At 70.6% G+C, this 56,733-nt stretch carries 52 protein-coding genes, 1 tRNA gene and 1 pseudogene (2 of these 54 cut by a window edge); 19 read left to right on the top strand and 35 right to left on the bottom strand.

All coding sequences use genetic code 11. The features are described 5' to 3' along the window. The 5 genes from AB0P17_RS23160 to AB0P17_RS23140 all read right to left on the bottom strand — a co-directional run. Positions 1-1,199, bottom strand: partial view of a cation:proton antiporter gene (locus tag AB0P17_RS23160; RefSeq protein WP_365813773.1) — the 5' portion only. 55 nt of this gene lie to the left of the window's left edge; 1,199 of the gene's 1,254 nt are visible here — the first part of the coding sequence; its start codon is at positions 1,197-1,199; its stop codon lies beyond the left edge, outside the window. Beyond that, positions 1,196-2,779 carry a tryptophan halogenase family protein gene (locus tag AB0P17_RS23155; protein WP_365813772.1) on the bottom strand — a complete coding sequence of 528 codons (1,584 nt, stop codon included), beginning with the start codon at positions 2,777-2,779 and terminating at the stop codon, positions 1,196-1,198. The genes AB0P17_RS23160 and AB0P17_RS23155 overlap by 4 nt, the downstream gene beginning before the upstream one ends. 98 nt (positions 2,780-2,877) lie before the next feature. Continuing rightward, a complete protein-coding gene (locus AB0P17_RS23150) occupies positions 2,878-3,543 on the bottom strand; it encodes a response regulator transcription factor (protein WP_365813771.1) in 666 nt (221 codons plus the stop codon). Further along, entirely contained in the window at positions 3,519-4,757 is a 1,239-nt protein-coding gene (locus tag AB0P17_RS23145; RefSeq protein ID WP_365813770.1) for a histidine kinase, read from the bottom strand. The genes AB0P17_RS23150 and AB0P17_RS23145 overlap by 25 nt, the downstream gene beginning before the upstream one ends. A 272-nt stretch (positions 4,758-5,029) precedes the next feature. Continuing rightward, complete coding sequence (locus AB0P17_RS23140) at positions 5,030-5,989, bottom strand: TauD/TfdA family dioxygenase (protein WP_365813769.1); 960 nt, start codon at positions 5,987-5,989, stop codon at positions 5,030-5,032. Between the two features lie 575 nt (positions 5,990-6,564). Here AB0P17_RS23140 and AB0P17_RS23135 point away from each other — a divergent pair. Further along, the gene (locus AB0P17_RS23135) at positions 6,565-7,737 is read left to right on the top strand and encodes a glycosyltransferase (protein ID WP_365813768.1); all 1,173 of its coding nucleotides are present in this window, start codon (positions 6,565-6,567) and stop codon (positions 7,735-7,737) included. A gap of 392 nt (positions 7,738-8,129) precedes the next feature. Here AB0P17_RS23135 and AB0P17_RS23130 read toward each other — a convergent pair whose 3' ends face one another. Then, positions 8,130-8,285, bottom strand: coding sequence for a hypothetical protein (locus tag AB0P17_RS23130; protein WP_365813767.1), 156 nt, complete (start codon positions 8,283-8,285; stop codon positions 8,130-8,132). A 47-nt stretch (positions 8,286-8,332) separates the two neighbouring features. Beyond that, positions 8,333-8,806, bottom strand: coding sequence for a hypothetical protein (locus tag AB0P17_RS23125; protein WP_365813766.1), 474 nt, complete (start codon positions 8,804-8,806; stop codon positions 8,333-8,335). A 372-nt stretch (positions 8,807-9,178) separates the two neighbouring features. On the opposite strand from AB0P17_RS23125, the gene AB0P17_RS23120 reads away from it, so the two are divergent. The 4 genes from AB0P17_RS23120 to AB0P17_RS23105 all read left to right on the top strand — a co-directional run bounded on the left by AB0P17_RS23120 (position 9,179) and on the right by AB0P17_RS23105 (position 15,725). Then, on the top strand, positions 9,179-11,647 hold the full coding sequence (locus tag AB0P17_RS23120; RefSeq protein WP_365813765.1) for an MMPL family transporter: 2,469 nt from the start codon (positions 9,179-9,181) through the stop codon (positions 11,645-11,647). Positions 11,648-11,785: 138 nt separating this feature from the next. Then, positions 11,786-13,084: a histidine kinase gene (locus AB0P17_RS23115; RefSeq protein WP_365813764.1), complete on the top strand. Its 1,299-nt coding sequence runs from the start codon at positions 11,786-11,788 to the stop codon at positions 13,082-13,084. A 755-nt stretch (positions 13,085-13,839) separates the two neighbouring features. Beyond that, positions 13,840-15,072: a histidine kinase gene (locus tag AB0P17_RS23110; protein WP_365813763.1), complete on the top strand. Its 1,233-nt coding sequence runs from the start codon at positions 13,840-13,842 to the stop codon at positions 15,070-15,072. After that, positions 15,069-15,725, top strand: coding sequence for a response regulator transcription factor (locus AB0P17_RS23105; RefSeq protein WP_365813762.1), 657 nt, complete (start codon positions 15,069-15,071; stop codon positions 15,723-15,725). The genes AB0P17_RS23110 and AB0P17_RS23105 overlap by 4 nt, the downstream gene beginning before the upstream one ends. On the opposite strand, the gene AB0P17_RS23100 is transcribed toward AB0P17_RS23105, so the two are convergent. Both AB0P17_RS23100 and AB0P17_RS23095 read right to left on the bottom strand, forming a co-directional pair. Continuing rightward, positions 15,695-16,372, bottom strand: coding sequence for a DedA family protein (locus tag AB0P17_RS23100; protein WP_365813761.1), 678 nt, complete (start codon positions 16,370-16,372; stop codon positions 15,695-15,697). The two genes, AB0P17_RS23105 and AB0P17_RS23100, sit on opposite strands and share 31 nt — an antisense overlap. Next, on the bottom strand, positions 16,369-17,094 hold the full coding sequence (locus AB0P17_RS23095) for a methyltransferase domain-containing protein (RefSeq protein WP_365813759.1): 726 nt from the start codon (positions 17,092-17,094) through the stop codon (positions 16,369-16,371). Before AB0P17_RS23095 ends, AB0P17_RS23100 begins: the two co-directional genes overlap by 4 nt. A 132-nt stretch (positions 17,095-17,226) precedes the next feature. Here AB0P17_RS23095 and AB0P17_RS23090 point away from each other — a divergent pair, with 132 nt between their 5' ends. Both AB0P17_RS23090 and AB0P17_RS23085 read left to right on the top strand, forming a co-directional pair. Continuing rightward, on the top strand, positions 17,227-18,378 hold the full coding sequence (locus AB0P17_RS23090; RefSeq protein ID WP_365813757.1) for a histidine kinase: 1,152 nt from the start codon (positions 17,227-17,229) through the stop codon (positions 18,376-18,378). Continuing rightward, a complete protein-coding gene (locus AB0P17_RS23085; protein ID WP_365813756.1) occupies positions 18,375-19,025 on the top strand; it encodes a response regulator transcription factor in 651 nt (216 codons plus the stop codon). The genes AB0P17_RS23090 and AB0P17_RS23085 overlap by 4 nt, the downstream gene beginning before the upstream one ends. A 52-nt stretch (positions 19,026-19,077) precedes the next feature. Here AB0P17_RS23085 and AB0P17_RS23080 read toward each other — a convergent pair whose 3' ends face one another. From AB0P17_RS23080 to AB0P17_RS23040, 9 genes are all read right to left on the bottom strand, one after another. After that, positions 19,078-20,550: an MFS transporter gene (locus tag AB0P17_RS23080; protein ID WP_365813755.1), complete on the bottom strand. Its 1,473-nt coding sequence runs from the start codon at positions 20,548-20,550 to the stop codon at positions 19,078-19,080. A 330-nt stretch (positions 20,551-20,880) separates the two neighbouring features. Further along, complete coding sequence (locus AB0P17_RS23075) at positions 20,881-21,561, bottom strand: DedA family protein (RefSeq protein ID WP_365813754.1); 681 nt, start codon at positions 21,559-21,561, stop codon at positions 20,881-20,883. Between the two features lie 118 nt (positions 21,562-21,679). Next, complete coding sequence (locus AB0P17_RS23070; protein ID WP_365813753.1) at positions 21,680-22,192, bottom strand: hypothetical protein; 513 nt, start codon at positions 22,190-22,192, stop codon at positions 21,680-21,682. 1 nt (position 22,193) lies between these two features. Further along, complete coding sequence (locus AB0P17_RS23065; protein ID WP_365813752.1) at positions 22,194-22,382, bottom strand: hypothetical protein; 189 nt, start codon at positions 22,380-22,382, stop codon at positions 22,194-22,196. Positions 22,383-22,557: 175 nt separating this feature from the next. Then, entirely contained in the window at positions 22,558-23,733 is a 1,176-nt protein-coding gene (locus AB0P17_RS23060; RefSeq protein ID WP_365813751.1) for an FAD-dependent oxidoreductase, read from the bottom strand. Beyond that, complete coding sequence (locus AB0P17_RS23055) at positions 23,730-23,927, bottom strand: ferredoxin (protein WP_365813750.1); 198 nt, start codon at positions 23,925-23,927, stop codon at positions 23,730-23,732. Before AB0P17_RS23055 ends, AB0P17_RS23060 begins: the two co-directional genes overlap by 4 nt. A gap of 71 nt (positions 23,928-23,998) precedes the next feature. Beyond that, complete coding sequence (locus AB0P17_RS23050; protein ID WP_365813749.1) at positions 23,999-25,225, bottom strand: cytochrome P450; 1,227 nt, start codon at positions 25,223-25,225, stop codon at positions 23,999-24,001. 127 nt (positions 25,226-25,352) lie between these two features. After that, positions 25,353-25,658, bottom strand: a complete 306-nt coding sequence (locus tag AB0P17_RS23045; protein ID WP_365813748.1) for a hypothetical protein — start codon at positions 25,656-25,658, stop codon at positions 25,353-25,355. Next, positions 25,655-26,860: a cytochrome P450 gene (locus AB0P17_RS23040; protein ID WP_365813747.1), complete on the bottom strand. Its 1,206-nt coding sequence runs from the start codon at positions 26,858-26,860 to the stop codon at positions 25,655-25,657. Before AB0P17_RS23040 ends, AB0P17_RS23045 begins: the two co-directional genes overlap by 4 nt. A 233-nt stretch (positions 26,861-27,093) precedes the next feature. On the opposite strand from AB0P17_RS23040, the gene AB0P17_RS23035 reads away from it, so the two are divergent. Further along, positions 27,094-27,723 (top strand): helix-turn-helix domain-containing protein, encoded by a 630-nt coding sequence (locus tag AB0P17_RS23035; protein WP_365813746.1) that lies wholly within the window; start codon positions 27,094-27,096, stop codon positions 27,721-27,723. Positions 27,724-28,060: 337 nt separating this feature from the next. After that, positions 28,061-28,849 (top strand): annotated as a pseudogene (locus AB0P17_RS23030) (tyrosine-type recombinase/integrase); the annotation flags it as partial. 44 nt (positions 28,850-28,893) lie between these two features. Here AB0P17_RS23030 and AB0P17_RS23025 read toward each other — a convergent pair. Beyond that, positions 28,894-28,967, bottom strand: a tRNA-Thr gene (locus AB0P17_RS23025). Positions 28,968-29,170: 203 nt separating this feature from the next. Here AB0P17_RS23025 and ugpC point away from each other — a divergent pair. The 3 genes from ugpC to AB0P17_RS23010 all read left to right on the top strand — a co-directional run bounded on the left by ugpC (position 29,171) and on the right by AB0P17_RS23010 (position 31,801). Then, positions 29,171-30,295, top strand: a complete 1,125-nt coding sequence (ugpC, locus tag AB0P17_RS23020; RefSeq protein WP_365813745.1) for a sn-glycerol-3-phosphate ABC transporter ATP-binding protein UgpC — start codon at positions 29,171-29,173, stop codon at positions 30,293-30,295. Positions 30,296-30,591: 296 nt separating this feature from the next. Then, on the top strand, positions 30,592-31,014 hold the full coding sequence (locus tag AB0P17_RS23015; RefSeq protein ID WP_365813744.1) for a hypothetical protein: 423 nt from the start codon (positions 30,592-30,594) through the stop codon (positions 31,012-31,014). Between the two features lie 70 nt (positions 31,015-31,084). Further along, a complete protein-coding gene (locus tag AB0P17_RS23010; protein ID WP_365813742.1) occupies positions 31,085-31,801 on the top strand; it encodes a nucleotidyltransferase family protein in 717 nt (238 codons plus the stop codon). Positions 31,802-31,931: 130 nt separating this feature from the next. On the opposite strand, the gene AB0P17_RS23005 is transcribed toward AB0P17_RS23010, so the two are convergent. From AB0P17_RS23005 to AB0P17_RS22975, 7 genes are all read right to left on the bottom strand, one after another. Continuing rightward, positions 31,932-33,719 carry a DoxX family protein gene (locus AB0P17_RS23005; protein ID WP_365813740.1) on the bottom strand — a complete coding sequence of 596 codons (1,788 nt, stop codon included), beginning with the start codon at positions 33,717-33,719 and terminating at the stop codon, positions 31,932-31,934. A gap of 83 nt (positions 33,720-33,802) precedes the next feature. Continuing rightward, positions 33,803-34,753, bottom strand: coding sequence for a 23S rRNA (guanosine(2251)-2'-O)-methyltransferase RlmB (gene rlmB / locus AB0P17_RS23000; RefSeq protein WP_365813738.1), 951 nt, complete (start codon positions 34,751-34,753; stop codon positions 33,803-33,805). Between the two features lie 125 nt (positions 34,754-34,878). Continuing rightward, positions 34,879-36,294, bottom strand: a complete 1,416-nt coding sequence (gene cysS, locus AB0P17_RS22995; protein ID WP_365813736.1) for a cysteine--tRNA ligase — start codon at positions 36,292-36,294, stop codon at positions 34,879-34,881. A 161-nt stretch (positions 36,295-36,455) separates the two neighbouring features. Beyond that, on the bottom strand, positions 36,456-36,860 hold the full coding sequence (locus AB0P17_RS22990) for a PPOX class F420-dependent oxidoreductase (RefSeq protein WP_365813734.1): 405 nt from the start codon (positions 36,858-36,860) through the stop codon (positions 36,456-36,458). 134 nt (positions 36,861-36,994) lie between these two features. Continuing rightward, positions 36,995-37,549 (bottom strand): 2-C-methyl-D-erythritol 2,4-cyclodiphosphate synthase, encoded by a 555-nt coding sequence (ispF, locus tag AB0P17_RS22985; RefSeq protein ID WP_365813732.1) that lies wholly within the window; start codon positions 37,547-37,549, stop codon positions 36,995-36,997. Continuing rightward, on the bottom strand, positions 37,539-38,285 hold the full coding sequence (ispD, locus tag AB0P17_RS22980) for a 2-C-methyl-D-erythritol 4-phosphate cytidylyltransferase (protein ID WP_365813791.1): 747 nt from the start codon (positions 38,283-38,285) through the stop codon (positions 37,539-37,541). The genes ispF and ispD overlap by 11 nt, the downstream gene beginning before the upstream one ends. A 474-nt stretch (positions 38,286-38,759) precedes the next feature. Further along, positions 38,760-39,242 carry a CarD family transcriptional regulator gene (locus AB0P17_RS22975; RefSeq protein WP_003953493.1) on the bottom strand — a complete coding sequence of 161 codons (483 nt, stop codon included), beginning with the start codon at positions 39,240-39,242 and terminating at the stop codon, positions 38,760-38,762. 693 nt (positions 39,243-39,935) lie between these two features. On the opposite strand from AB0P17_RS22975, the gene AB0P17_RS22970 reads away from it, so the two are divergent. Next, entirely contained in the window at positions 39,936-40,634 is a 699-nt protein-coding gene (locus AB0P17_RS22970; protein WP_365813730.1) for a DUF461 domain-containing protein, read from the top strand. Positions 40,635-40,757: 123 nt separating this feature from the next. On the opposite strand, the gene AB0P17_RS22965 is transcribed toward AB0P17_RS22970, so the two are convergent. After that, positions 40,758-41,438: a response regulator transcription factor gene (locus AB0P17_RS22965; protein ID WP_046498012.1), complete on the bottom strand. Its 681-nt coding sequence runs from the start codon at positions 41,436-41,438 to the stop codon at positions 40,758-40,760. Beyond that, on the bottom strand, positions 41,435-42,817 hold the full coding sequence (locus tag AB0P17_RS22960) for an ATP-binding protein (protein ID WP_365813790.1): 1,383 nt from the start codon (positions 42,815-42,817) through the stop codon (positions 41,435-41,437). The genes AB0P17_RS22965 and AB0P17_RS22960 overlap by 4 nt, the downstream gene beginning before the upstream one ends. Before the next feature lie 196 nt (positions 42,818-43,013). On the opposite strand from AB0P17_RS22960, the gene phoU reads away from it, so the two are divergent. Continuing rightward, positions 43,014-43,694 carry a phosphate signaling complex protein PhoU gene (gene phoU, locus AB0P17_RS22955; RefSeq protein WP_365813728.1) on the top strand — a complete coding sequence of 227 codons (681 nt, stop codon included), beginning with the start codon at positions 43,014-43,016 and terminating at the stop codon, positions 43,692-43,694. Positions 43,695-44,140: 446 nt separating this feature from the next. On the opposite strand, the gene AB0P17_RS22950 is transcribed toward phoU, so the two are convergent. Further along, a complete protein-coding gene (locus AB0P17_RS22950; protein ID WP_365813726.1) occupies positions 44,141-44,902 on the bottom strand; it encodes a phosphoglyceromutase in 762 nt (253 codons plus the stop codon). Positions 44,903-45,121: 219 nt separating this feature from the next. Between AB0P17_RS22950 and AB0P17_RS22945 the strand changes: the two genes are divergently transcribed. After that, a complete protein-coding gene (locus AB0P17_RS22945; protein ID WP_365813724.1) occupies positions 45,122-46,507 on the top strand; it encodes an MFS transporter in 1,386 nt (461 codons plus the stop codon). A 29-nt stretch (positions 46,508-46,536) separates the two neighbouring features. On the opposite strand, the gene AB0P17_RS22940 is transcribed toward AB0P17_RS22945, so the two are convergent. The 3 genes from AB0P17_RS22940 to mshA form a co-directional block, all read right to left on the bottom strand. Beyond that, positions 46,537-48,234, bottom strand: a complete 1,698-nt coding sequence (locus AB0P17_RS22940; protein ID WP_365813723.1) for a N,N-dimethylformamidase beta subunit family domain-containing protein — start codon at positions 48,232-48,234, stop codon at positions 46,537-46,539. A 166-nt stretch (positions 48,235-48,400) separates the two neighbouring features. Further along, on the bottom strand, positions 48,401-48,904 hold the full coding sequence (locus tag AB0P17_RS22935) for a YbjN domain-containing protein (protein WP_365813721.1): 504 nt from the start codon (positions 48,902-48,904) through the stop codon (positions 48,401-48,403). Between the two features lie 19 nt (positions 48,905-48,923). After that, positions 48,924-50,282, bottom strand: a complete 1,359-nt coding sequence (mshA, locus tag AB0P17_RS22930) for a D-inositol-3-phosphate glycosyltransferase (protein ID WP_365813789.1) — start codon at positions 50,280-50,282, stop codon at positions 48,924-48,926. Between the two features lie 334 nt (positions 50,283-50,616). On the opposite strand from mshA, the gene AB0P17_RS22925 reads away from it, so the two are divergent. The 3 genes from AB0P17_RS22925 to AB0P17_RS22915 all read left to right on the top strand — a co-directional run bounded on the left by AB0P17_RS22925 (position 50,617) and on the right by AB0P17_RS22915 (position 54,407). Then, complete coding sequence (locus tag AB0P17_RS22925) at positions 50,617-51,372, top strand: class I SAM-dependent methyltransferase (protein WP_365813788.1); 756 nt, start codon at positions 50,617-50,619, stop codon at positions 51,370-51,372. 185 nt (positions 51,373-51,557) lie between these two features. Beyond that, on the top strand, positions 51,558-52,805 hold the full coding sequence (locus tag AB0P17_RS22920; protein WP_365813719.1) for an NlpC/P60 family protein: 1,248 nt from the start codon (positions 51,558-51,560) through the stop codon (positions 52,803-52,805). A 300-nt stretch (positions 52,806-53,105) separates the two neighbouring features. Further along, positions 53,106-54,407: a fused response regulator/phosphatase gene (locus tag AB0P17_RS22915; protein ID WP_365813717.1), complete on the top strand. Its 1,302-nt coding sequence runs from the start codon at positions 53,106-53,108 to the stop codon at positions 54,405-54,407. An 81-nt stretch (positions 54,408-54,488) separates the two neighbouring features. On the opposite strand, the gene AB0P17_RS22910 is transcribed toward AB0P17_RS22915, so the two are convergent. From AB0P17_RS22910 to AB0P17_RS22900, 3 genes are all read right to left on the bottom strand, one after another. Further along, positions 54,489-54,827: a DUF2516 family protein gene (locus AB0P17_RS22910; RefSeq protein WP_365813787.1), complete on the bottom strand. Its 339-nt coding sequence runs from the start codon at positions 54,825-54,827 to the stop codon at positions 54,489-54,491. Positions 54,828-55,027: 200 nt separating this feature from the next. Next, entirely contained in the window at positions 55,028-55,633 is a 606-nt protein-coding gene (locus tag AB0P17_RS22905) for a hypothetical protein (RefSeq protein ID WP_365813715.1), read from the bottom strand. Positions 55,634-55,651: 18 nt separating this feature from the next. Then, positions 55,652-56,128: a helix-turn-helix transcriptional regulator gene (locus AB0P17_RS22900; protein WP_365813713.1), complete on the bottom strand. Its 477-nt coding sequence runs from the start codon at positions 56,126-56,128 to the stop codon at positions 55,652-55,654. Positions 56,129-56,422: 294 nt separating this feature from the next. On the opposite strand from AB0P17_RS22900, the gene AB0P17_RS22895 reads away from it, so the two are divergent. Then, positions 56,423-56,733: the beginning of a TnsA-like heteromeric transposase endonuclease subunit gene (locus AB0P17_RS22895; RefSeq protein WP_365813711.1), read on the top strand. The gene runs 457 nt beyond the window's last position; only the first 311 of its 768 coding nucleotides appear in the window; it begins with the start codon at positions 56,423-56,425; its stop codon lies beyond the right edge, outside the window.

Here is a 56,733-nt window from a genome sequence, read left to right as displayed (position 1 = left end):
CGTTCGAGCAGGCCGTAGCACGGTCCGGTCATCGCCGTGGTCACCAGCGCCATCACGACCAGCGCGAGAAACACCGGCGCGGTCAGGACCCCCGCGCTGTAACCCGCCTGAAGTACCACCAGTTCGGTCAGGCCCCGCGTATTGACCAGCACCCCGACACGCACCGCGTCCGACGCCGGCGCACCGCCGAGCCTGGCCCCCAGATACCCGCCGCCCACCTTGCCGACGATGCCCAGCGCGGTGGCGAGCACAATGGCGAACCACGGCGTCGCGCCGAACTGCCCGCCGAACACGGTGATCCCGGTGACCACGAAGAAGACCGGCACCAGCAGGCGTCCGGCCCGCGTCACCCGGTGCACCACTGCGTGCCACCCGTCAGCGGGGATGGCGAGCCCGACCAGCAGGGCGCCGAAGATCTCGGTCACCCCCTGTTCCTGGAACGCCCAGGAACTCACCAGTCCGGCCGACCCGATCAGGACGGCCGTGACCCGGCTGAAGCGGGCCCGGAACGCCGTCACGGCACCCGTACGCAGCAGCCGCCCGAGGCAGAGCATGACCAGCAGCCCGGCGGCGACCACCGTGGCGAGCCGCGGCAGACCCCCCGACCCGCCCGCGGCCAGTCCGAGCGCGAGCGCGAGCAGCAGCCAGGCGACGACATCGATGATCACGGCCACGGTCATCGAGAGTTTGCCGACCGGGGTGTCGAACAGCTCCCGCTCTTCGAGGATGCGCGCGAGCACCGGCACGGCGGTCACCGACAACGAGACCGCGAGCAGAAGCACCAGCGCCGCGGTGGGAGCGGTGCCGCGCAGCTCGGGATCGGCCAGCACCGCCAAGGCGAACGCGCAGCCCGCCAGGAGCGGGACGACCAAGGCGCCCGCGGTGGTCCAGCCGATCAGTTGGCCGCCGGCCGGTGCACTCGTGCGGCGGAGCTCGTGCGCGACCCCGACCAGGAACAGCACCAGCCCGACGTGCCCGATGCTGCGCAGCGAGCCGATCGTCTCCTCGGGCAACAGCCTCTGCCCACCTCCGAAGGAGAGCAGAATCGGACCGATCGCGAGTCCGAAGGCGATCTCCGTGACAACGGTGGGCTGCCGCACCAGGCGGCCCACCGCGCGGCCGACGAACGCGACCAGGAGCACGGCCGGCAGCGCGAGCACCACAGGGCCGGTCCTGGCCACGAACTCGGCGGCGTTCATCGCGCCGAGCCCGCCTTCCGCTGCGCCGCCGGAAGGCCGTGCAGGTGGGCGAAGTACTCGTACTGGCTGGGCAGTTTCCCGACCAGTGCGGCCGCCTGGGCGGCCACCAGCTGGAACTCCCGGTCCGCCGCGGTGCCGTCGAGCTTGCCCAGTACGGGCAGCGGCTGCACCGGCAGCCCGCCCAGACCGAGGATGATCGCGCGGTAGGAGTACGACTCGAAGCCGTGGTAGTGCGGGTAGATCGAGTCCTGGTCGGGCAGCTTGGCCTTCCACTGCTCCAAGCGTTCGGCCAGGCCGTCGGGGATCTCCCGGGTCTTGGTGTCCTTCCAGTACTGGTTGTCGGCGCGGCCCGAGGCGTACCAGTGCAGCACCATGAACTCCCGCAGCCCGTCCATCACGTGCGCGGCCTGCCGGTTGTAGGCCGTGCGGAGCTGGTCGTCGGTCGTCTCGTGGCCGACAGGGAAGTTCTTGACCAGCTGCTCGATGCCGTTCTGGATGATGAAGATGCCGGTGGACTCCAGCGGCTCGACGAACCCGTTGGACAGGCCGATCGCCACGCAGTTCTTCACCCAGGCGCGCTCGCTGCGGCCGATGCGCATGCGGATGTGGTTGGCGGCGGCGTTCTCCGCCGCCGGGCCGACGAACTCACGCAGGGTGCGCTCGGCCTCGTCCGGGGTGGCGTACTCACTGGCGTACACGTAGCCGGTGCCGAGCCGCTCGAACAGCGGGATCGTCCAGACCCAGCCCGCGTCCTTCGCGGTCGCGGTGGTGGCCGGGCGGATGCCGTGCTCGGCCATGTCCACCGGCACGCGCAGCGCCACCGCGCTGTCGTTGGGCAGGTGTTTCTGGAACGAGATGAACGGCTCGTCGAGCGCCTTGTTCACCAGCAGGCCGCGGAAGCCCGTGCAGTCGACGAAGAGGTCACCGTGGATGTCACCCTGCTCGCGGGTGCGGACGTGGTCGATCGCGCCCCGGTCGTCCAGCACGACGTCCACCACGTCGTCGAGGACGTGCCGTACCCCGCGCTCCACGCCGAAGCGGGTCAGGAACTTCGACAGCAGCGTGGCATCGAAGTGGTAGGCGTAGGGGAACTGGGTGTTCTGCTCGCTCAGTGTGGTGCGGTAGTCCTCGCCACGCTCGAAGGTGCTGTCGAAGAGCGCGTTGTCCAGGTAGCGCGGCGAGCTCTGCGCGTCGCACATCGAGGCGATGAGGAAGGAGTCCGTGTCGAACCGCTCGGTCGGCTTCTTCTGCACCCACCAGTCGGTGAGCGGAAAGCCGTCCACGACGCGGTTGCGCTCGAAGGGGTGGTAGAAGGTGTGGCCCGGCTCCCGCCAGTCCTCGAACCGGACGGCCAGTTTGTAGGTGGCATGGCACTCCGGCATCCATTCATGCTCTTCCACGCCCAGGTAGTTGAAGAAGTGCCGGATGGTGCTGAAGGTGGCCTCGCCCACGCCGATCGCGGGCACGTTCTTCGATTCGACCAGGGTGACCGATATCCGGTCGCCGAATGCCGCTCTGAGATAGGAAGCCGTCATCCAGCCCGCTGTACCGCCACCGACAATCACCACACTGCTGGCCATGTAGGCCCCCTTGTCCATTGCTGACGAACGTCTCCGGTCGAGCCTCTCGGAACCGTCGACGCGCAGCCATGTCTTTGACCTACGGGGAAACCGGGCAGTCAGGAGCGCAGGTACGTCAGGACGGCCAGGACGCGACGGTGGCCGTCACCCTCGGACAGGCCGAGTTTCAGGAAGATGCCGCCGATGTTCTTGGCGACCGTGGGCTGGCTGACGTTCAACGCCGCCGCGATGTCGGCGTTCGTCTTCCCTTCGGCCATCAGGGCCAGCACGTCCCGCTCCCGCGAGGTGAGCCGGCTCAGCGGCTCGCTCATCCGCCGGTGCCGCAGCAACTGCCGGACGACCTCCGGATCGAGGACCGTGCCGCCCGTGGCGACGCATTCGATCGCCGACATGAACTCGGCCACCCCGCCGATACGGTCCTTGAGCAGGTAGCCGAGGCCGCCCTCGGAGTGCTCGCCGGACTCCAGCAGTTCGTACGCGTAGGCCGTCGCCGAGTACTGGGTGAGCACCAGGACGGCGAGATCCCGGTAGCGGTCGCGCAGTTCCATCGCCGCACGCAAGCCGTCGTCGTTGAAGTCCGGCGGCATCCGCACATCGGTCACCACGATGTCGGGCCGGTGCGTCTCCACCGCCTCGGCCAGGTCACGGCTGTCGCCGACCGCGGCCACGACCTCGTGATCGAACCTCTCCAGCAGTTCGACGAGTCCTTCTCGCAACAGGGCGGCGTCCTCGGCGAGCACTATGCGGAATCGGGCGTTCGCCACGGAAGCTCCACGACTAGTTCGGTTGGCCCGCCGGGCGGGCTGAACAGCTTGATCCCACCGCCCACCACGGCGACGCGATCGGCAAGGCCCTGCAGCCCGTGTCCGCCCTTCGGCAGGGCGCCGCCCACGCCGTCGTCGCCGACGCGCAGCACCAGGTGGTTGCCCTCCCGGCGGCCGGTCACCTGCGCGACGCGGGCGCGGCTGTGCTTCACCACATTGGTGAGCGCCTCCTGCACCGCGAAGTACGCCACCGTTTCCACGGCGGACACGAGGCGCTGCGGAAGGATGATGTCCACGTGTACCGGTACCGGGCTCCGGTCGGCAACCTCTGTCACCGCCACCGCGATACCGCGGTCCGTCAGCAGCTGGGGGTGTATGCCGCGGATCAGCTCCCGTAATTCGGCCAGGACGCCTTCCGCCTCTTTACGGGCCTTGCCCACCAGCCGCGCGCGGTCCGACTGCTCCTCCTGGAGCCCGTGTTCGAGGAGGCCCAGCGTCATGATCAGCCCGACCACCCGCTGCTGCGCGCCGTCGTGCAGGTCGCGCTCGATCCGCTTGCGCTCGGCCTCGAACGCGTCCGTAAGGCGGATGCGCGACCGGGTCAGCTCCTGGACGCGGGCGGCGCTCTCGGACTCCCGCGGCGCCAGCAGCAGGCGCACGAACGACATCCGGACCGCGGCCAGCGCGGTGACCATGTAGGCCGCCGGCGGAAGCAGAGCGAGGCCGAGAAGCACCAGCAGCACCCGGTCGAGCGAGGTGGCGACTTCCCAGTAGCCGAAGACGATCAGTGGGCCGAGATCGACAAGGGGCTCCAGGAACGGGGCGGCGATGAGGATGACCACGCTCCCCACCAGCAGGACACCGCCGAAGTCGATCAGGGGCAGCACGGCCGTCAGGGCGATCGTGTAGCTGAACTCACGCCACGTCGCCGCCTCGCCGATGCGCAGCCGCAGCCACGCCTTGAGGCCGGGCTCGTCCAAGGCCATGTGCGGATTGCCGATGGGATCGCCGTCCACTATCCGCAGGCGCAGGCGTTCCGCCGCACCGATCGGCATGCCGAGCACGGCGGACAGGAGGACCCACACCACCAGTTGGGCGTAGCCGGGCAGCTTCTCGGTGAACAGCATCCCGTTCATCGCCGCGCCCATGATCAGGAACACGACGAGTGCGCCGGAGGACAGATAGCCGAGCGCCCGCCACGGCCAGCTGGACATCAGCAACCGACGGGGACCGAGAGCCAGAGCCTGCCGGCAGCTCAACGGGGCCGCGTCCCGCGGGCGTGCGTTCAGGGACGCCCGCCGGCCGACACTCGGATTCGAGGTCAGCAAAGCGCGGCGTCGATGCAGGGATCCACGGGCCACAGACAACACCGGCGGGCGTGACCCCGCAAGGCTGGTGCCGTCAACTTTCCTTACGATTCAATATGGTTGACCTCTCAGAAAACGCCTGAGAGGTCACCTTCTCCCGCCCGAACCGCCGGCAGTGGTCACACGACGATGCGCGACCGGGACTCGGTCGCCATGAACACCCGGCGGAGGTCCCGGATCAGGTTGACCCGCTTCAGCCACCGGTCCGTTCCGTCGTACCTCGGCCGGAACGGATCCCGGCCGTGCACGACGCGGTAGTTGTCGAGGAAGATCGCGTCGCCAGGCTCCAGGACCACCTTCTCCCGCGCGGCACATGCGTACTTGTACAGCTCGGCGATGGCCTCCGTCGCGGCGTGGTCGTCCTCGTCCGCGGCGCAGGTGTCGTCGAAGTCGACGCGCAGGTAACGCGCCTCGGGCGGGCCGAACAGGATTGCGTCCACCTCCGCCGCCCCGCTGGAATGCCCGTGCGGCCCGACGTGTGACTGGTCGGGGCGGTGATGGAACCGCTTTTCCGACAGAATCCCGGACAGCCGCTCCGGCAGGTCGAGCCGATCGGCACGCACGACGGTGGTGCCGATCCGGTCCGGGTTGCGCAGGCAGTAGAGCGCTACATAGTCACAGCGGCACTGGTGGAAGGCATCCTCGGTATGCAGCGACAGTGGGACCGTGCTGCTGCCGCTGGTCTCCGAGCGCTCCTTGCCGGGCGCCGGGCACACATCGTGCATGAGGCGACCGTTCTGCTGGTTGCCCCAGGCGAACGGCTCGCCGAGGGCGGCGCCGCACAGCATGAGCACGATCTCCTCCCGATGGCCGGCGTTGTTCTTCTGTGCCATGTCCCAGCCGGTCGGGGTCGGTTCGAGTCCGTCACTCAGGGGCAGCCCCGACAGCACCGCCAGGTCGGTCTCATCGGTCTGGATCCGCCGGAAGAACTGGCGGACCCGGATGGGCAGCGACTCCGCCACCGCTTTGGCATGCGTGACGAAATGGCCCGGATCCCACTGGTCGTACTCCCCGAGCACGTCGTCGACCAGCCATTCGATCTGCCTGACCTCGTCGGGTTCGATGACAAGTCTTTTCACTCGAACCATCCCTTCCGTTCCGCCGGTCGACGGAATTATCGATATCGGATGCGCCAGGGCACAGGAGGATTCACATCCATGTCTGATGAATTCGGCCTGTCGATCCTTTCGAAATCGCCGGCGCACAGCCATGTCTTTGACCGACGGGTGAAACTGGGCGGTCAGGCAGCAGGTCGGAGGACACGCGCCCAGGGCCCGGTGCACCTCCACGGACCCGCGGACCACCGAAAGGGTCGGTGCGGCGCCCCGTGAGCCGGCCCACAGCCATGGACACGCCCCGGACCCCAGACTGGCCGCCGCCTGGTCGCCGCCTGGCCGCCGTCCGGTCGCGCGGCGCGGACAGCGGGACGCGCGCTCGGCACCCCGCCGGGCCGTCGCGCGCTCAACACCCCGAGCCCAGCAGGGGCCAACGGGCGTCAGCGGGGGAATACGGGACTTCACGCGTTCACGGAAATGCTTCGGAAAACGCCCTCGCGGGGCCACCAGCTTGACTCGTCAGCGAAACATGGGGCCGAGTGCGGCCGCTTCGCCGGAAGCTCGATGTCCGGTAAGAGTCACCCTTCTCGGGAGGAAATATGGCCGCAAGCGCATCCCCCTCGGAGTCCCGACCGAAACCCCTTGCCACCCGTTCGGAAAATGCCGTGGCCGCGGCCGCCGACCGTGGGGTCACCGTCGTGATACCGACATTCAACGAAGCCGCGAACATACCCGAGCTGTTGAGCCGTATATCCGCTTCCGTTCCACCCGGTCAGGAGACCTCGGTGCTCTTCGTCGATGATTCGACGGACGACACCCCCGAGGTCATCGAGAAGGAGGCCGTGCGGCTGCCGCTCAAGGTCTCCGTGCACCACCGGGCCGAACCGGCAGGCGGCCTGGGAGGCGCCGTCATGGAAGGCATCGCCCTCAGCGGCTCCCGGTGGATCGTCGTGATGGACGCGGACCTCCAGCACCCGCCCGCACTGCTGCCCGAGCTGATCGCCAAGGGCGAGGAGGCAGAGGCGGAACTCGTGGTCGCCAGCCGCTACGCCGGCGGTGGGGATCACAGTGGCCTCGGCACCCGATACCGCGTCCTGGTCTCGGGGGTTTCGACGTCGGTGACCAAGGCACTCTTCCCCAGAGCACTGCGGGACGTCACCGATCCCATGAGCGGCTACTTCGCCATTCGCCGCGACCTGGTCGGCCGGGCGCAAGGCACCGGCGCCGTAAGACCCTTGGGATACAAGATCCTTCTGGAGCTGATCGTCCGCGGCCGCCCCCGCTCCGTCGCCGAAGTGGCGTACAACTTCGGCGTACGCCACGCGGGCGAGTCCAAGTCGACCGTCCGCGAGGGGGTACGGTTCCTGCGTCACCTGCTGCGACTGCGCTCCAGCGGTACGCCCACCCGCGCGCTCGCCTTCGGAGCGATCGGGCTGTCCGGGTTCCTGCCCAACCTCGCGGTTCTATGGGCGCTGACCCACAGAACCGGCCTTCACTACACGGCCGCCGAGGTCATCGCCAACCAGGTCGGTCTGCTCTGGAACTTCGTACTCATCGAGAGGCTGCTCTACCGCGGACACAAGCACATGGGACCTCGCACAAGGCTGCTGAGCTTCGTCGCGCTCGCCAACGCCGATCTCGTAGCCCGCATCCCACTCATGATGTTGTTCGTGTCCGGCTTCGGCCTCACGCCCATACCGGCCACGGCGTTGGCCATGGCCCTCGTCTTCACGTTGCGCTTCCTCTGCGTCGACCGCTTCCTCTACCGGTAGCCGGCCGGCCGGGCGAGAAAGGCCAGGTCGGAGGCTATCCGACCTGGCCTTCGACGGAGCCCCCTGTCGGATTCGAACCGACGACCTACGCATTACAAGACCGTGAGCGTTCGTGCTGCGTGGTGCCTAACAGTGCCGCTGAATGACGTTCTTCCTGATCAGAGCGCGTGCGGCTGGTTGGACTATGCCATCGCGTAATGCGTCATCCAAAGGCGTCCGGCCACCGGCTGGCCACCGGAGGCGTCACTGCCGACGACAAGAAGCGAGGCTACCCGGGTTGTGGGCTTCCTACAGCGCCTTCTGCGGCCAATCCCACTCTCAACAATTCGCCCCCAAGGGAACGCTTCCAACGCGCATGGCCGGTCGGCCTCGTCCTGCTCCGGGCGAGTGGTTCACCGCCCCCGCCGGTTGGCCGGATCGAGGGCCAGGTTGGCGGCGTGAGCATCGCCGAGCTCAAGCGTACGGCCAGCGGCGACGATGACATCGATGCGGTCGAGGACCTCGGAGGACAGCACCTGGTCGCCACAGGCCAAGGCGCGCGGGTTCAAGGAATCCTGAGCGTCAGGCCATGGAAACCCATACGCGATTCCCCGAATCATAGGCCCTCGCGTGCGGGTTGACGGCTGCGGATCGGGACGTCACCGGGTGCGTCCAGGTGGACGGGACACAGTCCGAAGCCTGCGCCCTGGCCGGCCGGGTGAACGTGTCGACGGCCGGAGAGGGAGCAAGCCGTCTTCGGGTCCTCGTCACAGAACTCCACGCAGGTGCAGTCCTGGATCTCATCCAGGGAGCCGCCGGCGTTGGTGGCCCGAGGTGAGCACCGGTGGCGGTCGGCCATGAGATCGAGGCGGGCCAGCGTCCATCCCCGCCCGTCGTTTCCGGCCTGGGTAGTGATGGCGGCGCGTTTCACGCACCGAAGCGCTTCAGGCTCATCCGTGCCCAGTCCGTCAAGGGCGGGTTCGGAAGCGTCCCCGGTCGTCCCGACCGTTACAGAGGCGACGGCCTTACCGGCGGATTCACGGTGCTGGACGGCTTCCACGGCCGCAGATGTGAGCTCGCTGATTTCCATGCTCAGTTCTCCTGAAACTTGCCTCGCGCTCCTGGGGCGCGACGGCGGAGCGGCAGCCGCTGCTGTGTCGTGCGGTCGCAGAGGGGTGAACCGATGTCGGTGCCTCCAAGGGGTTGCCTGCCGTTCCGGACCAGACCGCGGCCACGGCCCTCGCCACGTTTCCCGACGGCAACCGGCCGATCTCTCTTCGATTAGGGCATCGCCGGCCGACGGGCTTTGAGGAGGACAGGGATTAGCACTGCGGTACTAACGGGCTCCGGCTGATTCGGTTCCGCGGTACGGGATGGTCGCCACGTACCGCTCCTAGGTTGAGATCGCGGGTCAGTCAGGCCCAGCTCACCCAATGATCTCTTCTCCTGGTGGGAGTAATCCGTGGCCACCTTCCTCTATCGGCTCGGCCGACTGTCGTTCCGGCGACGACGCATCGTCGTGATGCTGTGGGTCGCCGTCCTGGCCGCCATCGGCATCGGCGCCATGAGTGCGCCCGGCACCTCCTCGGGAAGCTTGAGCGTTCCGGGCACGCAGTCGCAGCAGGCGATCGACCTGCTGCGGAAGGAGTTCCCGCAGGCGTCCGCCGACGGCGCCACCGCGCGGGTGGTATTCGAGGCGCCCAGCGGGCAGAAGCTCACCTCCGGCGTCAACAAGGCCGAGGTCGAGTCCCTGGTGGCGAAGCTGGGGAAGTCGCCGCAGGTGTCGGGTGTCACCGACCCCTTCGCCGGCGGCCTGGTCAGCAGGTCCGGCACCATCGCCTACGCCCAGGTGTCCTACAAGGCCGCCCAGGCCGACGTCAGCGGCGCGGCCCACACCGTCCAGACCGACGTCGTCGCGCAGGGCGAGAAGGCCGGTCTGAAGGTGAGCCTGGGCGGCAATGCCGTCAAGGGCGAGTCGGCGAGCAAGGCGGCCGAGCTGATCGGCGTCGGGGTCGCCGCCGTCGTGCTGGTGATCACCTTCGGTTCGCTGATCGCGGCCGGACTGCCCCTGCTCACCGCGATCCTCGGGGTGGCCGCGGCCGTCCTGTCGGTCACGCTCGCCACGCATTTCTTCGACCTGGCCTCGGCCTCCACGACCCTGGCGCTGATGCTGGGCCTGGCCGTCGCCATCGACTACGCCCTGTTCATCGTCTCCCGCTACCGCAACGAGATCCGTGACGGCCAGGAACCCGAGGAAGCCTGTGGACGGGCCCTGGGCACCGCCGGCTCGGCGGTCGTCTTCGCCGGCCTGACCGTGATCGTCGCGTTGAGCGGCCTGAGCGTCATCGGCATCGGCATGCTCACCTCGATGGGGCTGGCCTCGGCCTTCGCCGTCGCCGTCGCCGTGATCATCGCACTGACCCTGCTGCCCGCCGTCCTCGGCTTCGCCGGGATGCGGATCATGAAGAGCAAGATGCTGACCCGCCGTATGAAGGCGCTGGAGCGCGGCGAGGGCGAGTCGATGGGCGTGCGCTGGGCAAGGTTCGTCACCCGCAACCCGGTCAAGGTACTCGCGGTCTCGGTGGCCGGCCTGGCCCTGCTGGCCATCCCCGCGATGTCCCTGCAGATGGCCCTGAACGACGACTCCGGAAAGCCCCCCGGAAGCACCCAGCGCATCGCCTACGACACCCTCAGTGAGGGGTTCGGGCCGGGCTTCAACGGCCCGCTCACCGTGGTCGTCGACGCCCGGGGCAGCGACAGTCCCAAGGCCGCTGCCCAGGACGCGTACGCCATGCTGGGCAAGCTGGATGACGCGGCCACCGTTCGTCCCCCTTCCTTCAACGAGGCGGGCGATGTGGCCCTGCTCGGTGTCGTCCCCAAGAGCGCCCCCACCAGTGAGGCCACCAAGGACCTCGTGGGCGAGATCCGCGACCGCAGCGCCGCCCTGCACCAGGACACCGGCGCCGACCTGATGGTCACCGGCCTGACCGCCGTCAACATCGACGTCAGCACCAAGCTCTCCCAGGCCCTTGTGCCCTACCTGGCCATCGTCGTGGGCCTGGCCCTGGTCCTGCTCCTGCTGGTCTTCCGGTCGATCGTGATCCCGCTCAAGGCCGCCCTCGGCTTCCTGCTCAGCGTGGCCTCCACCCTCGGAGTCGTGGTCGCTGTCTTCCAGTGGGGCTGGCTGAAGGACCTCTTCGGCGTCGACCAGACCGGCCCCATCGTGAGCCTGCTGCCCATCGTGCTGATCGGCGTGGTGTTCGGACTCGCCATGGACTACGAGGTCTTCCTCGTCTCCCGCATGCGGGAGGAGTACGTCCACGGCGCCGATCCCACGCAGGCCATCGTGGAGGGCTTCCGGCACAGCGGCCGGGTGGTCACCGCGGCCGCGGTCATCATGGTCTCCGTCTTCTCCGGATTCCTCCTCGACAACGAGGTGCTGATCAAGTCCATCGGCCTGGGACTCGCCGCCGCCGTGTTCATCGACGCCTTCGTCGTCCGGATGACGATCGTCCCCGCAGTGATGGCCCTGCTCGGCCACCGCTCCTGGGCCTTGCCGAAGTGGCTGGACCGAATCCTGCCCGACGTGGATGTCGAAGGCGAGAAACTGCGCCACGCCCTCGAAGCCGAGCAGACGGTCTCCGCGCCCGAACCCGTACTCGCCGGTGTCGCCGCAGGGGTCCACACGGGCTCGGACGACCACGGCACCCCCCGCACCTTCACCGGCGTCCACGCTGCTGGCGACACGGACATACCGGCGCCTGCCCAGCAGGCGCGCGGGAAGGCACGAGGGCTGTCCAGGCTCAAGCAGCGCCTCGCACGGGGCAGCGACGCCCCCGTCCTCGCCGACACTCCGGCACCGAAGGCACCGAAGGCACCGAAGGCACCGACACGCAGGAAGCTGCTGAAGAACCCGATCCGCAGGCGTTGACGAGAGCGAGCCGCAGCACCGGCCTCCGCACAGCTCCTGACATGGCGGCCGACTCTCACCCGCCGTCTCTCCTGCCCCGCCCGCCGGCCCGATCCCCCCGGGCCGGCGGGCGGTCTCGACACCGCGAAGGGCCTACCCGTGACCGCACCGAGCGCCCCCATCCCCGCCCCACACACGGACGAGCGCCAGTTCTTTCAGGCCCTGACGAACGATCCCGAGCAGCGCGTGATCGTCTCGGTCATGTCCCGGCTCGCTTCGTGGCGACGGGCCGACCAGGCCCGTCCCTGGATCCGGCGGTGGGGTGTCCCGGCCTTGTGCTTCGCGGGCGGCAGCGACGCCTACCTCAACCCTTACAACGTCAGCGACCCCCAGCTGCCGATCATCCTCGCCTTCTGCGTCCCGCTGCTGTGGCGGGAACGACGCCCCATGCTGGTCTTCGCCCTCACCACGGCCGTTTCCATCGTCTCTCTCCCCCTGGGTGTGCTGACCGGCGCCGAATTCGCCCGGATGGTCGCCCTGTTCAATGTCGGCCGCCACTGCCCCCCACGCCTGCTGGCCGCCGCCACCGGCGTTACCCTCGTCCAACTCGTCGCATGGGCCTACTTCTTCTGGCTCGGACATCAGTTGGAGTACGTCACGCGTCCGGAGCCCGTGACGTTGCTGGCGATGATCGCCGTGGCGGCAGTCGCGGCACTCGGCCTGCTCCTGCGACTGGCCTACGCCTACATCGATGCCCTGAAGAAACAACGCGACCAGCAGGCCCGTCTTGCTACGGCGCAGGAACGCGCCCGTGTCTCCCGCGAGATGCATGACATCCTCGGCCACACCCTCGCCGTCATCGTCGGCCTCGCCGACGGCGCCGCCGGGCTCGCCGAGACCAAGCCCGAACGCGGCGCCCAGGCCCTCCGCATCATCGGCGCCAGCGGACGCGACGCCCTGGCCGAACTGCGTCGCCTGCTCGCCGTCATCGGCAACGACAACGACCGGCCGCACCATGCCCCGCTCACCCCGCAGCCCGGCCTCGCCGACCTCGACGCCCTGCTCGACCGGGTCCGCGCCGCCGGCCCCGCCGTCGCCCTGCACGCGCGCGGTGACCTCACCAGCCTGGCCCCTGGGCTCCAGCTGTCCGCCTACCGCATCGTCCAGGAGGCCCTGACCAACACCGTCAAGTACGCCGCCTCCGACACCTCGGTCCACGTCTCCGTCGCCGCCGACCCCGACACCGTACGCATCACCGTGGAGGACACCGGCCCGCCCCGCACCCACGCACACCGTGGCGGGACGGGCAGCGGCAGGGGCCTGGTCGGTATGCGCGAGCGCGCCGCCCTGTACCGGGGCGAGGTCACCGCCGGCCGCAACCCTCACGGCGGCTGGACCGTCCACGCCCTCCTCGTTCCCAACGCGCCTGCCAACTCCTGCGGAAAACGCCCCGTTTGACACGGTCACCCGCCTCCACTCCTGGACCGCTCGTCGCGGCCGCGAGGAGGACGGGCTCTGGTACCCCGGTACTAGTCGACGCCGCGGCATTCCCTCCCGCGGTGCCGTGGCACCGGTCGATTCCGCTTCTAGGTTGAAGCCCGGGACCGGTCAGGCCCGTCCAGGCAATGACGTCTTTTCCCGGCGGGAGCAACTTCGTGGCCATCGTTCTGCACCGGCTCGGGCCGGTCGGCGTTTCACCCACCACCACTGGTCGTCCACTTGCGGATCGTCCTCCTGGCATCCACGTTCGTGGGATCGGCGCCGACACCCCGGCCGGCCGGGGTGGGCGTCCTGAGACTCGCCGTGACATCCGGCTCCGCCTCGCCTCCGACGTGTTCGAGGGCCGGAAACCGCGCCACGCGGTCGAAGCCCGGCAGGCCGCCCGCCCCACGGCCGCCCTCTCCCGAGGTTCGGCTCCCGGCGCGGGCAGGGGCGGGTGCGGGTGCGGGTGCGGTGACCAGGTCGGGACGGCCGCCGCCCCCGAACCGTTGTCAGCCGTACGATTGCGGAAGAGCAGCCGGCCCCGGTCGGCGCTCTCCCTCAGTCGCTGCCCGTCCGTCCGTCCCCCGGGACCGGCGGGCGGCTCGCCTGCATCGCGAAGGGCCCCGACCTTGCCCCCCACGCCCCCACAGGATTCCCGGCCCGGTCGACACGTTTCCGACCGGCCCGAGCTGCCCGATGCGCTGACGAGCGACGCTGAGCAGCGTGTGATTGTGTCGATCATCGCCCGGCTGTCTTCCTGGCGGTGGGCGGACCGGGCCCACCCCCGGGTCCGGCGGTGGGGCGTACCGCTGTTCTGCGCCGCTCTGGGGCTACCGTCCCTGCTCAACCCCGCCGACAAGTCCAGCATCGCCGAAGAGCTGGTCCTCACCGTCGCCCTGGCCGTCCCCCTGCTGTGGCGGGAGCGCAGGCCCATGCTGGTCTTCGTACTCACCAGTGCCACCGCCGCGCTGACGGCCTACACGGGGTCCCTCCACGGTGCCAACGCCAGCGCCGACGTCGCACGCCTCGTAGCCCTGTTCAACGTGGGCCGCTTCGCCACCCCCGGCCAGCTGCTCATCGCCCTGGCCATCTCCCTGACGCAGCTCGTGGGCTGGGCCGCCGGGCTGTGGGGCGACGGTCAGCCGGAGTACGCCGCACGCTCGGAACCCGTCATTCTGCTGGGGATGGTGACGGTGATGGCCATCGCCGGCCTCGGCCTCGCGACCCGCCTGGTGAACGTCGTCATCGCCGCCCTGCAGAAGGAGAAGGACCAACAGGCCCGCCTCGCCGTCGCCCAGGAACGCGCCCGCGTCTCGAAGGAGATGCACGACATCCTGGGGCACACCCTCGCCGTCATCGTCGGCCTCGCCGACGGCGCCGCCGGCCTGACCGAGACCAAGCCCCAGCGCGGTGCCGAGACCCTACGGATCATCGCCGACAGCGGCCGCGGCGCCCTCGCCGAACTGCGCCGGCTCCTCGCCGTCATCGGCGACGGCAACGACCGTCCGCACGATGCCCCGCTCGCCCCGCAGCCCGGCCTGGCCGACCTCGATCCGCTGATCGAACGCGTCCGCGCCGCCGGCCCGAGCGTCACCCTCGGCACCGACGGCGACCTCACCGCGCTGGCCCCCGGCCTCCAGCTCACCGTCTACCGCATCGTCCAGGAAGCCCTCACCAACTCCCTCAAGTACTCCGCCGCCGACACCTCCATCAGCGTCCGGGTGATCGTCGGGCCCGGCGCGGTCAACGTCGACATCGAGGACACCGCCCCCCTCCGCGCACCCCGCTCCCGAAGGCGGAGCACCGGAAACGGCCGCGGCCTGATCGGCATGCGCGAACGCGCGGCCATCTACCAGGGCCAGGTCACCGCCGGACCCAACCGTGAGGGCGGCTGGAGCGTCCATGCCCGGCTCCTCACCACCCCGCCCGTCACCACGACCAGAACGGAGAATCCCCGCGCATGACCACCGTGCTCATCGTCGACGACCAGGCCCTGCAACGCCTTGGCTTCAGCATGCTCCTGGAACAGCATGCCGACCTCACCCTCATCGGTGAAGCCACGCACGGCGCCGAAGCCGTCCGCATGGCCGCCGAGCTGAAGCCCGATGTCGTCCTGATGGACGTGCGCATGCCCGGCATGGACGGCATCGAGGCCACCCGACGCATCATCGCGTCCGGCGGACGCTCGCGCATCCTGGTCCTGACCACGTTCGACCTCGACGAATACGCCTATGACGCCCTGCGCGCCGGAGCCTCCGGGTTCCTGCTGAAAGACGCCCTGCCCGAGGAACTCGTCTCCGGCATCCGCGCGGTGGCCGCCGGAGACGCCGTCATCTCGCCTGGTCTGACCCGCAAGCTCATCGATGCCTTCGGCAGCCGTCTGCCGGGCCACACGCCCGAACAGGAACGGCAGCTGGCGCGCCTCACCAACCGCGAACGCGAAGTGCTCACCGCCATGGCGACCGGCTGGAGCAACACCGAGATCGCCGAACACTTCTCCCTCGCCGAGTCCACCGTCAAGTCACACGTGAGCAGCATCCTCACCAAGGTCGGGGTCCGGGACCGGGTCCAGGCCGTGATCTTCGCCTACGACACCGGCCTCGTCAGACCTGCCTGAACACGACCGGAGGACTCCGTACCGGGCTCGGGCGCCTGTCCCTCGGCTTCAGGCGGGCAACGCCTTCTTCGCCACAGCAGCACGCCCCCCGCCGCCATCAGAGCGACCACGGCGAGGACGGGGCCGCCCAGGGTGAGGACGCGCTGGAGAGAGGTCGCGGCGGCGTATCCGACACCGGCCTCGGCCGTGGCCCACACACAAGCGGCGACGACGCTGTACGGCGCGATGCGCCGGTAGGGCAGGCGGGTGGCGCCCGCGGAGTGCGGGGCAAGGGTGCGCACCACCGGCAGGAAGCGGGCCAGAAGGACCGCTCGGCCGCCGTGGCGCGTCATCAGCGCCTCGGCCCGGCCCCACGCGGCATCCGGAACGCGACGGCCCAGGTGGCCGCCGCGCAGCCGGTCACCGAGATACCTGCCGGTGCGGTGGGCGAGGAAGTCACCCGCCACCACGGCGCCGGCTGCGACTGCGATGACGAGGAGAATGTCGACGTGGCCGGTACGGGCCAGCGCGCCCGCGGTCAGGAGCAGGGACAGTGTCGGGACGAAAGCACCGACCAGAAGGACCGACTCGGCCAGGACCGCAGCGGCCACCACCGTGTACGCCGCGGTCGGCGGGAGGTGGCCGAGGATGTCGGAGAGCACGTTCACCGCCTCGTCCCGTCGAGCTGCGGCGCGGGCTGGTCCGCGGAGACGAGGGGGCGCCGCAGATGCCAGACGCAGGCGGGAGGAAGATTGGCCCATACCGTCCAGCGGCCCGTGGCGTAGGTGCGTTGGTAGGCGGCCATGATCTCGTCCACGGCTGCGTGGCGGCGGGCTTCGGCCCGCGATGCCGTCAGGGCGCGGGCTTTGCGGGTGCCGAGGTAGGCGAAATAGGTCAGCGTGCCGCCGGGGTGGAGGAGTTCCATGTAGCGGGCCATGATCCGCTCGACCTGCACGGGCGTGAAGTTGGTCAGCGGCAGCCCCGAGACAATGACGTCGTACCGCTGGTCGGTGTCGAGCTGCTCGACGTAGGTCTGGTGCACGTTCACCTGCGCGGACGTGGCTGTCAGGTGCGGGTGCGTGGTGACGAGGTGGCGCAGTCGGGCGGCGAAGCGCGGGTTGGCCTCGACGATGTCCAGGCGGCTGCCCCGGGACAGCTGCGGTATCAGGGCCCGGGTGACCGGGCCGGTGCCGGCGCCGGCTTCCAGGACTGCCAGCGGGTGGGGCGCCTGAGTCCGTACGGGGTCGGTGAGCGCGCGGGCCAGGGCCTTTCCGCTGGGGGCTATGGCACCCGTGGTGCGCAGATCACGGGCCGCTTCGATCAGGAACATCCAGCCTTCGGCATTGCGCTGCGCCAGGACACGGTCGTGGGAGGTGGTCCAGTCGTTCATGGAATTGACGCTAGAAAGCCGCGCCCGGCATGAGATCCGTCGTTCGGTGACGGTGTCCCCCGACGAAAGTAGGGGGTGGACATCATCGATCGTCGGACGGAACAGCGCACCGGTCTGCCTAGGATTGCCGAGGTGAGCAGAAGCAGGGCCCCGAAGTGGGCAGCGGCCTTCGGGCGCGTAGGACTCGTGGCGTTTCTCGCACTGGCCGCTGCGGTGAACGGAGCATCGATCAGCGGCGGTCAGCTCCTGGCCCCGGTCATCGCCTCCGTGGTGGTGTGCGCGGTGGCCCTGCTCGTGCCGCGGCTGCCATGGCCTTTCGCCCCGTTTCTGGTCACCGCGGTCACAGTGTGGTGGGGATGGCTCACGGTGCCGCTGCTGGGAATCGTCATGTTCGACCTGTTCGTGGCCCGCCGGATGCGGGTGGCGGTGGGATGCGCCGTCGTGGCGCTGGGCGCCAATCTGCTCGGCTACCCGGCAACCCGGCTGTGGGCCGAACAGCGGTATGTGTCCGCGCTGGTCGTGCTGCTCTTCGCCGTCGTCGTCGGACTGTGGCTCGGTAACCGCCGGCGTCTGCTCCAGGCACTGGCCGCTGAAATGGAGCATCTGCGCGTCGAGGCGCAGCTGCGCGAAGAGGCCGCACGGGTCGCGGAACGGTCCCGTATCGCCGCCGAGATGCACGACGTCCTGGCCCACCGCCTGAGCCTGATCGCCCTGCACACCGGTGTCCTGGCCACCAAGAACGACACACTGCCCGCATCCGTCGTCGAACGCCTCGGACTGCTGCGCACGACGTCCGTCGAGGCCCTCACCGATCTGCGTGACGTTCTCGGCGTGCTGCGCGATCCCGACGCCACGCCGACCAGCGCCGCCCTCACGCCGATGATGAGGGAAGCAGGGGAGCTGGCCGACGAGGCCCGCGCCGCCGGCCAGCACATCGAGCTGACCACCGACGGCCTTCCCGAGCGGGCTCCGACCACCCACCGTCTGGCCGTGTACCGCATCGTCCAGGAAGCACTGACCAATGCCCGCAAGCACGCCGACGGTGCTCCGGTGACCGTACGCATCGACTACGGGCCGCCCGCCACACTCGTCGAGGTCACCAACTCAGCCGGCACTCCCCGCACCGACACCGTCGGCTCCGGCTACGGACTCGTCGGCCTGCGCGAACGCGTCACCGCCCTCGGCGGGCACCTGAACTCCGGACCGGCCGGCGCGGGCGCCTGGCGGCTCGCCGCCCGCATTCCCCACCCCGTCGGCATCGAACAGAACGGCACCCGCACATGATCCGCACCATGATCGTCGACGACGACGCCCTGGTCCGCCTCGGCCTGACCGACCTCCTCGACGGCGACCCGGGCATCGAGGTCGTCGCCCAGGCCGCCGACGGCCTGAAGGCCATCGAACAGGCCACCGCCCACCGCATCGACGTCGCCCTGATCGACGTACGCATGCCCCGCATGGACGGCATCACCGCCACCGCCCGCCTGCGAACCCTCCCCCACCCGCCGAAGGTGATCACCCTGACCACCTTCGACCTCGACGAGTACGTCTACAACGCCCTCGCCGCCGGAGCCGACGGATTCCTCCTCAAGGACACCGACCCGGCCGAAATCCTGCGCGCCGTCCACCTGGTGGCCGCCGGCTCGGCCATGCTCCACCCCACCGCGGCCCGCCGTCTCATCGACCGCTACCACGCGACCAACCAGCCCGAAGCAACCGCGGCCAGGGCCCGGCTGGACCGGCTCACCCCGCGCGAACGCGACGTGCTCACCCTGCTCGCCCACGGCGACACCAACGCCGACATCGCCACCCGCCTCGCCATGCGCGAGAGCACCGTCAAGGCCCACGTCAGCCGCATCCTGACCTCCCTGGAAGTCACCAACCGCGTCCAGGCCGCCCTTCTGGCCCGCGACGCGGGACTCACCTCCTGACGAGCGGTGGACGGGAAACAGGGAAGGCGTCCGACAGCCTCGAAGCGGTGCCCTACTCCGCCCCTGCTGCCTTCGCGGCGGCCGGCTCCGCCGGGGCAGGGCCCCCCGTCGGCGGTCTGCGGGGGATGAGGCTCGCGAGGGTGAAGGTGAGGGCACCGGCCCCGGCGCCCAGGGCCAGGACGGCCCGCAGGCCGTTCTCCGTCGGGATGTGCACGCCGTGGAAATCGGTGGTCATGTGGGCCAGGATCAGACCGGCGACGGCGCTGGAGACGGTCGTACCGATGGAACGCATGAGTGCGTTGAGGCCGTTGGCGGCGGCGGTCTCGGCCACCGGCACGGCTTCCATGATCAGCGCGGGCAGCGCGCCGTAGGCGAAGCCCACTCCGGTCGCCACGATGCAGGAGGCCACGATGACCTGCCAGATCCCGGACATCATCACCATGGTGATGAGGTAGCCCACTGCCACGATCGCGGACCCGATCATGAGGGTCACCTTCGGCCCCTTGCTCCTGGTGATGCGCGCTCCGTACGGAGAGACCGCCATCATCACCAGGCCCTGCGGGGCCATGACCAGGCCGGTGACGATCAGGGACCTGCCCAGACCGTAGCCGGTGGCCTCAGGCATCTGGAGCAGTTGCGGCAGCGCCATGTTCATCGAGAACAGGACGAGGCCCAGCGCCAGCGCGGCGAGGTGGGTGAGCAGTATCTGTGGTCGTGCGGTGGTGCGCAGGTCCACCAGGGGCTGCGGCGTCCGCAGTTGGAACCAGCCCCACAGCGGCAGCACGATCACGACCACGGCGAACAGGGAGAGGACCGTGCCACTCCTCCATCCCCAGTCCTGGCCCTTGGAGACCGCGAGCAGCAGGCAGACCAGGCCCAGCGCCATGCCGACCGCCCCCGTCAGATCGAAGCGCCCGCCCGTACGCGCCCCCGACTCGGGCACCAGCAGGACGACGAGTCCGGCGGAGACGGCGCTGAGGACCGCGGAGGCCCAGAACAGTACGTGCCAGTCGAAGTTGTCGACTATGACCGCGGAGACAGGCAGGCCCAGGGCGGCGCCGACGCCGAGGGAGCCGACCATCGCCGACATCGCCGCGGGCAGTCTCTCGGCGGGCAGTACCTCGCGCATGATGCTCACGCCCAGCGGCACCACGCCCGCCGCCAGGCCCTGCAACGCCCGGCCGACGATCATCGGAGCGAGGGAGTCGCTCAGCGCGCAGACCACCGAGCCCGCCAGCATCAGGCAGATGCCGAGCAGGAGCATGCGCCGCTTGCCGTACATGTCGCCGAGCCGGCCCGCCACGGGGGTGGCGACAGCGCCGCACAGCAGCGTGGCCGTGAGGGCCCAGGCGGTGTCCGAAGCCTTGGCGTCCAGCAGTTGGGGCAGGAGGGGAACGATCGGGATCACCAGGGTCTGCGTCAACGCGCCGATGATTCCGGTGAGGGTGAGGGCCGCCACCATGGCGTCCAGCCGCGGTGGCGGGGAATTCTGTGCCTGGGCGGCCGACGGGTGTGTTCTGGACATGGGTGGGTCTCCGTGTGTCTGGTGCGGGCTGAAAGCGGCCGCGACGGGCTGGGGTGGGGGTTCCTCCTGTGAGCCTTGGCCCGTGTGCGCCGGCCTGGAGCGCGTTGGTCACCAGTGCGTCGTGCCAGGGGGTGCGGGTCGCCGGCCTTGGCGGCACGCCGACGGCCAGGACTCCTGTCGGCGTCCCGCCGGTGCGGTATGCGGCCACGTACCGGCGCTCGGTCCGCATCGGTGCCCCGAAGAGCGGGTTGTGCCGGCAAGCGACATCGCCTGCCCCGTACAGGTTCGGCGCGGCACGGCAGTACGCGTGCCTCTTTCCCCGCGGCCACCTCACCCGGATGTGTTCGTTTCGACGTTCGCGGTCGCTGCGTTCTTCCGGCGTCGGTTGCGGCGCCTGAGGAAGAGGGGGACACCCACGGCGAGGGCGCCGAAGAAGACATACGGAACGTAACCCATGATGTCGACCACTCGGTGCCAGTTATCGCCGAGCAGGTATCCGGAGCCCAGCAGAACGGCGTTCCATATCAGGCTGCCGATCGAGGAGAGGAGCACGAACTTCGGCAGCGCCATCCGCTCGACCCCGGCCGGTATGGAGATGATGGGACGGACGACGGGCAGCATCCGGCCGAACAACACCGCCTTGGCGCCGTGCCGGGCGAACCATGCCTCGGCGCGGTCGACGGTTTCCGGCTTGATGCCCGGGACCTTCACCAGCAGCGCTCGCGCGCGGTCGCGGCCGAGCCGCGCGCCGAGCGTGTACTGGAAGAGACTGCCCGCGACCACTCCCGCGGCGGCGCAGACGATGGCGACGACGATGTTGATGGCGCCCTGGCTGGCGGTGTACCCGATCATCGGCAGCAGCACGTCGACGGGGAGGGCCCCGAAAACCAAGCTGTCCAGGGCGGTGAGCACCCCGACCCCCAGCCCGCCGAGTGCGTCGATCACATCGAATGCCCAGCCGGCCACGCCCCCTGTCGGTTCGCCGGTGGTCTGGGCGAGGTACAGCATCATGTGTTTCCTCCGGGAGATTTCGACAGCAATATGCGCTGAGGGACCGTGAGTGTGCTGGAGGCAGGGGCGTGTGAGGGTGCTGGAACGAGAGCCGCTGCTCCGTGGCCCCTACTCGGCGTCAGTGGCGGCCTTTCCCGCGGCCGTGCCCGCAGGCGCGGGTGCTTCCGCGGAGTTGGCATCCGACCGCCGGCGGGAGATGAAGGGCGCGCAGGCCAGGGAGACGACGGCGGCATCCACCGATCGCCAGGACGGTGCGCGGGCCGTTCCGGAGCGGCAGCGTAACGCCGTCGAAGTCGATGGTGTGGTGAGGGATCACGCCAGCCACGGCGCTGGAGACGGAGGTGCCGATGGACCGCGTGAGGGTGTTGAGACCGACGGTGACGGCGGTCCCGGACACGGGCACGGCGTCCATGATGAGCGTCGGCAAGGTGCCCGGGGCGCAGCCGACTCCGATGGCGAGGGCGCAGGGCGCGGCGACGGGACGGCCCAGGGAACCACCGACGCCGAAGGAGCCGTACCTCACGGCGGTGGCCGTGGCGATCCTGTCCGCGGGCAGAACGTCGCGCATGATGCTGACGCCCACCACCATGAAGGCGCCCCGGGCCGGCGGCATGCGGCGGTTGCCGTACATGTCACCGAGCCGTCCCGTCACCGGTGGTGGCGAGGGCCGCGCACAGCAGGGTGGCGGTGACCGCCCAGGCGGTGTCCGTCGGCGGGGCGCCCAGCGACCGGGGCAGGAGGGGAACGATCGGGAACAGCAAGCTTTGTACGAACGCGACCGCCGTCCCGGCGAGCGTAAGGACCGCCACGACCGTGGTCACTCGTGAGGGTACGGAATTCCCCGCCTCGACAGTGGGGGGACATAGCGGGGACATGGAAAGGGCCTCCGTGTGGGGGAGCCGGTGGGGACGGCGAAACGGAAAGCATGTTGGCGGTCACAGGGCTGGGCGCGTCCTACGGGGCTCCACAGCCCTGTGTCACGTAGACGTGTGTCGCCTACGGCCGATTCGGAACGGCGTCGTGCCAGGCGGCGCGGATGGCGATGATCTGCCGCCATTGCCGGACGGCCTTGGCCGGCATGCCGACCGCGAGGGCTCCGGTGATCCGGTCGCCGGAGCGGTACACGGCCAGGAAGCGGCGCTCGGCCAAGTTCCCTTCGACGACGGCGACTTCGTCATGGCCGCGCAAGTAGCCGTACGCCTGGATCTTCATGTCGTACTGGTCGGACCAGAAGTACGGCACCGGCGTGAACGGTTTGCGCGCCCCGGGAGCGGCGAGCAGGTTGCGGGCGGCGGCCATGCCCTGCTCGGCCGCGTTGGTGCGGTGCTCGATCCGCATCGAGGTGCCGAACAGGGGGTTGTACCAGCGGGCGACGTCCCCGGCCGCGTACACGTCCGGCGCGGCCTGGCAGTACTCGTCGCAGACCACGCCGTCGTCGACCGTAAGACCGCTGCCGACCAGCCAGCCGGTGTTCGGCAGTGAGCCGATCGCGGCCAGGATCTCGTCGCCCTCGACGACCTCGCCGCCCGCCAGCCGCACCCCGTCCTCGGTCACCTCCGTGACGGTGGTCCCGCACCGCAGCTCCACGCCCCGCTCCCGGTGAGCCTGTGCCAGCGCGTGCCCCACCTCACGGCCCACCGCATGCGCCAGCGGTACCGGCGCCGGCTCCAGCAAGGTCACTTGAGCGCCCAGCATCGACGCCACCGCCGCTGCCTCCGCCCCCAGGAATCCGGCCCCGACCACGACCAGCCGCCGTCCCGGTCCTATCCGGTCCCGCAGGGCGAGCGCGTCGTCGAGGGTGCGCAGGACGTGGGCGGCACGGACACCGGGAAGGCGCCGTGGCCGTACGCCGGTCGCGACGAGCAGCCGGTCGTACGGCACCGTCGAGCCGTCCGCCAGCCGCACCAGACGTCCGGCGGGGTCGAGGCCGGCCGCGGCGACGCCGAGCCGCAGGTCGAGGCCGAGGGCGGCCAGGTCCTCCGGAGTCCGCAGGGCCGTCCTGTCGGCGTCCCACTTCCCGGACAGGACCTGCTTGGACAGCGGCGGCCGGTCGTAGGGCGGGCGGGGTTCGTCGCCGACCAGGGTCAGCGTGCCGTCGTAGCCCTCCCGGCGCAGTGTCTCGGCCGCCGCCAGCCCGGCGGCCGAGGCACCGACGATCACAATTCGTTTCACAGCTCGGCCAGGCGGATCGCCGCGGCCGGGCAGACGGCTATGGCCTCCCGCACGCTGTCCAGGAGTTCGGCGGCGGGATGCTCTTCCAGCACCACGGCGACGCCGTCCTCGTCCCGTTGGTCGAACACCTCAGGGGCGACCACTACACACTGTCCGGCCGCGACGCATTTCGGTTCGTCCAGCTCCACACGCATGGTTCTTTTCCTCGGTTCTTCAGGGGGTGGGGACTTCAGGAAGTGGTCTCTCAGGGGTGGCGGTCTCGCGGCTACCAGGCGACGGGCAGCTCGTGCACGCCGTAGACCACCATGTCGTGCCGGAAACGCACCTCTTCCAGGGGTGCGGCCAGACGCAGGTCCGGCAGCCTGCGCAGCAGCGCGGGCAGGGCCTCCTGCAGTTCCACGCGGGCGAGGGACTGGCCGAGGCACTGGTGGACGCCGTGTCCGAAGGCCACGTGTCCGCGGGCGTCGCGGTCGAGGTCCAGGGCGTCGGCGGTCTCGAAGACAACGTCCCGGTTGGCGGAGGGCAGACCGGAGACCAGCATCTCGCCCTCCCGCACGAGGTGACCGCCGACGTCGAGGTCCTCGGTCGCCACGCGCACGAGCATGTCCTGGGCGATCGTCAGGTACCGCAGCAGTTCCTCGACGGCGCCGGCGACCACCTTCGGATCATCGGTGTCCCGGATGCGGGCGGCCTGCCCGGGGTTCTCCAGCAGGGCCAGCGTCCCCAGCGCGATCATGTTGGCCGTGGTCTCATGCCCTGCGTGCAGGATGACCATGCCGTTCATGGCCACGTCGTGATGGGTGAGCTCTCCGGTGACCACCCGCTCGGTGATCAGCCGGCTGATGAGGTCGTCCCCCGGCTCGCGCTCCTTGCGCTTCACCAAGTCCAGGAGGTAGCCGAACAGTTCACCGCTCGCCGCTTTCCTCTCCTCCTGCGGGGTTGCCTTGCGCATCAGCGTGGCGCTGCGTGTCTGGAAGAAGGTGTGGTCGTCGTAGGGCACCCCGAGCAGCATCGAGATCACCAGGGAGGGAATCGGCAGCGCGTACGCGCGCACCAGGTCCGCCGGCGATCCTGCGGCGATCATCTCCTCCAGGAACCGGTTGACCAGCGACCGGACGTGCGGCCGCATCGCCTCGACCCGCTTGACCGTGAACTCGCCGGTGAGGGTGCGCCGGATGCGGGAGTGCTCGGGGTCGTCCATCCGCGGGAACGCCTGCGGCTGGCCGTGCTGCTGGGTCTCCATCAGCTGCGGGTAGCGATGTCCGTCGGCGCTGAGCCGCGGATCGCCCAGTAGCTGCTTGACATCGTCGTACCGGGTGACCGCCCAGGCGATGCGGCCATTGCTCAGCCGCACCCGGGTCAGCCCGTCGGCGCGCCGCCAACCTGCCTGCACGGGGGGCGGGTCGAAGGGGCAGCCGGGAGAACGGGTGCCAGGGTAGTCCGGAAGATCGGTGCCGTCGTTCGGCTGGGTCTGGTCGGTCGCCGTACTCATGGTTACTCCTGTGGGGGAGGGAGGGGTGGACGAGCAGTGATCCGCCGGAGCAGGGCGTGCAAGGCGCCTGCTCATGGCCTCGGTCTCGTCCCGGGATCCGGTCGAGGTGGCCGTACGTCCTCAGCCGTCAGTGCCGGTGGGGTAGGCCCGCGTGCGGCCGACGAAGAACCGCGCGGCCTGGGCCGGCACTCGCGCTGCATACCTCACGGACCCGGGGCGGGCAGTCCTCGTGGGCCGGCAAGGCGACCACGGGCGAGACCAGCGCCGGGTCGAGGCCGCGGGTGAGGGTGTTCATCATCTCCAGGGCCGCCGGATCGGCGGGGCTGCCGTCCGTGCCGCCGATCCGCGCGTCCGCCCGGGATCCCGCGAGCATGCGGGTGGCGGCGACCGGGGCGACGGCGGTTCGGCGGGGCGCCCGGGTCGTGTCCGTCACCAGGCGATCGGCAGCGCGTGGACGCCGTAGACGCTCATGTCGCTGCGGAACCTGATCTCCTCCGGCGGCACCGCGAGACGCAGGCCGGGCAGCCGGCGCAGGAGCACGGGCAGGGCGATCTCGAGTTCGGCACGGGCCAGGACCTGTCCGAGGCACTGGTGCACGCCGTGTCCGAAAGCCACGTGTCCGCGGGCGTCGCGCTCGATGTCGAGGCGGTCGGGGTCGCTGACGAAGCCGGGATCCCAGTTGGCTGACGAGAGGTTCATGACCAGGAGGTCACCGGCGCGGACGAGCTGGCCACCGATCTCGATGTCCTCCTTGGCCACTCGGGTGACCAGGCTGTGCACGATCGTGAGGTGGCGCAGGAGCTCCTCCACCGCAGACGAGACCACCTTCGGGTCGTCCGTGTCACGGATCCGCGCGAGCGCGTCCGGGTTCTCCAGCAGCGTGAGGGTGCCCAGCGCGATCATGTTCGCGGTGGTCTCGTGCCCGGCGTTGAGGAGGATGAAGCCGTTCACCGCCAAGGTCTCGCGGCTCAGCTGCCCTTCCTGGAGGTGCTCGCGTGCGACGCGGCTGATCAGGGCGTCGTCCGGTTCGCGTTCCTTCTTCCCGATGAGGTCGAGCAGATAGACGAAGAGCGACCCTCTGGCCTTCTGCCTCTCCTCCTCCGTGGCGGTGCGGCTCATCAGGACGGAGGTGATGTCCTGGAAGAAGGCGTGGTCGTCGTAGGGCACCCCCAACAGCATGGAGATCACCAGGGAGGGAATCGGCAGCGCGTACGCCTGGACCAGGTCGGCGGGGCTGCCGGAGGCCACCATGGTGTCGATGAACTCGTTCGCCATCTCCTCGATCCGCGGGCGCATGGCCTGTACCCGCTTGACCGTGAAGTCCTTGGTCAGCATGCGGCGCAACCGAGCGTGTTCGGGGTCGTCCATCCGGGGAAACATCTGGGCGCCGGGGCCCATGCTGATCTGCTGTATCGGGACCTCTGCGCTGATCCGCGGATCCGTCATCGCGGCCGTCACGTCCTCGTACCGGCTCACGGCCCAGGCGGCGTGGCCTCTGAAGTTCACCCGGCGCAGACCACCCATCTCACGCCACTCCCGGTACTCGGGGGCGGGAGCCAGAGGACAGCGTGCGTCGCGGTCACCGGGGAAGACCGGAAGACCGATGACGTCGTCGGTGTCGGTCGTGGTGGGCATGAGACCTCCTGGAGCGTCGTGGGGGAAGGCGCCGAGGTACTGCTGAGCGAGCCGTCGTGACCTGGAAGAACGCAGAGGCACTACGCACGTCGTGGGCAGCGCGCCGCGCTCGGCGTTCACCACTCACCGGATCACCGCGAACCGACGTACGGCAAGAACTGGCAGCTGGCCGCCATTTCCATGGTGCACCTTGCGCAAGTGGCAGTCAACCGCCTCTTTGTTACTCTGTTCCCGTGGCCACCGATCCCGAGCGACTCCTGCGGACCGACGCGGCCCGCAACGTGGAGCGAATCCTCCGCTCCGCCCGCAAAGTCTTCACAGAGAGCGGCCCCGACGCGCAGTTGGACGAGATCGCCCGACACGCGGGGGTCGGCAGCAGAACGCTCTACCGGCGTTTTCCCAACAAAGCCGTCCTCGCGAAGGCCGCCTTGGAGCAGGGCATCGCCGAGTACATCGCTCCCGCCATCGAACAGGCGCTCCTCGATGACGACCCGCTACGTGCCCTCACCTCCGTCATCGACGCCGCCATGGGGCTGGCCACCCACGAGCACAACACTCTGGCCGCCGCGAGAAGAGCCGGCGCCGTCATCTCGGACGCGATCGGCCCGTACTACGCATCGCTGACCCTGCTCACTCGGCGTGCCCAGGAGGCCGGACGCATCCGCGCCGACCTCGCCCCGGAGGACCTGCCCAGAATCATGGCCATGCTCTTCAGTCTGCTGTGGACCATGGACCCGGCCAGCGAAGGCTGGCGCCGCTACCTCTTCCTCATCCTCGACGGCATGTCACCGGCGGCGGCGACTCCTCTTCCCGAGCCCGTTCCGCTACGGCCGTCATCGCAACCCAGAAACTGGCCAATCTGACGCGAGGGTCGAACGGCGCCCTTCGGCGGGACTTGGCACGGAGGAGGCGCGAGCCACTGGTGGGTGCTTGCACTACGGGCCTGTGGTGATCTCGCCCTGACCTTCACCTCAGGAACGCAAGCAGGTACTCGACGAAGACCAGGGCACCTTCACGGCGGGAAAGCGACGCCTCGCGGGCGCCTGCGGAACCTGGCGGGGAACGTCTGCGACGTAGGTACGAGGCCTACGGCTACGTTCAGTACATTCGCCGTCGGCTGCCGTCGACACGAAGGCACAGCCTGACCTTTTCCCTGACGGGCTTACAACTCAAGCTGGCGCAAGTAATACGTGCGTTGACTTCCGGCAGGGCGAGGCCCTGGGGCTCCGCTGGAAGTACGTCGACCTCGAAGGAGAGATGTTCCACCCCCAGTGGCAGCTCCAACGCCTCACCTGGCGCCACGGATGCGACGACCCGCACGCCTGCGGCCACCGTCTCCACCGCTTCGAGCCGTGCCCGGCGGACTGCCCGACACACAAGGGGTACACCCGCGGTTGCCCAATGCCCTGCGCGAAGACATGCGCGAGGCACGCGAGCACCTGTCCGGAGCGGAAGGGCGGTGGACTCGTCTTCACTCGTCCGAAGACGAAGAAGAGCAGGAACTCCGTGCCGATCCCGCCGCCCTTCGTTCCCTATCTGCGTAAGCACAGGAAACAGCGAGAAGCGCTACGCGCCGCCGCCGGCGACGTGTGGCAGGAGCACGACGCGGTGTTCACCAGGCCGGACGGCCGCCCTCTCGATCCCCGCCAGGACTGGGAAGAGTTCAAGGAACTGTTGGCGGAAGCCGGGATCGACGACCGTCGCCTCTACGACGGAAGCCGCCACACCGCCGGCACGATCCTGAACGAACTGGGGGTGGACATCGTCACCATCATGGAGATTCTCCGGCACACCCAGATCAGCCAGACCCGCCGGTACGTCAAGGGCCGATCTCACCTCTCGAAGGACGCCATGCAACGCATGGGCGACACCTTCATGCCCCAGCCCGGACCCTCAGCTGAATCCCCGGTCGAACCCCCGACTGAGACCAGGACTGAGACCACGGCCAGCCGATCGGCCCGCGCCCGGCGCCGCCGCCGCATCCGATAACACAAAGCCCCAGGTCACGGAACACGTGACCTGGGGCTCACCGGAGCCCCCTGTCGGATTCGAACCGACGACCTACGCATTACAAGTGCGTTGCTCTGGCCAGCTGAGCTAAGGAGGCGTGTCCGAGAAGTGTAACCGGACCCGATCACCGGTCCGCCGGAAATTTCGTGCGTACGGGAGTGCTGACAGATCGCGGAACGGCGGGTAGCGTCACGGGAAGTTCACCCACGTGGACTAGACCCATCTTCCGCTCCGGCGGGAGACCCATTCCTTTACTCGGATCGTCCGGCACGTTCCTGCCGGTGAGGGGACAACATCGCCATGGCTACTGTCTCGTTCGACAAGGCAACCCGCGTCTACCCGGGCTCCACGAAGCCCGCCGTCGACCAGCTGGAGATCGAGATCGAGGATGGCGAGTTCCTCGTCCTCGTCGGTCCCTCCGGTTGTGGCAAGTCGACCTCCCTGCGCATGCTCGCGGGTCTTGAGGACGTCAACGGCGGCGCCATCCGTATCGGTGAGCGTGACGTCACGCACCTGCCGCCGAAGGACCGGGACATCGCGATGGTGTTCCAGAACTACGCGCTCTACCCGCACATGTCCGTCGCCGACAACATGGGCTTCGCGCTCAAGATCGCCGGCGTGAACAAGGCGGACATCCGCAAGAAGGTCGAAGAGGCCGCGAAGATCCTCGACCTCACCGACTACCTGGACCGCAAGCCGAAGGCGCTCTCCGGTGGTCAGCGGCAGCGTGTCGCGATGGGGCGGGCCATCGTGCGGGAGCCGCAGGTGTTCCTCATGGACGAGCCGCTGTCGAACCTCGACGCCAAGCTCCGTGTCTCCACCCGTACGCAGATCGCCTCGCTCCAGCGCCGCCTCGGCATCACCACGGTGTACGTGACCCACGACCAGGTCGAGGCCATGACCATGGGCGACCGGGTCGCGGTCCTCAAGGACGGGCTGCTCCAGCAGGTCGACTCGCCGCGCAACATGTACGACCGGCCCAACAACCTCTTCGTCGCCGGCTTCATCGGCTCCCCCGCCATGAACCTGGTCGAGGTGCCGATCACCGATGGCGGTGTGAAGTTCGGCAACAGCGTCGTGCCGGTCTCCCGCGAGGCGCTCTCCGCCGCGTCGGAGAAGGGTGACAAGACCGTCACCGTCGGTGTCCGCCCCGAGCACTTCGACATCGCCGAGGAGGGCGGCACCGAGGGCGCGCTCTCCAAGGACGCCCCGGCCGGTCTCGCCGTCACCGTCAACGTCGTCGAGGAGCTGGGCGCCGACGGTTACGTGTACGGCACCGCCGAGGTCGGCGGCGAGTCCAAGGAGGTCGTCGTCCGGGTCAACGGCCGTGCCGTGCCGGACAAGGGCGCCAAGCTGCACGTCGTGCCGCGCGCGGGCGAGACGCACGTCTTCTCGACCTCCACCGGTGAGCGCCTCACCGACTGATCCGACAGATCCGACCGATCCGTCCGGTCCGACTGATACGTCGAACCGGCCGATCCGGCCCCAGAGGTGTGGAGTTCGGCGCGCCCGCGCCGCACTCCGGCCCGATTTCCTCCGCACGGCCCCGTACTCCGGTACGGGGCCGTCGGCGTATCCTGTCGGACGCCCGCAAATTCCTCCGCATACCGGGCATTTCAGATCGGCCGCGTCAACCCTCGATTCGAAAAAACCGATCGAACCATCCCTCAAGCGAGTGACTAAATGTCGCCAAATCATCACTGACCGCTACGCTCACCTGCGTGACCCACACTGCCCGCCGTATCGGCCGAACTCTCGCATTCGTACTGCCCGTCGTCCTGGTGCTCTCCGGGACCCTCGCGGTCGCCCGTGTTCCGTGGGCGACCAGCACCACCGACTCGCAGGTCCTGACGGCCTCCTCCGACACCGCCTCCGTACCGGCCAAGTCCCGCGCCCCCCAGGATGTTCTCCGCGACCAGCTGCTCACGGAGCTTCAGGAGAAGGATCCGGGGATCGCCCTGACGCACCTCCAGCGGCAGGTCGAGGAGCGCCCGTCGCTCGCGCGGCACTGCGTCTCGATCGCCCGCGCGCTCGGCCGCGCCGCGGTCGCCGTCTACGGCCCGACCCGCGCACAGTCGTTCTCCCGCCCCGTGTGCGACACGTCCTTCGCGTACGGCGTCTCCGAGCAGGCCACGGGGAGCTGATCCCGCGCACCGGCCGCCCGGGCACCGGCCGCCCGGGCACCGGTCGGCCGGCCCGCCTATCGTTCACGGCATGCATACGTATCCGACGCAGGCCGTGGTACTCGCGGGCGGCCAGGGGTCGCGGCTGCGGCCGTACACCGACGACCGCCCCAAGCCGATGGTCGAGATCCCCGGGACGGGGACCCCGATCATCGGCCATCAGCTTGCCTGGCTCGCCGCCGAGGGCGTGACCGATGCCGTCGTCTCGTGCGGCCATCTCGCCGAGGTGCTCCAGAAGTGGCTGGACTCGGCCGACCTCCCGCTGCGGGTCACCACCGTGGTGGAGGAGGAGCCCCTGGGGCGCGGCGGCGGCCTCAAGCACGCCGCGGCCGGGCTGCCGGACCCCGGGCGGCCCTGGTATGCCACCAACGGCGACATCTGGACGCGCTTCTCGCTGCGCGAGATGGCCGCCTTCCACTTCGAGCGCGACGCGACCGCCACCCTCGCGCTCGCCCGGCCGCGGATCCCCTGGGGGGCCGTCGAGACCGACGAGTTCGGCCATGTCCTCGACTTCATCGAGTCCCCGCCGTCGCCGTATCTCATCAACGCGGGTGTGTACGTGTTCTCCGAGGACTTCCACGAGCTGCTGCCGGACCGCGGCGACCACGAGCGGACCACGTTCCCCCGGCTGGCCCGGGAGCGCCGCCTCGCGGGCTTCCCGCTGCCCCACGGGGCGTACTGGCGCGCCATCGACACCGCGAAGGACCTCACGGAGGCGGCGAAGGAGCTGTCCGGCGGCGCGCGCTGAGAGACGCGCCCCCGAAGAAGAGAGGCGCCCCCGCGGAAGTGAGCGGACAGGCAGGAGGGGCATGCGCGAGGGGGCGGCCGCCCGGTCCGGGTGGCCGCCCCCTCGTGGAGCCGTCAGCTCGTCGGGGCCGTCAGCCGAGGAGTCCCCCGATGGGGTTACGGTTTCCGCCGCCGCTCCCGCCTCCGGAGGAGCCGGTGGCCGGCGCGCCCCCGTCGCCGCCGCCCCCGCCGCTCCCGTCGCCCGAACCGCCCGTGGAGGACGGCCCCTGGCTGCTGGACGGCGGCGGGGCCTGCTCGGCCGTACCGGGCGGCTCCTGGACCGTGCCCTGGGGCTGGCTGGGCTGCTGCTGTTGCCGCTGCGTCTGTCCGGTGCCCGTCCCCGTACCCGCCGTACCGGTCCCGGTGGTCGCGCCGCCGCTCTCCGGCGTCGTACCGCCGCCCGGCTCCGACTGCCGCGCCGACGGGCTGCCGGAGCTGGTCGCCGAGGGCTCCGACGACGTACCACTGGTGGCGCCCGCGCTGCTCGGCGAGCCGGACGCGCCGGCCGTGGCGCCGCGCTGGTTCCGCGGCAGCGGTACGCCCGGCAGCTGGTTGACCGGGTCGACGCCCTGGCCCGGCACCCGTACCAGGTCCGAGGAGCGTACGGCCCCGCCCAGCACCGAGCCGACCAGCAGCGTCAGCCCGATGACCACGCTCGCCACGATCGCGCCCCTGCGCAGCACGCGCCGCCGCAGGTCCCAGAGTTCGGAGCGCGGTCCGAGCGTGCGCCACGCCTCGCTCGCGAGCCGCCCGTCGACGGAGTAGACCGGCGCGCCCGCGATGATCAGCGGGGACCAGGCGGCCAGATAGATGATGTCGGGCGCGTCGTACGCCGGTACGGTCCGCCAGCTCACCGTCAGCAGCAGCGCGGCCGACAGCAGCGTCCCGACGGAGGCGGCGAGCCGCTGCCACAGCCCGAGCACGGTCAGGACGCCGACCACGATCTGGAGGAAGGCGACGCTGAGGCCCGCGCCGACCGGGTGCGAGAGCGCGAAGTCCCGCAGCGGCTCCGCCAGCGCCCACGGGTGCAGCGAGCTGAGCCACTTGACCATGGAGCCGCGCTCGCCGCCGTCGAAGTAGACGGGGTCGCAGAGCTTGCCCATGCCCGCGTAGATCGAGATGAAGCCGAGGAAGACGCGGAGCGGGAGCAGCACCACGCCGAGGTTCATCCGGCGGCCGGGGTAGTAGGCGTGCCGGACGGAGTCGGCGCCGCTCCGCTGGGTGCGCGGGCGGTCGTCGGTGTCGTACCCGAGGTCGGTGTCGTACCCGAGGTCGGTGTCGTACCCGAGATCGGTGTCGTCGGCGTAGGCGTCGTCGGCAGCGGTCACGGGGGCGTAGGGCCCGCCCCGGCCGGCGCCCGGTCGCGGGCCCGTGTTCTGCTCGGGCAGGTCGTACGCGCCGACCGCCTGGCGCATGGGCGGCAGCAGCGGCGTGGCCTCCGTACGGGGGCCGCCGACGACTGGGGTCGGCACGGTCGTCTCGGTGTCGGCGCCCGGCCTGAGCCGGGGAATGACCTGCGTGGCGCCGGCTTCGTACCGCTTCCCGGCGGGGGCGCGGTGGGCGCCGCCCGCCGGTGGTGCCGGTACCGGTGGGGAGTTCCGTACGGCCCGGAGCAGCCCGCTCGCGCCGGGGTCGCCCGGCGCGGACTTCCCGCTCCAGACGACGGGGGCCCGCCTCCGTGGCGACCGGCCCGGCGCGGTGGGCGCCGCACCGGTCAGGCCAGGGATGCGCAGGGGGCTGGGGCGCTGAGGCGTTGCGAGCTTCACCCGGAAGCTGGCGTGGTTCACGATGACCTGCGCGGGATCGCAGTCCACCTTGAGCATGCTCAGCGGGGGCTGATCGTCGAACCCGGGCCGGGGCGTTCTGGTGTCCACACTCATCTAACCGAGTGACTTGTGTTTAGGACACTGCCTTGACGCGCGCGATATGTCCGAGACCCGTCAAGATCATCAAGCGGCGCCGTTCAGACCCGGCGCCGCGACGCCTCGTACAGCACCACACCCGCCGCGACGCCCGCGTTCAGCGACTCCGCGCCGCCCGGCATCGGGATCCGTACGCGGAAGTCGCACGTCTCGCCCACCAGCCGGGACAGGCCCTTGCCCTCGCTGCCGACCACGATCACGACCGGGCCGCCCAGCGCCTCCAGGTCGCCGACCTCCGCCTCGCCGTCCGCCGCGAGACCGACGACCGTGATGCCGGCCTTCTGGTACGCCTCCAGCGTCCGGGTGAGGTTGGTGCAGCGGGCGACCGGCGTGCGCGCCGCCGTGCCGGCCGAGGACTTCCAGGCACCGGCCGTCATCCCGGCGGCGCGGCGCTCCGGTACGACGACGCCGTGGCCGCCGAAGGCGGAGACGGAGCGGACGACCGCGCCCAGGTTGCGCGGGTCCGTCACCCCGTCGAGCGCGACGATCAGCGGGTCCTCGCCGTTGTCGAAGGCCGCGGCGGCGAGGTCGTCCGGGTGCGCGTACTCGTACGGCGGGACCTGGAGGACGAGCCCCTGGTGGTTGAGGCCGTTCGTCATCCGGTCCAGCTCGGGCTTGGGCGCCTCCATGAGGTGGATGCCGCCGCGGTCCGCCGCGAGCTGGAGCGCCTCGCGGACGCGCTCGTCGTTGTCGATGAACTGCTGCACGTAGAGCATCGAGGCGGGCACGCCGTCGCGCAGCGCCTCGAAGACCGGGTTACGGCCGACGACCATCTCGCTGGTGCCCTTGCCGCCGCGCCGGGCGACCTGGCGGCGGGCCGTCTGCTTGGCCTTGGCGTTGGCGACGCGGTTCTGGACATGCCCCTTGCGCGCGGACGCGGGCGGCGTCGGGCCCTTCCCCTCCAGGCCGCGGCGTCGCTTGCCACCGCTGCCGACCTGCGCGCCCTTCTTGTTGGACGTACGGCGGTTCCTGCGCTGGCTGTTCCCGGCCATGACCTACCTGTTTCATTGCTTTCGTTACGCGGCTACGCGGCGCTTCAGCTGCGCGGCGTTCATACGTTTTATGTCAGGGTACGTAAGTGTGCCGCCCGGACCACCGGGCGGCACACTTCAGCAGGTCAGCGCGGTCCCAGAGTCCACCGCGGACCCGAGGGCCCGTCCTCGATGACCAGCCCGGTCTGCTGGAGCTGGTCCCGGATCCCGTCCGCCGTGCCCCAGTCCTTGCGGCCCCGCGCCGCCTCGCGCTGCTCCAGCACGAGGCGTACGAGCGTGTCCACGACGCCGTGCAGACTTTTGAGAGATCCCGTGTCGCCGCGGTCGGCCTCGCCGGCCCAGTGCGGGTCGAGCGGGTCCAGGCCGAGGACGCCGAGCATGGCCCGTACCTCCGCGAGCCGGGCGACGGCGGCTTCCTTGTCGTCGGCGGCGAGCGCGGAGTTGCCCTGGCGGACGGTGGTGTGGACGATCGCGAGAGCCTGCGGGACGCCCAGGTCGTCGTCCATGGCCTCGGCGAAGGCGGGCGGCACCTCGCGGGCCGGAGCGACAACCTTCCCCGCTTTTTCGGTGACCCTCTGCGCGAAGCCCTCGATCCGCGCGAACGCGGACTCGGCCTCGCGCAGGGCCTCCTCGCTGTACTCGATCATCGAGCGGTAGTGCGGGGTGCCGAGGTAGTAGCGCAGCACGATGGGGCGCCACTGCTTGACCATCTCGGAGACCAGCACCGAGTTCTTGAGCGACTTGGACATCTTCTCGCCGCTCATGGTGACCCACGCGTTGTGCACCCAGTACTTCGCGAACTCGTCGCCGTACGCCTTGGCCTGCGCGATCTCGTTCTCGTGGTGCGGGAAGATCAGGTCGATGCCGCCGCCGTGGATGTCGAAGGCCTGGCCCAGGTACTTGTGGGCCATCGCCGAGCACTCCAGGTGCCAGCCGGGCCGGCCGCGGCCCCAGGGCGTCTCCCAGGACGGCTCGCCGGGCTTGGCGGCCTTCCACATCGCGAAGTCGCGCTGGTCGCGCTTGCCGGTCTCGCCCTCGCCGGAGGGCTGGCGCAGATCGTCCAGGTCCTGGTTGGACAGCTCCAGATAGCCGGGGAAGGACCGGACGTCGAAGTAGACGTTGCCGTCGGCCTCGTACGCGTGACCGCGCTCGATCAGACCGCGCATCATCTCGATCATCTCGGTGATGTGGCCGGTGGCGCGCGGCTCGTACGTGGGCGGCAGGCAGCCGAGCGCGTCGTAACCGGAGTTGAAGGCGCGCTCGTTCTCGTAGCCGATGGACCACCACGGGCGGCCCTGTTCGGCCGACTTGGCGATGATCTTGTCGTCGATGTCCGTGACGTTGCGGATGAACGTCACGTCGAAGCCGCGGTGCTCGAACCAGCGGCGCATGATGTCGAAGTTCAGTCCCGACCGGATGTGCCCGATGTGCGGTGCGGCCTGCACGGTGGCGCCACACAGGTAGATCGAGACACAGCCCGGGACGAGCGGGGTGAAGTCACGGATCTGCCGGGCACCGGTGTCGTACAGCCGAATAGTCACGCCACAAGGGTAGTGCGCCCGGGGCAGTGCCCCGCGACCCTTTGGGCCGACGGGACACCGAAGCGTGACATTGATGACCCGTCGGCTCCCTGCGCACGGCATCGGAGCACGTCCGGGAGGAACCTCCGCGGGCCGTCCGGCGGAGGGCCTCCGCGGCGGGCTCAGACCCTGCCGACGACCTTGCGGGGCGTGATACGGACGACGACGCGCTCGGCGTCGCTCGCGGCGTCCGGGTTGAAGTCGGCGTACGGCTTGCCCGTGTACTTCAGGGACAGCTCGTTGATCAGCTCCTGGCCGCCCTCGGTGGTGAGGGTCGCCGCGCCGCGGATCTCCGCGTAGGTGTACGGGGCGTCGGCGGGCTGGACGACCACGGTCGCCCGCGGGTCGCGGCGCAGGTTCTTCTCCTTCTGGCGGTCGACCGTCGTGGAGATCAGTACGTCGTCGCCGTCCCGTTTCACCCATACAGGGGAAACCTGCGGGCTGCCGTCCGGCTGGATGGTGGCGATGTTGACGAATACCGGGGTGTCGAGAAGCTGCTTGAGATTTTCGGAGAGTTCAGCGGTCATGACTGCCTTCCTGCTGCCTGCTGCTGCCGTTCGGTTGACGCATACCCGACGATCATCGCCCGACCCGGACACCCACGCCGTATTTCGCTCCGTTCGGGTCCTCGGTGCGCCGGACCGCCGCTTCGTCCGGGCCCTCAGTCCGCCGGGCCCGTACGGACCACCAGCGCCGTGGCGATCGCGGCCAGTCCCTCGCCGCGCCCGGTGAAGCCGAGGCCGTCGGAGGTCGCCGCCGAGACCGCGACCGGCGCGCCGACCGCCTCGGAGAGCACCCGCTGCGCCTCGTCCCTGCGCTTGCCGATCTTCGGCCGGGTGCCGACGACCTGAACGGCGACGTTGCCGACCGTGAAGCCCTCGGCACGGACGATCCTGGCCGCCTCCTTGAGGAGGGTCACGCCGGGGGCTCCGGACCACTCGGGGCGGCCCGTGCCGAAGTGCGCTCCGAGGTCGCCCAGGCCCGCGGCGGAGAAGAGCGCGTTGCAGGCGGCGTGTGCGACCACGTCCGCGTCGGAGTGGCCGGCCAGGCCGGGGCCCTCGCCCTCCCAGAGCAGCCCCGCGCACCACAGCTCGCGGCCCTCCTCGAAGGCGTGGATGTCGGTGCCGATCCCCACCCGCGGCAGCGGTGGCACGGGCGCGGCGGGCGGTGCGGGAGGCCGGGGGGCGGAGGCTTCCCCGGGGCGCTCAGAAGCCATCGGTGAGCCTCCTCCGGGCGAGAACCGCCTCGGCCAGCACCAGATCCAGCGGCCTGGTCACCTTGAACGCCTCCTCGTGTCCTGGCACGACCACCACGGGCGCGCCGAGCCGCTCGACCATACCGGCGCAGTCCGTCGCCCCCTCGCCCACCTGCGCCACCGTCCGGTGCGCGCGCTCCAGCGTGGCGCGGTCGAAGCCCTGCGGGGTCTGTACGGCGCGCAGCAGGGCCCGCTCGGGCGTGGCGACGACCGGTTCCGGCTCGCCCTTCTCCCGCGGCTCGACCTGCTTGACGGTGTCGGTGAGGGGCAGTGCGGGGACGACCGCGGGCGCCCCGTCCCGTACGGCCTCGACCACGGTGTCCACGGTCTCGACCGGGACCAGCGGACGGGCCGCGTCATGGACGAGCACGCTGGTGATGGCGTCGGGCAGGGCGTCGATGCCGAGCCGTACGGACTCCTGGCGGGTCTCGCCGCCGGGTACGACGAGGTAGTCGGTGCGCTCGGGCAGGGCGTGCGCGTCGAGCAGGTGCTTCACCTCGGGCGCGCCGTCCGGCGGTGCCACCACGACGACGAGCGAGACGGCGCGCGAGGCGGCCATCGCGCGGACGGCGTGGATCAGCATCGGTGTGCCGCCCAGCGCGCGCAGCGCCTTGGGGGCGCCGGGGCCGAGCCGTACGCCCCGGCCCGCGGCGGGGATCACCGCGGCGGTGCGGTGGGGGCGGGGTTCCTCGGACATCGCGAGGGGTTCCTCAGACATCGCTATGCACTCCGGCGGGTTTTGTTCCGGCTCTTTGTTCCGGCGTTTGATCCGGTGTTTGATCGGGTCTTTGTTCCGGCAGGTTTGTTTCCGCGGCCGACATGGGTAGGGGCTCAGCGAGCCGGGCGCGACGCCTTGACCGGACCCTTCCGTGACCCATGGTCGAGACGATCGCCGCCCCGGCCGCCCAGGGGCTTCGGCGTCGGATATTTCGGCCGGACATCTCGAACGCACGACGCGCCGCGCAGGACGCGCGATGCGACATCCACGGGCACGCGGAGACACGAACATGCCGCAGTGCCCGACGACTCAGCTTTTCTCCAAAGCCGGCCAACGGGCACCACGGCATTCACTGCTTCACTTCACATCGCCCGTGCTGCGTACGTACTGCCGCGTACGTACCGGGTGCGTGCTGCCTGCGTCGCGCGTCGCGTTCAGTTCAGGACTTCTGGTTCAGGACGCGAGGACCTCGTCGAGCAGAGCCTCGGCCTTGTCTTCGTTCGTGTTCTCCGCGAGAGCCAGCTCGCTGACAAGGATCTGCCGCGCCTTGGCGAGCATGCGCTTCTCACCTGCGGAGAGTCCGCGCTCACGCTCCCTGCGCCACAGGTCGCGGACCACTTCGGCGACCTTGATGACATCGCCGGAGGCGAGCTTCTCGAGATTTGCCTTGTAGCGACGGGACCAGTTCGTCGGCTCTTCCGCGTACGGCGCCCTGAGCACCTCGAAGACCCGGTCCAGCCCGTCCTGACCAACCACATCGCGCACGCCGACGAACTCCGCATTGTCCGCCGGTACACGCACCGTCAAGTCGCCCTGGGCGACCTTGAGCACCAAGTAGGTCTTGTCCACGCCTTTGATCTGGCGAGTTTCGATGGCCTCGATCAGCGCGGCCCCGTGATGGGGATAGACCACGGTGTCGCCAACCTTGAACGTCATGTGACAGGTACCCCTTCCGTGGCTATCCAGGGTAACACGAGAATGGCATCTTCTGAATGGCGTTTTCGCAGGTCAGGGCGCATCTCGGGGCTTGACAACAGCGCCAGGAACGTGCTGCGGGCGGCTTCCGGAAGGGGGTATTCGCAGGTCGGAGCCGCTGCGCGGGGGCGCCGAAACGCCCACGTTACGCACCACGCGACCCCCTCAGAAGAGGACTAACGTCCCGTTTTGCCGGTTTCCGGCGACTGAACTTCCCGTACCGCGTTCGGACGTCGGTCACCCGTACGAACGTAAGTACGGCGCGGGCGCGGCGGAAGTACGACGGAAGTGTGAGGGAATCCGAATTCGATCACCGTCGCACGCGCGACGGTATTCGTAAGGAATGCGGGACGGTCCGGAGAATTGATCACCGGATTTATGTGAACGGCGCGCGAAACGACATGCCGTTCCGCACGACTAATCGATCATCGGCGGTGGCGGCGGGACGACCGGAGCGAGCGGGAAACGCACCGGTGACGCCGGGAGGCGGGTCGGGTGCGGGGCGGCGGAGGCGGCTCGGTAACCTGAGGGCGCCGACGCACCTTTGGCCCGTCCTGAGGTTCTCGGCCCGCTCCACGCACCACCGCGGTACGCGGCAGCGCACCGCACGCCCCAGCCTCCGTCCGTCCGTACGTCCTAGGAGTTGCCGCCGCCGTGAGCCGCAGCCTTCGACGCGGCGTCCTCGCCGCTACTGCCCTCGTGTTCCCGCTTGCCTCGCTCTCCGCGTGCGGCGCCGGCAACAACGCGCAGACGCTCGGCGTCAAGCCGGACAACGCCGCCACGACCGTCGAGAAGATCAGCCTCCAGAACATCACGGTGCTCACCCAGCCCGACGCGAGCGCCGCGGGTCCCGCGGTCGTCACCGGCACCGTCTTCAACAACGACACGAGCGCGCAGACCCTCGACTCGGTGAAGCTCCCGGGCACCAGCGCCACGGTGAAGCTCACGCCCGCCAAGGGCTCGGGGCCGATCACCGTCCCGGCGCTCGGCTCGGTCCAGCTCGGCGGCGCGGGCAACGCCTCGGCGGTGGTCGAGAACGGCCGCGAGGCCGCGAAGAACGGCGACGCCCAGCAGGTCGTGTTCTCGTTCAGCAAGACGGGCGAGGTGGGGCTGCGCGCCTTCGTCTTCCCGTCGGAGAGCTTCTTCACGGGCGTCGGCCCCAGCACGTCGCCGTCCCCGTCGGGCTCGACGTCCCCGGCGGCCGGTGCGCCGGGCGAGGACGCGGCGGGGTCCTCGTCGGGCTCCCCGTCCGGCTCCGCCTCCGCCTCGACGGAGACCGGCACGGACGCGGGCACCGGCACCGGCACCGAAGCCGGCACGGGCACGGAAGCCGACACGGGCACGGCCCACTAGGGCAGGCGTGACGGCACAGCTGATACGGCGTTGGCGCCGGCCCGGGGTTCCGGGCCGGCGCCAACGCCGTATCGGCCGTATCGGCTGTGCCGAGCGATCCCGCGGGACGCGCGGGGCCCGGTTCTACGGCTCGAACTTGTAGCCCAGTCCCCGCACCGTCACCAGGTACCGGGGGGCGCCCGGGTCCGGCTCGATCTTGGCGCGCAGGCGCTTGACGTGGACGTCGAGGGTCTTGGTGTCCCCCACGTAGTCCGCGCCCCAGACCCGGTCGATGAGCTGCATACGGGTCAGCACCCGGCCCGCGTTGCGCAGCAGCATCTCCAGCAGGTCGAACTCCTTGAGCGGGAGGTCGACCTTGCCGCCGGAGACGGTGACGACGTGACGGTCCACGTCCATCCGGACCGGGCCGGCCTCCAGGGCCGCCGGGGTGACCTCCTCCGGCTCGCCGCGGCGGCGCAGGACCGCGCGGATGCGGGCCACCAGCTCCCGCGAGGAGAAGGGCTTGGTCACGTAGTCGTCGGCTCCTATTTCCAGGCCGACGACCTTGTCGATCTCGCTGTCCTTGGCGGTCACCATGATCACCGGGACGTTCGACCTGCCGCGCAGCTGGCGGCAGACCTCGGTGCCCGGCAGTCCGGGCAGCATCAGGTCGAGGAGGACGAGGTCGGCGCCGTTGCGTTCGAACTCGTCGAGCCCCGCGGGCCCGGTGGTCGCGATGGCGACCTCGAAGCCTTCCTTGCGGAGCATGTAGGACAGGGCGTCGCTGAAGGATTCCTCATCCTCGACGACGAGCACTCGGGTCACGGAAGGACCTCCGGGGCAGGAATCACGGTCGGGGAATCCAGCCGAAGGCTGCGGCTGGTGTCTGTCGCGGTGTCGTCCGTACCGCTGTCGGTGTCGTTGCCGGTGTCCCTGACGGCGACGGCGGGTATGCCGGTGCCGGTGTCGGGGCCCGCCTCGGCGGCTGTGTCGGCAACAGTGTCGTAGGGGGCGCGGTCGTCTTCGTCCTGCCCGGTGGGTGTGCGGTCCCGTCCGGCGCCCGCCTCAGGCAGCCTCAGGGTGAAGGTGGAGCCCTGACCTTCCGAACTCCACACCGTGACCTCCCCGCCGTGCGAGGCGGCCACATGCTTGACGATGGCCAGGCCGAGGCCCGTACCACCGGTGGCCCGGGAGCGGGCCGGGTCGACGCGGTAGAAGCGCTCGAAGATCCGCTCCCGGTCCTTCTCGGAGATACCTATGCCCTGGTCGGTCACGGCTATCTCGATCAGGTCCCCGCCGGTGGCGGAGACCCGGTGCGCGGCGATGCCGACGCGGGTGCGGGCCGGTGAGTAGTTGACCGCGTTCTCGACGAGGTTGCCGAGCGCGGCGGCCAGCTGGCCGCGGTTTCCCCAGACCCGCAGGTCGGCCGTGCCGCCCGAGGCCATGGTGATCTGTTTGGTGGACGCGGGCTGCCGGGACCGGTCGATGGCCTCGGCGACCAGCTCGTCCACCCGTACCGACTCCGAGTCCTCCAGCGGGTCGTCGTTCTGCACCCGGGAGAGGTCGATCAGCTCCTGGACCAGATTGGTGAGGCGCGTCGCCTCGATCTGCATCCGGCCGGCGAACCGGGTGACCGCCTCGGGGTCGTCCGAGGCGTCCATGACGGCCTCGGAGAGCAGGGAGAGCGCGCCCGTGGGGGTCTTCAGTTCGTGGCTGACATTCGCCACGAAATCGCGCCGTACCGCTTCGATACGGCGGGCTTCCGTCAGGTCCTCGACCAGCAGGAGGACGAGACGGGAGCCGAGCGGGGCCACCCGGGCGGAGACGGCGAGGGCCTCGCCCCGGCCCGTGCCCCTCCGGGGGAGGTCCAGCTCCACCTGTCGTATCTCGCCGTCCCTGCGGGTGTCGCGGGCCATGACCAGCATGGGCTCGACGGCGAGCTTGCCGCCCCTGACCAGGCCCAGCGCGTACGCCGCCGAGCTGGCCTTGACGACGGAGTCGCTCTCGTCGAGCACGACCGCCGAGGAGCGCAGCACCGAGAGCACGGTGTCGACGCCCGGGGGCAGCACGGCATCCGTGTGCAGTGAGCTGCGGGTCGGTCTTGCCTGGTCGCGTTCGCTCCAGCGAAACGCCAGCATGGCGATCACGCCGGTGCACACCCCGGCGATCGCTGCCAATGCGGCGACTGCCGCGTTCACGTCCATGTGTCCCAGGTTATGCGCGGCCACGGACATGCTCCCAGCCATCGAGGTGTCTCCTCGAACACTCGTCGCCCAGAGTTCACTGAGGGGAAAGTGCTGGTTCATTTGGGAGGGAGGCGCCGGACGCGTAACGGACAGAACGTGGGAGCGTAGGGCCCGGCAAGAACGTCACAGGAACGTGAAGAGAGGGACAAACCCCATGCGGGACGCGTACCACGAGGAACTGGACTCGATCGGCGAAGACCTGGTCGAGATGGCCCGGCTGGTCGGTTCCGCCATCGGGCGTGCCACCACCGCCATGCTCGACGCCGATCTGAAGCTCGCCGAGAGTGTGATCGCGGCGGACGACAAGGTCGACACGCTCCACCACGACCTGGAGGCCCGCGCCATCGCGCTGCTGGCACGGCAGCAGCCGGTCGCGACGGACCTGCGGATCGTGGTCACGTCGCTGCGGATGAGCGCCGACCTGGAGCGCGCCGGCGACCTCGCCCAGCACGTGGCCAAGCAGGCCAGGCTCCGGTTCCCGGAGTCGCCCGTGCCGCACGACCTGCACGCCACCCTGTTGGAGATGGGGCAGCTCGCGCAGCGCCTGATGGCGAAGGCCGCCGAGGTGATAGTGAGCAAGGACGTCGATCTGGCGCTCCAGCTCGAACAGGACGACGACGAGATGGACCTGCTGCACCGCACGCTCTTCCAGCACCTGATGGACGACCGCTGGAAGCACGGCATCGAGACGGCCGTGGACGTGACGCTGCTGGGCCGCTACTACGAGCGGTTCGCGGACCACGCGGTGTCGGTGGCCAAGCGGGTCGTCTACCTGGTGACGGGTGAGCACGCGGACGAGATCCAGCAGGCGGACACTCCGGTCGAGGGCGCGTAGTCGTGCAGAGGTGAGGCGGGGGAGCGCGGAAGGGGCGCGTACCGCCGCGCTTGCGCGGGTGCGCCGCGCATGCGCCGTTGTTGTCCCCGCTCCGACAGGCATGCAATGGGCGCAGGCGACACCCCTGCACGCCTTGAGGAGGATCCCATGGCCGATTCCCCTACGACCGCTCCCCGGCAGGAGGCCCCGGCGGCTCCTGTCCCCGTCGTACGTCTGCCCGTTCTCGGCGCGTGCGGCTGCGGCTCCGGCTGCGGCTGCGGCTGCCAGTCGGGCGGCTCGTGCCAGTGCGGCGGAAACTGCGGCTGACGACGGCCGGCCGGTGACGGCCGACGCACACCGTGCCGACGCACACCGTTACGTATGCGAAGGGCCCCGTCCGGTCGAACGTGTGAGCACGTTCCCCCGGGCGGGGCCCTCCGGTTTCGCCGCGGCTGTCTCCGCCGCCGCTACTTCTTCTTGCCCTGGTTCTTGACGGCCTCGATGGCGGCGGCCGCCGCGTCCGCGTCCAGGTAGGTGCCGCCCGGGGTGACCGGGTGGAAGTCGGCGTCCAGCTCGTAGACGAGCGGGATGCCGGTCGGGATGTTCAGGCCCGCGATGTCGGCGTCCGAGATCCCGTCGAGGTGCTTGACGAGCGCGCGCAGGCTGTTGCCGTGGGCGGCGATCAGGACCGTACGGCCGGCGAGCAGGTCCGGGACGATCGCGTCGTACCAGTACGGGAGCATCCGCTCCACGACGTCCTTGAGGCACTCCGTGCGCGGGCGCAGCTCGCTGGGGATCGTCGCGTAGCGGGGGTCGTCGCTCTGCGAGAACTCCGTGCCGTCCTCCAGCGCGGGCGGCGGGGTGTCGTACGAACGGCGCCAGAGCATGAACTGCTCCTCGCCGAACTCGGCGAGCGTCTGCGCCTTGTCCTTGCCCTGGAGCGCCCCGTAGTGGCGCTCGTTCAGGCGCCAGGAGCGCTGGACGGGGATCCAGTGGCGGTCCGCGGACTCCAGCGCGAGCTGCGCGGTGCGGATGGCGCGCTTCTGGAGGGAGGTGTGCAGCACGTCGGGCAGCAGGCCGGCGTCCTTGAGCAGTTCGCCGCCGCGGACGGCTTCCTTCTCGCCCTTGTCGGTGAGGTTGACGTCCACCCAGCCGGTGAACAGGTTCTTCGCGTTCCATTCGCTCTCGCCGTGGCGGAGGAGGATCAGCTTGTACGGTGCGTCGGCCATGGGCCAAAGCCTAATGGACCCGTTCCGCGCGCTTCGGGGGATGTCTCGTACCGCGGCTCCGACGCCCGCCGACGATTGACGGAGGGCGTCAATCGAGTGGCGCGGCAGCGGGCCGCTTACGTACGTTTCCCCTGGTCGTCACGGTGCCGGGGCGCACGGCACCGGCACCTCGCCTCGTATCCCGTATCGCTTCGTATCGCTGTCCCGGGGGGAATCCGTATGTCCGTCTCCACGTCGGTCACCGCATCGGTCGCCGCCCGCGTCGCCGGGCTGCGGCGCGCGGTGCGGGAGAGCGTCTCGGGGCTGCCCCGGGAGTTCTGGTGGCTGTGGACGAGCACCCTGGTCAACCGTCTCGGGGCGTTCGTCGCCACCTTCATGGCGCTCTATCTGACGCTGGACCGGGGCTACTCCGCCTCGTACGCGGGCCTGGTGGCCTCGCTCCACGGGCTCGGCGGGGTGGTCGCCTCGCTCGGCGCCGGGGTGCTGACCGACCGGCTCGGGCGGCGCCCCACGATGCTGGTCGCGCAGGTGTCGACGGCGGTGTCGGTCGCGCTGCTCGGTTTCATGCGGGACCCGGTGGCGATCGCGGCGGTGGCGTTCCTGGTCGGGATGGCGTCGAGCGCGTCACGGCCCGCCGTGCAGGCGATGATCGCGGACATCGTCCGGCCCGAGGACCGGCTGAGGGCGTTCTCCCTGAACTACTGGGCGATCAACCTGGGCTTCGCGGTCTCGGCGGCGGGCGCCGGGTTCGTCGCGCAGTACAGCTATCTCGCCGGCTTCCTGGGGGAGGCCGCGCTCACGCTGGCCTGCGCGGTCGTGGTCTTCCTGAAGCTGCCGGAGTCCCGGCCGGAGCCCCGGTCCGGGCGTACGGAGCAGGCGGCCACGGCGCCCGTCCCGTCGGCGGTGGGGATGGGGACTGTCCTGCGGGACGGCCGTTTCATGAGCGTCGTCGGGCTGTCGTTCCTGGTGGCGCTGATCTTCCAGCAGGGGTACGTGGGGCTGCCGGTGGCGATGGGCGCGGACGGGTTCGACAGCGCCGACTACGGCATGGCCATCGCGGTGAACGGCGCGCTGATCGTGGTTCTGCAGATCCCGGTCACCCGCTTCATCCAGCACCGCGACCCGCGCCGGCTCCTGATCGTCTCGTCGGTCGTGGCGGGATACGGCTTCGGGCTGACGGCGTTCGCCGGGTCGATCGCGGTGTACGCGGTGACGGTCTGCGTCTGGACCCTGGCCGAGATCGTCAACGCGCCGACGCAGACGGGACTGGTCGCGCGGCTCTCCCCGCTCCACGGGCGGGGCCGTTACCAGGGGATGTACACGATGTCCTGGTCGGCGGCGGCGCTGATCGCCCCGCTCGTGTCGGGCTTCGTGATCGACCGGTTCGGCGCGGACTGGCTGTGGGGCGCGTGCGCGGTGCTGGGGACGGCGGCGGGGCTGGGGTACTGGCTGCTGGTACGGGGGCTGTCGGAGGAGGAGCCGTCGCCGGAGCCCTCGCCGGAGCCGTCGCCGGAGCCCGCGCCGAAGCCCGCGCCCGAGCCGGAGACAGTGGCGGCGGAGCAGGCGGGGCCGGGGCCCGAGGCGCCGGTACGGCAGACCGCGTAGCCCCTGTGGCTCCGGCGGCGGGCGGCGGTTCAGCCAGACGCGGCGGTGGCCCGGTCACCCGGCGCGCCCGCGGCTCGTCCGTACACCGTCCGTACGTTGTCCCTCGGCGCCGGTCTGTGGTGGGCCGCCGGACCCTGGGCGAAGGCGCGGAGCACGTTCTCGGTCGTGCGGGTGACGAAGGCGCCGGTGCGCCTGTCCAGGCCGTGGTTGCGGCCGTTGTCGCGGGTGCCCGCCATCAGTGCCTCGACCCAGCGCATCGTTCCCGACGCGAAGACCCCCGCGCCGCTCGGCGCCGTGTAGTACGCGGAGTCGGCGTGGCTCCTGCGGCCCTTGCAGGTCAGCGGGGAGTGGGCGACGATCTCCAGCGGCGAGGGGGTGGGCGCCTCCGGGGTGACCCGGTCGTACTCCACCCCGACCAGATGGGCGAAGGAGTCCCCGGGCCGTACCCCCGTCCCCTCGAAGACCCAGTGGTCCGCGCTGTGCACGACGTACGGGGCGTCCACGGGGAAGCCCTCGTAGAGAACGCCCGTCAGGGTGGACTCGGGGTCGGCGGCCGGGGGTTGGCGGAAGTCGGTGGTGACCATGGTGCGGTGCTGGACCAGGTACGGGTCGTTGGCGTAGTCGGTCTTGTAGCAGACGACCGTGCGGGCGTTGCCGGGGTTCTTTCCGTCCGCCCCCATCGCGTCGTCCGGTTCCCTGTGTCTCTGTGGTCCCGCCGGGCCCTTCGGGCCCTCCAGCCGGATCCGGCGGTAGCAGGTGTTCGCGCCGAGGAAGACCAGATTGGTCCCGGCGTCACGCGCCTCGGTGAAGTGCCGCCGCTGCTCCGGGGTCCAGTACTCGTCGTGGCCGAGCGAGACCAGCGCCGCCGCGCCCCGCAGGACGGCCGGGTCCGCGTGGATGTCCGGGCCCGTCGTGTACGCGAGCGGGAGGCCGAGGCGTTCGGCGAGGACGACCGCCGCGCGCTCGTAGACGAGGAACTTCTCGGCGCCGTTCCTGTCGTACGGCCGGTCGAAGCTGACCGCCAGCGAGCGGGTCCCGTACCTGCCGTTCGGGCCTTCGTAGAGGCTCCGGCCGCCCCACAGGTTGTACGCCTGCCAGGTCGCGGGGGCGTGGGCCAGTACGGTCCGGCCCGCGCCGGCCAACGAGCGGACGATCAGCGGGACGTACCGCTGGTGGCCGTTCTCCGCGTCCAGCCGGAGCAGGTACGCGCCTTCGGGCCAGCCGGCCGCGCGGACGGTGAGCGTACGGTCCCAGTCGGCGCGCACGGTCTGGGTGGCGCGCACCAGGCGCGCGTCGCGCGGGCCGCGCTGGGCCCGGCCCGGTATCCGCTCCGAGCGCCAGACCAGCCGGGCCTGGGCGCCGCCGTACCAGCCGACGCGGTACGCCGAGACGCGGAAGCCGGGCGCGGTCGTCGAGACATGCAGGCCGAACTCCTCCTCCGGCAGGACGCTCACCCGGTCGGTGTAGCCGAGGACCGCGTCGGGCGGGCCCTGGGAACGGATGCGCCAGTCGGGACTGCCGGGGCGGGAGCGTTCGGCGGCATCGGCGGGGTGGGGAGTGCCGGTGCCGGTTCGCGCCGGCTCCTCGGCCGTGCCCGTATCCGTATCGGTGGTGACGGTGTCGCAGGCCGCCACCACGCCCACCGCGAGACCGGCGGCTCCGGCGGCGGCCACCCCGAGGAAGCGCCGGCGGTCGAGCCGGCCCCTCCGCTCCGATATGTCTCCCATGGCCGCATCGTCACCCGGGCCCGGAGACCCCGCACCTCCGGTACGGCCGTACGCGGCGGCACGTACGGCGGCGGTACGGCCGGCGGCGGTACGGCCGGCGGCGGTACGGCCGGCGGCGGTACGGCCGGCCGTGCGTGCCGACGGGCCTCGGGCGACGCGCGTACGGCTACGCGGGCCGGGTCAGATGCGCGAACGCGTCCAGGTTCCGCGTGGACTCGCCGCGCGAGGTGCGCCACGCGTACTCCTTGCGGATCGCGCTCGCGAACCCCAGCTCCAGCAGGGTGTTGAAGGAGCCGTCCGCCGCCTCCAGCACCGAGCCGAGCAGCCGGTCGATCTCGTCCTCGGTGACCGCCGCCAGCGGGAACTTGCCCGCGAGGTAGATGTCGCCGAGGGCGTCGACCGCGTAACTCACCCCGTACAGCTTGAGGTTGCGCTCCAGCAGCCAGCGCAGGACGCCCTCCTCGTTCTCGTCCGGGTGGCGGATCACGAACGCGGTGACGGAGAGCGCGTGCCGGCCGACGCGGAGCGCGCAGGTCGTGGAGAGCTTGCGGGTGCCGGGGAGGGAGACGACGTACGAGCCGGGCCCGGTGCTCTCCCACTCCAGCTCGGCGCCGTTCAGCGCCTGTTCGACGATCCGCCCGGCCCGCTGTACGACATCGACCTCAGCCATGAGCCGAGCCTACGACAGGTCAGCCGCGCTGCTGGGGGTGGCCGTGGCGCCGGTGGTCCTGGACCGCCGCCGTGTACACGTCCGCCGTCGCCGCCGCCGCGGTGTCCCAGCCGAAGGACTGGGCGTGGCGCGCGGCCGCCGCGCCCATCCGGTCGACCAGCTCCGGGGCGTCGAGGAAACGCCGCAGGGCCGTCGCGTACGCCGCCGGTTCGTGGCCCGGGACCAGAAAGCCGGTCTCTCCGTCCCGGACCGCCACCGGGAGGCCGCCCACGGCCGCGGCCACCACGGGGGTGCCCGCCGCCTGGGCCTCTATGGCGACCAGACCGAAGGATTCGCTGTGCGAGGGCATGACCAGCACCGAGGCCGCCCGGAACCAGTCCGCCAGCAGCGTCTGGCCGACCGGCGGCCGGAACCGTACGACATCGGCGATGCCCAGCCGCGCCGCGAGTTTCTGGAGTCCTTCCGGCTTGGCCAGGCCACTGCCGCTCGGGCCGCCGACGATCGGCACGACCAGCTTGCGGCGGAGCGAGGGGTCCCGCTCCAGGAGAACGGCCACGGCGCGCAGCAGCACGTCGGGGGCCTTCAGCGGCTGGATACGGCCGGCGAAGAGGGGGACGAACGCGTCCTGGGGCAGCCCCAGGCGCCGGCGGGCGGCGGCGCGTCCGTCCGCCGGACAGAAACACTCCAGATTCACCCCGGGGTGGACGATCGCGGCCTTGTCCGGCTCCGCCTCGTAGAAGCGGACCAGGTCGTCGGCCTCCTCCGCGGTGTTGGCGATCAGCCGGTCGGCGGCGCGCACGATCTGGGTCTCGCCGATGACCCGGGCCGGGGGCTCGGGCCGGTCGCCCTCCGCCAGGGCGGCGTTCTTCACCTTCGCCATCGTGTGCATGGCGTGGACCAGCGGGACGCCCCACCGCTCGGAGGCCAGCCAGCCGACGTGTCCGGAGAGCCAGTAGTGGGAGTGGACCAGGTCGTAATAACCGGGGCGCTGACCCGCCCAGGCCTGCATCACGCCGTGCGTGAAGGCACAGAGCTGCGCGGGCAGCTCCTCCTTGGCCAGTCCCTCGTACGGGCCGGCGTCCACGTGGCGGACGAGCACCCCGGGCGCGAGCTCCACCGACGGCTCCAGGCCGCCGGTCGTGGCCCGGGTGAAGATCTCCACCTCGATGTCGATCGCGGCGAGGCGCTTCGCCAGCTCGACGATGTAGACGTTCATTCCGCCCGCGTCGCCCGTCCCGGGCTGGTGCAGCGGCGAGGTGTGGACGCTGAGCATGGCTATCCGGCGCGGCCCGCGGTGTGGTCCCGGGAGACGCCGCAGCCGGGGCTGCCTGGCCTGGCCTGCGAAAGTGTTGGCGATTCGGGACACGTACTGGCTCACGTCCAGGGTCCTCTCGCAGGCGAACATGCCGGAAGACATGCGGTGGAACATGACGAAGAGAGGGTGTGGGGAACCCTCCGAAGGCCGTCAACAGTGGAACGCACCCCCTTCATTTCCGTTTTGCCAAATCATTACCGACAACGGATCAACCCGCGCGCCGGTGCCCGGTCTGGATACGCTCACCCGTATGGCGCAGCACCTGTCCCCTTCGTCCCCTTCAGCGGGCAGCCGCCCGGGCCCCGCGCGGCCGACAGGCCCGGCGAGGTCGACGGGCTCGGCGCGGCCGGTGGGGGCCGTGACCCGTGGCACCACCCACCAGAACCGGCTGCGCCGCATGGACCGCTGGATCACCGCCGTCCACGGCCCGGCGCTGCGCCGTTCCGCCGATCCGGTGGTGGTGGACCTGGGATACGGCGCCGCCCCCTGGACCGCCGTCGAGCTGCTGCGGCGGCTGCGTACGGCGGATCCGCGCGCCGAGGTCGTCGGCATCGAGATCGAGCCGGCGCGGGTCGCCGCGGCGCTCCCGTACGAGAGGGACGGGCTCCGCTTCCGGCACGGCGGCTTCGAGGTCCCGCTCCCCGGCGGCCGGCGGCCGGTGCTGATCCGGGCGGCGAACGTCCTGCGCCAGTACGACGAGACCGAGGTCGCCGCGGTGTGGGACCGGCTGTGCGCGCGCCTCGCGCCGGGCGGGCTGCTGGTGGAGGGGACGTGCGACGAGATCGGGCGGCGCCATGTATGGGTGGCGCTGGGTCCGGAGGGGCCGCGGACGGTCACGTTCGCGACCCGGCTCGGTTCGCTCGGCCGTCCCTCCGATCTCGCGGAGCGGCTGCCGAAGGCGCTGATCCACCGCAATGTGCCGGGCGAGCCGGTCCACGCCTTCCTGCGCGATTTCGACCGGGCGTGGGCCGCGGCGGCCCCGTACGCCTCGCTCGGCGCCCGGCAGCGCTGGATCAGGGCCGTACGGGACCTGTCGGCCGACTGGCCGCTGACGGACGACGCGCGCCGCTGGCGGCAGGGCGAGCTGACGGTGGAGTGGGCGGCGCTCGCACCGGGCTCCGGCTCCGGCGGCGGCGCCGGCCGCGGCCGGTGAGCCGCGAGGGGGTCCGGAACACGACAGGGACTGGGGGAACGTCTGTGCGTGTCCGTTCGTCTCACCTGCGGGGAGTGGGACCTCTGTCGTTTTGACGGCGGACATGGCACGATCTCGCTGTGACGAGACGTTACTGACGGTAAATCAGATATGTGTGCTGTGCGGTTGGTCTGGAGGGGGAGCTTGTGAACCGACGGCGACATGGCCGTATCTCTGCCGCGATCACCCTGGTCTGCGCGTTCGCCGTGCTGTCCGCACCGGGAGCCGGCCTGCTGAGCCAGGCGTACGCGGCCCCCGCGTCGCCCGCCGCCCCAGTCATCCCCAACGCCCCGACCGTTCCCAACGCCCCGACCGTTCCCGACACCCCGGCCGTTCCCGGCGCTCCCGGCCCCGGGCCGACCGCGTCGCCGTCCGCGTCGCCGTCCGCCGTCGCGCCGCCGCCGGTCGAACTGCCGCCGGGCGTCTCGCAGTCGGACATTGCCCCGTCGGGCAGTGCCGCGCCCTCCCTGGACGACGTGCGCAAGGAGATCGAGGCGCTGTACCGGAAGGCCGCCTCCGCCACCGACGCGTACAACCTCGCCGACGAACGCGCCAAGAAGCAGTCGGCGGAAGTGGTCGGGCTGACGGAGGACATCGTCAAGGGGCAGGTACGGCTCGACGCCCTCAAGAAGCAGGCCGGCGCCGCCGCGCGGGCGCAGTACCGGGGCGGCGGGCTGCCGCCGGAGGCGGAGCTGATGCTCACCGGCGACCCACAGCTCTTCCTGGACGGCGTGGGGCGGGCCCGGCAGGGCCAGAAGGCCACGCGGGACCTCATCGCCGAACTGTCCAGGACACAGGAGGACTTGAAGACCTACACCGCGGACGCGGGGACGCGGTGGCAGGAGCTGGAGGCCAACCGCGCCAAGAAGGAGAAGGCGAAGAAGGAGATCACGAAGCAGATCGCCGCCGCCGAGAAGCTGGAGTCGGGCCTGGCGGAGAAGGACCGCGCCCGGCTGGCACAGCTGGAGAAGGACGCGGCGGCCACGGCCCAGTCGGCATGGCTCGGCTCCGGCGCGCTCCAGGAGATCAACCGGACCGCCAGCCCGCAGGGCAGGAAGGCGATCGAGTTCGCGACCGCGCAGATCGGCAAGCCGTACGTCTGGGGCGCGGAGGGCCCGGGCTCGTACGACTGCTCGGGGCTGACCATGAAGGCGTGGGCGGCGGGCGGACGGCCCATCCCGCGCACCTCGCAGGAGCAGTGGCGGCTGCTGCCGCGCGTCGACGTCAAGGACATGCGGCCCGGCGACCTGATCATCTACTTCCAGGACGCGAGCCACGTGGGGATGTACACGGGCGACGGCAAGATCGTGCACTCGCCCCGGCCCGGGCGGCAGGTGACGGTCACGGGCGCGGGGTCGATGCGCATACTCGGGGTCGTCCGCCCGGACAAATAGGGCCACCGCGGCCCCGGCCACCCGATCGGTACGCCCACACCCGACGCCCATGAGGCGTATGTGGCTTGTGTGACGTGTTCCATGTTTATCCGGAATGACACGCGCATACGTACGTGATGTTTGTCATGGGCCCCTGGAGCCGAATAGCGCCGGATGCGTTACGGGAAGCGGCATATGACGGTGTGGCCCGGTCCGTACGCCATTCCGCTGGGGCGGCGGCTAACGCTATGGTCCCCGTCTGGTGAAGCGTCGATCGTCGCTCCACCGCGCCCTCAGGGGGAGGGAAGGAAACCCAGACCGATGTCCGTACCCGCACCTGTACCCGTACCGCGGCAGCGCACAGGTTCTTCAGCCGCCGGCACGGGCACCACGACCACCGCCACCGCCGCGGCCGGCCCGAGCGCCGCCGCGGGGCCCGCCACCGAGTCCGTCGCCGGCCGCACCCTCACGCTGCTGGTGATCGAGGACGACCCGGCGGGCACCCTCGCCACCCCGGAACTGCCGGAGGGCGCGGGTACGCGTGTCCGGATCCGCAGCGCCCGCAACCTCACCGAGGCCGAGCGGCTGCTCACGGACGACATCGACTGCATCCTGGTGGATCTCGCGCTCCCCGGCGCGGCCGACGGCGACGGACTGGGCCCCCTGAAACACGTCCTGCGGCTCGCCCCGCGCCACGCGGTGCTCGCGCTGGCGGCGGAGGGCGACGGGGAGCGGGCGGCGGCCGCCGTGCGGGTCGGCGCGCAGGACTACCTCTTCCGCGACGAGCTGGACGGGCGGCTGCTGAGCCGCGCCATCCGGTACGCCGTCGAGCGCAAGCGCGCGGACATCGCCCAGCGCCAGCTCACCGAGTCCCGGCTGCGCGCCCAGGAGAACGCCCGGCTGGAGCGCGGTCTGCTGCCCACCCCCCTGCTCCAGGGGTCGGAGCTGCGCTTCTCGGCCCGCTACCGCCCCGGCCGCTCCCGCGCGCTGCTGGGCGGGGACTTCTACGACACCGTCCGTACGCCGGACGGCACGGTCCACGCGATGATCGGCGACGTCTGCGGACACGGCCCCGACGAGGCGGCGCTCGGCGTGGAGCTGCGCATCGCGTGGCGGGCGCTGACGCTGGCGGGGCTCTGCGGCGACCGGCTGCTCTCGACGCTCCAGCAGGTCCTGGAGCATGAGCGGGAGAGCGAGGAGATCTTCGCGACGCTCTGCACGGTCGACATCTCGCCGGACGGGCGGCGCGCCGGGATGTGCCTGGCCGGCCACCCGTCGCCGCTGGTCACCCGCAAGGGCCGGGCGGCGCGGCTCCTTCCGTACGAGGAGGGAGGCCCGGCGCTGGGCCTGCTGCCCCGCGCCCGCTGGCCCCGGCGGCAGGTGGAGCTGGGCGGGACCTGGAACCTGATGATGTACACGGACGGGCTGATAGAGGGCCGGGCGGGCCCGGGGCTCAAGCAGCGGCTCGGCGAGGAGGGCATGGTCGAGATGATCAACGCCCAGCTCGACGCGGGGCTGCGCGACGACGACCTGCTGGCCGCGGCCGTCGCGCGGGTGCGGGAGCTGAACGGCGGCGAGCTGACCGACGACGTGGCGGTACTGCTGCTGGGCCGCGGCGCCTGAGCCCCGCGCCGTACCGCGCGCTCCCTTCCCCGGCCGCCGCGCTCGGCCGAGGCGCCGGCCTTCGCGCTCGGCCGTCGCGGATCAGCGCCCGCCGTTGTACGGACCGTAAGGGCCGTCGCTGCTGGAACCGCCGCGCCGTCCGCCGCCACCGCCGGAGATCTGCTGGGTGGCAGGGCGTACGTCGACCATGAAGACGATCGTGGCGACGAGCCCGGCGATCTGCAGGAACAGCATCGGCACGAAGAGGTTCACGGCGACCGTGACACCGAGAATGATCAGCCAGAACTTCTTGGTCTGCTTGTCCGCCGCCCGGTAGGCGTCCTCACGGGTCGTCGCGGAGAAGAACAGCGCGACGACCGCGAGGACGAGCATGGCCATATTGAGCAGCCACAGAACAGAACCGAATGCCGAGAGCAACATGCTGAGCACCGCCTAACAGTGGGTGGGACGCCTTGCGGTCCGCGCGCCGATCCGTAACGTCGAAGGTACCCGGACAACGAGCCGGACACCCCTGAGGTGCCCGGCCCGACCGCTCGCGCGCCCCCGGCCGGTCCCGCACCCCCGGCCGGTGTCCCGTACCCCCGGGCCCCTTCTCCTGCCTGCCTGCCGCCCCGGCCGCCCTACTCGGCGGAGGGGGGCGTGGCCTTCTTCGCGGCGGGCTTGCGCGGCGCGGACTTCTTGGCGACGGGCTTGGCCTTGGCGTCGGCCTTGGCCTCCGGCTTGGTCTCCGTCCTGGCCTCGGCCCCGGCGGCGGGCACGGCCTTGGCCACGGGCTCCGGCTCGACGACGACGGCGATCTCGGTGATCTCGTCCGCCGCGTCGCCGCGCCAGGCCCGTACGCTCTGCTCGCCGCGCTCGGCGACCTTCTCGTACGTCTCACGCGCCTTGACCGCGTACTCCGCGGCCACGCCCACGCCCCGCAGCGCCAGGTCCTGGGCCGTCTCGCCCAGCTTCCGCAGATCGGTGTCGAGCGAACCGATCACCTCGGTGACCTTGGCCTGCACGGTCGCCTGGGCCTCCTTGGCCTGACCGGCGACCTTCTCCTGGACGGCCTTGGGGTCCGAGTTCCGCACGGCCTCGATCCGCCCCGGCGCCTCGGCCCTGATCTGCTCGATCAGACCGGGCACCTTCTTGGCCTGCTCCACGGCGAGATCGGCGGTGCCGGCCGCGAAGTAGAGGGGCTTCGGGTCGCTGAAGGTCTTACGCAGGTCATCAGTGATGGCCATGACTTGGGTCCTCCCGGATCAATCAGTGTGAGGGTGGGTGACACCACTGCCGCCGTCCGCACGGGCGGCCCGCTCCGAGGTCCGTTGCGAATCCGACTCCGAGGCCGGATCCGCGGCCGGTTCCGAATCCGACTCCGGCGCCTCCGTGTCGAGGGCGTTCTCCTTGCGGAACGAGTCGTAGATCTGGAGCAGCACCTGCTTCTGCCGCTCGTTGATCGAGGGATCGGCGAGGATGACGGCACGCGTCTCCAACTCCTCGCGCTCCCGCTCGTCCAGCATCCCGGCCTGGACGTACAGCGTCTCCGCGGAGATCCGCAGCGCCTTGGCGAGCTGCTGCAGGATGTCCGCGCTCGGCTTGCGCAGCCCGCGCTCGATCTGACTCAAATACGGATTCGACACCCCGGCGGCATCGGCGAGCTGCCGCAACGAGAGCTGCGCGTTGCGACGCTGCTCGCGCAGGTACTCACCGAGATTGCCGACGTTGAGTGATGCCATGACCCCATGGTGCGTCGCCTCGCTAACTTTTGCAAGCAGACGCTTGCAAAAGTGTGCGCACCCGGTCGGCGCCCTCGACCGGCCAGCGTCCCGACATATGTCCGCTCCCAGTTGTCCTGTCTCTGCGATGTCCGGGCAGTCTCGGAGATCTCCGGGCATCTGAGCTGGCGTCTCAGTCATCTCCGGGCATTTAGTGGGGTGTCTCGGTCTTCTCCGGGTACGCCGCTGCGGCTGTGCCTACGGTCGTCGTGGCTGGTCGGCGTAGTACCGGAGGCCCGGATGGATGCGTGTGAGGTGTCAGCGGAGGACGTCGAGCTGGAGTACGTCAGCGCGGGCGGGGTCCGTGAGCGCGGGCCGCTGGGGTGTCTGTGGTCGGTCCGGTTCGAGTCGGTACGGCCCGAGCGCCGGTTTCCGGCTTTCCGGGGGCAGGGCAACTGGTGCGGCTGGTACTGGTCGGCGACGTGTGGCGGGCATGTGGGCTACGAGTCGTGGCTGGAGCGCGATCGCCTGATGCTGCTCGACTTCGACCCGCTGGTGACAGGCATGTCCTCACAGCCGTTCCGGCTGTCCTGGGCGGAGCCGGGAGGGAAGCGGGTGCGGCACAC

Source organism: Streptomyces sp. NPDC088124 (assembly GCF_040685895.1).
GTDB lineage: Bacteria > Actinomycetota > Actinomycetes > Streptomycetales > Streptomycetaceae > Streptomyces.
The sequence above is the reverse complement of the archived record's forward strand: the minus strand, read 5'-3'. Positions and strand labels throughout refer to the sequence as shown.

Excerpts from the sequence above, each read along its gene's own strand:
- AB0P17_RS23155 (WP_365813772.1), bottom strand. The coding sequence starts at position 2,779 with ATGGCCAGCAGTGTGGTGATTGTCGGTGGCGGTACAGCGGGCTGGATG.
- AB0P17_RS23145 (WP_365813770.1), bottom strand. The coding sequence starts at position 4,757 with ATGTCCAGCTGGCCGTGGCGGGCGCTCGGCTATCTGTCCTCCGGCGCA.
- AB0P17_RS23135 (WP_365813768.1), top strand. The coding sequence starts at position 6,565 with ATGGCCGCAAGCGCATCCCCCTCGGAGTCCCGACCGAAACCCCTTGCC.
- AB0P17_RS23125 (WP_365813766.1), bottom strand. The coding sequence starts at position 8,806 with ATGGAAATCAGCGAGCTCACATCTGCGGCCGTGGAAGCCGTCCAGCAC.
- AB0P17_RS23105 (WP_365813762.1), top strand. The coding sequence starts at position 15,069 with ATGACCACCGTGCTCATCGTCGACGACCAGGCCCTGCAACGCCTTGGC.
- AB0P17_RS23095 (WP_365813759.1), bottom strand. The coding sequence starts at position 17,094 with ATGAACGACTGGACCACCTCCCACGACCGTGTCCTGGCGCAGCGCAAT.
- AB0P17_RS23085 (WP_365813756.1), top strand. The coding sequence starts at position 18,375 with ATGATCCGCACCATGATCGTCGACGACGACGCCCTGGTCCGCCTCGGC.
- AB0P17_RS23080 (WP_365813755.1), bottom strand. The coding sequence starts at position 20,550 with ATGTCCAGAACACACCCGTCGGCCGCCCAGGCACAGAATTCCCCGCCA.
- AB0P17_RS23075 (WP_365813754.1), bottom strand. The coding sequence starts at position 21,561 with ATGATGCTGTACCTCGCCCAGACCACCGGCGAACCGACAGGGGGCGTG.
- AB0P17_RS23070 (WP_365813753.1), bottom strand. The coding sequence starts at position 22,192 with ATGTACGGCAACCGCCGCATGCCGCCGGCCCGGGGCGCCTTCATGGTG.
- AB0P17_RS23055 (WP_365813750.1), bottom strand. The coding sequence starts at position 23,927 with ATGCGTGTGGAGCTGGACGAACCGAAATGCGTCGCGGCCGGACAGTGT.
- AB0P17_RS23050 (WP_365813749.1), bottom strand. The coding sequence starts at position 25,225 with ATGAGTACGGCGACCGACCAGACCCAGCCGAACGACGGCACCGATCTT.
- AB0P17_RS23040 (WP_365813747.1), bottom strand. The coding sequence starts at position 26,860 with ATGCCCACCACGACCGACACCGACGACGTCATCGGTCTTCCGGTCTTC.
- ugpC (WP_365813745.1), top strand. The coding sequence starts at position 29,171 with ATGGCTACTGTCTCGTTCGACAAGGCAACCCGCGTCTACCCGGGCTCC.
- AB0P17_RS23010 (WP_365813742.1), top strand. The coding sequence starts at position 31,085 with ATGCATACGTATCCGACGCAGGCCGTGGTACTCGCGGGCGGCCAGGGG.
- AB0P17_RS23005 (WP_365813740.1), bottom strand. The coding sequence starts at position 33,719 with ATGAGTGTGGACACCAGAACGCCCCGGCCCGGGTTCGACGATCAGCCC.
- rlmB (WP_365813738.1), bottom strand. The coding sequence starts at position 34,753 with ATGGCCGGGAACAGCCAGCGCAGGAACCGCCGTACGTCCAACAAGAAG.
- AB0P17_RS22990 (WP_365813734.1), bottom strand. The coding sequence starts at position 36,860 with ATGACCGCTGAACTCTCCGAAAATCTCAAGCAGCTTCTCGACACCCCG.
- ispF (WP_365813732.1), bottom strand. The coding sequence starts at position 37,549 with ATGGCTTCTGAGCGCCCCGGGGAAGCCTCCGCCCCCCGGCCTCCCGCA.
- ispD (WP_365813791.1), bottom strand. The coding sequence starts at position 38,285 with ATGTCCGAGGAACCCCGCCCCCACCGCACCGCCGCGGTGATCCCCGCC.
- AB0P17_RS22975 (WP_003953493.1), bottom strand. The coding sequence starts at position 39,242 with ATGACGTTCAAGGTTGGCGACACCGTGGTCTATCCCCATCACGGGGCC.
- AB0P17_RS22960 (WP_365813790.1), bottom strand. The coding sequence starts at position 42,817 with ATGGACGTGAACGCGGCAGTCGCCGCATTGGCAGCGATCGCCGGGGTG.
- phoU (WP_365813728.1), top strand. The coding sequence starts at position 43,014 with ATGCGGGACGCGTACCACGAGGAACTGGACTCGATCGGCGAAGACCTG.
- AB0P17_RS22950 (WP_365813726.1), bottom strand. The coding sequence starts at position 44,902 with ATGGCCGACGCACCGTACAAGCTGATCCTCCTCCGCCACGGCGAGAGC.
- AB0P17_RS22945 (WP_365813724.1), top strand. The coding sequence starts at position 45,122 with ATGTCCGTCTCCACGTCGGTCACCGCATCGGTCGCCGCCCGCGTCGCC.
- AB0P17_RS22940 (WP_365813723.1), bottom strand. The coding sequence starts at position 48,234 with ATGGGAGACATATCGGAGCGGAGGGGCCGGCTCGACCGCCGGCGCTTC.
- AB0P17_RS22935 (WP_365813721.1), bottom strand. The coding sequence starts at position 48,904 with ATGGCTGAGGTCGATGTCGTACAGCGGGCCGGGCGGATCGTCGAACAG.
- AB0P17_RS22925 (WP_365813788.1), top strand. The coding sequence starts at position 50,617 with ATGGACCGCTGGATCACCGCCGTCCACGGCCCGGCGCTGCGCCGTTCC.
- AB0P17_RS22915 (WP_365813717.1), top strand. The coding sequence starts at position 53,106 with ATGTCCGTACCCGCACCTGTACCCGTACCGCGGCAGCGCACAGGTTCT.
- AB0P17_RS22910 (WP_365813787.1), bottom strand. The coding sequence starts at position 54,827 with ATGTTGCTCTCGGCATTCGGTTCTGTTCTGTGGCTGCTCAATATGGCC.
- AB0P17_RS22905 (WP_365813715.1), bottom strand. The coding sequence starts at position 55,633 with ATGGCCATCACTGATGACCTGCGTAAGACCTTCAGCGACCCGAAGCCC.
- AB0P17_RS22900 (WP_365813713.1), bottom strand. The coding sequence starts at position 56,128 with ATGGCATCACTCAACGTCGGCAATCTCGGTGAGTACCTGCGCGAGCAG.